General features: G+C 69.5%; 45 protein-coding genes and 8 tRNA genes. 20 read left to right on the forward strand and 33 right to left on the reverse strand.

Going from position 1 to position 49,395, the window contains the following annotated elements; all coding sequences use genetic code 11:
* Positions 1-109: 109 nt before the first annotated feature.
* Complete coding sequence (locus LRX76_RS15060) at positions 110-736, reverse strand: NADPH-dependent F420 reductase (protein ID WP_231806452.1); 627 nt, start codon at positions 734-736, stop codon at positions 110-112.
* A 90-nt stretch (positions 737-826) separates the two neighbouring features.
* A complete protein-coding gene (locus LRX76_RS15065; protein ID WP_231806453.1) occupies positions 827-1,723 on the reverse strand; it encodes a LysR family transcriptional regulator in 897 nt (298 codons plus the stop codon).
* A 111-nt stretch (positions 1,724-1,834) separates the two neighbouring features.
* Between LRX76_RS15065 and LRX76_RS15070 the strand changes: the two genes are divergently transcribed.
* Entirely contained in the window at positions 1,835-2,569 is a 735-nt protein-coding gene (locus LRX76_RS15070; RefSeq protein WP_231806454.1) for an SDR family oxidoreductase, read from the forward strand.
* A complete protein-coding gene (locus tag LRX76_RS15075) occupies positions 2,566-3,102 on the forward strand; it encodes a nuclear transport factor 2 family protein (protein WP_231806455.1) in 537 nt (178 codons plus the stop codon). The genes LRX76_RS15070 and LRX76_RS15075 overlap by 4 nt, the downstream gene beginning before the upstream one ends.
* A gap of 140 nt (positions 3,103-3,242) precedes the next feature.
* Here LRX76_RS15075 and LRX76_RS15080 read toward each other — a convergent pair whose 3' ends face one another.
* On the reverse strand, positions 3,243-3,659 hold the full coding sequence (locus LRX76_RS15080; RefSeq protein WP_231806456.1) for a helix-turn-helix domain-containing protein: 417 nt from the start codon (positions 3,657-3,659) through the stop codon (positions 3,243-3,245).
* Positions 3,660-3,953: 294 nt separating this feature from the next.
* Here LRX76_RS15080 and LRX76_RS15085 point away from each other — a divergent pair, with 294 nt between their 5' ends.
* From LRX76_RS15085 to LRX76_RS15105, 5 genes are all read left to right on the forward strand, one after another.
* The gene (locus LRX76_RS15085) at positions 3,954-4,619 is read left to right on the forward strand and encodes a cation transporter (RefSeq protein WP_231806457.1); all 666 of its coding nucleotides are present in this window, start codon (positions 3,954-3,956) and stop codon (positions 4,617-4,619) included.
* A 24-nt stretch (positions 4,620-4,643) separates the two neighbouring features.
* Entirely contained in the window at positions 4,644-5,375 is a 732-nt protein-coding gene (locus tag LRX76_RS15090) for a DUF3348 domain-containing protein (protein WP_231806458.1), read from the forward strand.
* Positions 5,376-5,385: 10 nt separating this feature from the next.
* Positions 5,386-7,482, forward strand: a complete 2,097-nt coding sequence (locus tag LRX76_RS15095; RefSeq protein ID WP_231806459.1) for a DUF802 domain-containing protein — start codon at positions 5,386-5,388, stop codon at positions 7,480-7,482.
* On the forward strand, positions 7,479-8,132 hold the full coding sequence (locus LRX76_RS15100; RefSeq protein ID WP_231806460.1) for an OmpA family protein: 654 nt from the start codon (positions 7,479-7,481) through the stop codon (positions 8,130-8,132). Before LRX76_RS15095 ends, LRX76_RS15100 begins: the two co-directional genes overlap by 4 nt.
* Before the next feature lie 177 nt (positions 8,133-8,309).
* Positions 8,310-8,969 (forward strand): DUF2894 domain-containing protein, encoded by a 660-nt coding sequence (locus tag LRX76_RS15105; protein ID WP_331716787.1) that lies wholly within the window; start codon positions 8,310-8,312, stop codon positions 8,967-8,969.
* A gap of 99 nt (positions 8,970-9,068) precedes the next feature.
* Here LRX76_RS15105 and LRX76_RS15110 read toward each other — a convergent pair whose 3' ends face one another.
* From LRX76_RS15110 to hflK, 7 genes are all read right to left on the reverse strand, one after another.
* Entirely contained in the window at positions 9,069-11,588 is a 2,520-nt protein-coding gene (locus LRX76_RS15110) for an excinuclease ABC subunit UvrA (RefSeq protein ID WP_231806462.1), read from the reverse strand.
* Positions 11,589-12,167: 579 nt separating this feature from the next.
* Positions 12,168-12,737, reverse strand: coding sequence for an alpha-ketoglutarate-dependent dioxygenase AlkB (locus tag LRX76_RS15115; RefSeq protein ID WP_231806463.1), 570 nt, complete (start codon positions 12,735-12,737; stop codon positions 12,168-12,170).
* 364 nt (positions 12,738-13,101) lie between these two features.
* A complete protein-coding gene (locus LRX76_RS15120) occupies positions 13,102-13,533 on the reverse strand; it encodes a hypothetical protein (protein ID WP_231806464.1) in 432 nt (143 codons plus the stop codon).
* Positions 13,530-14,174 carry a DUF5671 domain-containing protein gene (locus LRX76_RS15125; RefSeq protein WP_231806465.1) on the reverse strand — a complete coding sequence of 215 codons (645 nt, stop codon included), beginning with the start codon at positions 14,172-14,174 and terminating at the stop codon, positions 13,530-13,532. The genes LRX76_RS15120 and LRX76_RS15125 overlap by 4 nt, the downstream gene beginning before the upstream one ends.
* Positions 14,175-14,459: 285 nt before the next feature.
* Positions 14,460-15,752, reverse strand: coding sequence for an adenylosuccinate synthase (locus tag LRX76_RS15130; RefSeq protein ID WP_231806466.1), 1,293 nt, complete (start codon positions 15,750-15,752; stop codon positions 14,460-14,462).
* 456 nt (positions 15,753-16,208) lie between these two features.
* Entirely contained in the window at positions 16,209-17,072 is an 864-nt protein-coding gene (locus LRX76_RS15135; RefSeq protein ID WP_231806467.1) for a protease modulator HflC, read from the reverse strand.
* On the reverse strand, positions 17,069-18,199 hold the full coding sequence (gene hflK, locus LRX76_RS15140) for an FtsH protease activity modulator HflK (protein ID WP_231806468.1): 1,131 nt from the start codon (positions 18,197-18,199) through the stop codon (positions 17,069-17,071). Before hflK ends, LRX76_RS15135 begins: the two co-directional genes overlap by 4 nt.
* A gap of 141 nt (positions 18,200-18,340) precedes the next feature.
* On the opposite strand from hflK, the gene LRX76_RS15145 reads away from it, so the two are divergent.
* The gene (locus LRX76_RS15145; RefSeq protein WP_231806469.1) at positions 18,341-19,336 is read left to right on the forward strand and encodes a YhdH/YhfP family quinone oxidoreductase; all 996 of its coding nucleotides are present in this window, start codon (positions 18,341-18,343) and stop codon (positions 19,334-19,336) included.
* A 60-nt stretch (positions 19,337-19,396) separates the two neighbouring features.
* Positions 19,397-19,777, forward strand: coding sequence for a twitching motility response regulator PilH (pilH, locus tag LRX76_RS15150; RefSeq protein WP_231806470.1), 381 nt, complete (start codon positions 19,397-19,399; stop codon positions 19,775-19,777).
* Between the two features lie 84 nt (positions 19,778-19,861).
* On the opposite strand, the gene LRX76_RS15155 is transcribed toward pilH, so the two are convergent.
* Together LRX76_RS15155 and LRX76_RS15160 are read right to left on the reverse strand one after the other, a co-directional pair.
* Positions 19,862-20,728 (reverse strand): DnaJ C-terminal domain-containing protein, encoded by an 867-nt coding sequence (locus LRX76_RS15155; RefSeq protein ID WP_231806471.1) that lies wholly within the window; start codon positions 20,726-20,728, stop codon positions 19,862-19,864.
* Positions 20,729-20,964: 236 nt separating this feature from the next.
* The gene (locus LRX76_RS15160) at positions 20,965-21,435 is read right to left on the reverse strand and encodes an Hsp20/alpha crystallin family protein (protein ID WP_231806472.1); all 471 of its coding nucleotides are present in this window, start codon (positions 21,433-21,435) and stop codon (positions 20,965-20,967) included.
* A 158-nt stretch (positions 21,436-21,593) separates the two neighbouring features.
* Between LRX76_RS15160 and LRX76_RS15165 the strand changes: the two genes are divergently transcribed.
* Positions 21,594-22,076 carry a peroxiredoxin gene (locus LRX76_RS15165; RefSeq protein WP_231806473.1) on the forward strand — a complete coding sequence of 161 codons (483 nt, stop codon included), beginning with the start codon at positions 21,594-21,596 and terminating at the stop codon, positions 22,074-22,076.
* 31 nt (positions 22,077-22,107) lie between these two features.
* Positions 22,108-22,668, forward strand: a complete 561-nt coding sequence (locus LRX76_RS15170) for a ferritin-like domain-containing protein (RefSeq protein WP_231806474.1) — start codon at positions 22,108-22,110, stop codon at positions 22,666-22,668.
* 356 nt (positions 22,669-23,024) lie between these two features.
* Here the strand turns inward: LRX76_RS15170 and LRX76_RS15175 are convergent, their stop codons facing one another.
* The 4 genes from LRX76_RS15175 to LRX76_RS15190 all read right to left on the reverse strand — a co-directional run bounded on the left by LRX76_RS15175 (position 23,025) and on the right by LRX76_RS15190 (position 25,263).
* Positions 23,025-23,315, reverse strand: a complete 291-nt coding sequence (locus LRX76_RS15175; RefSeq protein ID WP_231806475.1) for a transposase — start codon at positions 23,313-23,315, stop codon at positions 23,025-23,027.
* Positions 23,316-23,390: 75 nt separating this feature from the next.
* Positions 23,391-24,131, reverse strand: a complete 741-nt coding sequence (gene dnaQ / locus LRX76_RS15180; RefSeq protein WP_231806476.1) for a DNA polymerase III subunit epsilon — start codon at positions 24,129-24,131, stop codon at positions 23,391-23,393.
* 7 nt (positions 24,132-24,138) lie between these two features.
* On the reverse strand, positions 24,139-24,591 hold the full coding sequence (gene rnhA / locus LRX76_RS15185; RefSeq protein ID WP_231806477.1) for a ribonuclease HI: 453 nt from the start codon (positions 24,589-24,591) through the stop codon (positions 24,139-24,141).
* A 12-nt stretch (positions 24,592-24,603) separates the two neighbouring features.
* Positions 24,604-25,263 (reverse strand): class I SAM-dependent methyltransferase, encoded by a 660-nt coding sequence (locus LRX76_RS15190; protein WP_231806478.1) that lies wholly within the window; start codon positions 25,261-25,263, stop codon positions 24,604-24,606.
* 12 nt (positions 25,264-25,275) lie between these two features.
* On the opposite strand from LRX76_RS15190, the gene gloB reads away from it, so the two are divergent.
* From gloB to LRX76_RS15205, 3 genes are all read left to right on the forward strand, one after another.
* Positions 25,276-26,043: a hydroxyacylglutathione hydrolase gene (gene gloB / locus LRX76_RS15195; RefSeq protein ID WP_231806479.1), complete on the forward strand. Its 768-nt coding sequence runs from the start codon at positions 25,276-25,278 to the stop codon at positions 26,041-26,043.
* Positions 26,040-27,233 carry a lytic transglycosylase domain-containing protein gene (locus tag LRX76_RS15200; protein ID WP_231806480.1) on the forward strand — a complete coding sequence of 398 codons (1,194 nt, stop codon included), beginning with the start codon at positions 26,040-26,042 and terminating at the stop codon, positions 27,231-27,233. Before gloB ends, LRX76_RS15200 begins: the two co-directional genes overlap by 4 nt.
* Before the next feature lie 248 nt (positions 27,234-27,481).
* Positions 27,482-28,276, forward strand: coding sequence for an enoyl-ACP reductase (locus LRX76_RS15205; protein ID WP_231806555.1), 795 nt, complete (start codon positions 27,482-27,484; stop codon positions 28,274-28,276).
* A 256-nt stretch (positions 28,277-28,532) separates the two neighbouring features.
* Here LRX76_RS15205 and LRX76_RS15210 read toward each other — a convergent pair whose 3' ends face one another.
* The 14 genes from LRX76_RS15210 to LRX76_RS15275 form a co-directional block, all read right to left on the reverse strand.
* Entirely contained in the window at positions 28,533-30,503 is a 1,971-nt protein-coding gene (locus LRX76_RS15210; RefSeq protein ID WP_231806481.1) for a peptidyl-prolyl cis-trans isomerase, read from the reverse strand.
* Positions 30,504-30,718: 215 nt separating this feature from the next.
* Positions 30,719-30,795, reverse strand: a tRNA-Asp gene (locus LRX76_RS15215).
* Positions 30,796-30,876: 81 nt separating this feature from the next.
* Positions 30,877-30,953: transfer RNA gene (locus LRX76_RS15220), tRNA-Asp, on the reverse strand.
* Positions 30,954-30,981: 28 nt separating this feature from the next.
* Positions 30,982-31,056, reverse strand: a tRNA-Val gene (locus LRX76_RS15225).
* An 11-nt stretch (positions 31,057-31,067) separates the two neighbouring features.
* The gene (locus LRX76_RS15230; protein ID WP_231806482.1) at positions 31,068-31,340 is read right to left on the reverse strand and encodes an HU family DNA-binding protein; all 273 of its coding nucleotides are present in this window, start codon (positions 31,338-31,340) and stop codon (positions 31,068-31,070) included.
* A gap of 208 nt (positions 31,341-31,548) precedes the next feature.
* On the reverse strand, positions 31,549-34,023 hold the full coding sequence (lon, locus tag LRX76_RS15235) for an endopeptidase La (protein ID WP_231806483.1): 2,475 nt from the start codon (positions 34,021-34,023) through the stop codon (positions 31,549-31,551).
* A gap of 125 nt (positions 34,024-34,148) precedes the next feature.
* Positions 34,149-35,435 (reverse strand): ATP-dependent Clp protease ATP-binding subunit ClpX, encoded by a 1,287-nt coding sequence (clpX, locus tag LRX76_RS15240; RefSeq protein ID WP_231806484.1) that lies wholly within the window; start codon positions 35,433-35,435, stop codon positions 34,149-34,151.
* 126 nt (positions 35,436-35,561) lie between these two features.
* Positions 35,562-36,188: an ATP-dependent Clp endopeptidase proteolytic subunit ClpP gene (gene clpP / locus LRX76_RS15245; RefSeq protein ID WP_231806485.1), complete on the reverse strand. Its 627-nt coding sequence runs from the start codon at positions 36,186-36,188 to the stop codon at positions 35,562-35,564.
* Positions 36,189-36,280: 92 nt separating this feature from the next.
* Positions 36,281-37,576 carry a trigger factor gene (gene tig / locus LRX76_RS15250; RefSeq protein ID WP_231806486.1) on the reverse strand — a complete coding sequence of 432 codons (1,296 nt, stop codon included), beginning with the start codon at positions 37,574-37,576 and terminating at the stop codon, positions 36,281-36,283.
* Positions 37,577-37,785: 209 nt separating this feature from the next.
* Positions 37,786-37,870 (reverse strand) — tRNA-Leu (locus LRX76_RS15255).
* Positions 37,871-37,949: 79 nt separating this feature from the next.
* Positions 37,950-38,025: transfer RNA gene (locus tag LRX76_RS15260), tRNA-Lys, on the reverse strand.
* Positions 38,026-38,091: 66 nt separating this feature from the next.
* A tRNA-His gene (locus LRX76_RS15265) sits at positions 38,092-38,168 on the reverse strand.
* 31 nt (positions 38,169-38,199) lie between these two features.
* Positions 38,200-38,276 (reverse strand) — tRNA-Arg (locus LRX76_RS15270).
* A 42-nt stretch (positions 38,277-38,318) separates the two neighbouring features.
* Positions 38,319-38,395, reverse strand: a tRNA-Pro gene (locus LRX76_RS15275).
* 192 nt (positions 38,396-38,587) lie between these two features.
* Here LRX76_RS15275 and LRX76_RS15280 point away from each other — a divergent pair.
* Complete coding sequence (locus LRX76_RS15280) at positions 38,588-39,328, forward strand: Bax inhibitor-1/YccA family protein (RefSeq protein WP_231806487.1); 741 nt, start codon at positions 38,588-38,590, stop codon at positions 39,326-39,328.
* A gap of 136 nt (positions 39,329-39,464) precedes the next feature.
* Here LRX76_RS15280 and LRX76_RS15285 read toward each other — a convergent pair whose 3' ends face one another.
* The 3 genes from LRX76_RS15285 to grxC form a co-directional block, all read right to left on the reverse strand.
* Entirely contained in the window at positions 39,465-40,472 is a 1,008-nt protein-coding gene (locus LRX76_RS15285; protein ID WP_231806488.1) for an isocitrate dehydrogenase, read from the reverse strand.
* Positions 40,473-40,771: 299 nt separating this feature from the next.
* Positions 40,772-41,167, reverse strand: a complete 396-nt coding sequence (locus tag LRX76_RS15290; RefSeq protein ID WP_231806489.1) for a carboxymuconolactone decarboxylase family protein — start codon at positions 41,165-41,167, stop codon at positions 40,772-40,774.
* Positions 41,164-41,466, reverse strand: coding sequence for a glutaredoxin 3 (gene grxC / locus LRX76_RS15295; protein ID WP_231806490.1), 303 nt, complete (start codon positions 41,464-41,466; stop codon positions 41,164-41,166). Before grxC ends, LRX76_RS15290 begins: the two co-directional genes overlap by 4 nt.
* A gap of 97 nt (positions 41,467-41,563) precedes the next feature.
* Between grxC and LRX76_RS15300 the strand changes: the two genes are divergently transcribed.
* From LRX76_RS15300 to ppx, 5 genes are all read left to right on the forward strand, one after another.
* On the forward strand, positions 41,564-43,252 hold the full coding sequence (locus tag LRX76_RS15300; RefSeq protein ID WP_231806491.1) for a M48 family metalloprotease: 1,689 nt from the start codon (positions 41,564-41,566) through the stop codon (positions 43,250-43,252).
* 238 nt (positions 43,253-43,490) lie between these two features.
* A complete protein-coding gene (gene phoB, locus LRX76_RS15305; protein WP_231806492.1) occupies positions 43,491-44,180 on the forward strand; it encodes a phosphate regulon transcriptional regulator PhoB in 690 nt (229 codons plus the stop codon).
* A gap of 54 nt (positions 44,181-44,234) precedes the next feature.
* Positions 44,235-45,569 (forward strand): phosphate regulon sensor histidine kinase PhoR, encoded by a 1,335-nt coding sequence (gene phoR / locus LRX76_RS15310; protein WP_231806493.1) that lies wholly within the window; start codon positions 44,235-44,237, stop codon positions 45,567-45,569.
* Positions 45,570-45,636: 67 nt separating this feature from the next.
* Entirely contained in the window at positions 45,637-47,730 is a 2,094-nt protein-coding gene (gene ppk1, locus LRX76_RS15315) for a polyphosphate kinase 1 (RefSeq protein ID WP_231806494.1), read from the forward strand.
* A 36-nt stretch (positions 47,731-47,766) separates the two neighbouring features.
* Positions 47,767-49,293, forward strand: coding sequence for an exopolyphosphatase (gene ppx, locus LRX76_RS15320; RefSeq protein WP_231806495.1), 1,527 nt, complete (start codon positions 47,767-47,769; stop codon positions 49,291-49,293).
* Positions 49,294-49,395: the final 102 nt, after the last annotated feature.

The raw sequence follows: 49,395 nt of genomic DNA on the forward strand, positions 1-49,395 counted from the left end.
CGATGGGGCGTTACCGGTAACGCCCCATCGCGACTGAAGTCGCTCCTACAGGGAGATCGTGGACAGGTTCTTGGCCGCCCCCAAGCACTTTACCGACGAAGCAGGAAACTCACGCCTGCGCCAGCAGCGTCTCCAGTTCGGCGCGGCCGGCGCGCACGCAGTAGGCCGGGGTGCCGTTCTGGAAACGGAAGCCCTCGTGCAACGGGCCGGCATCGAGCACATCGAAGCCGAACGACTCGATCAGCCCGGCCACCACGCGCTTGGCCTGCGCATCGTCGCCGGCGATGGGCAGCGTGCGCCGCTGCGGGTCGCTCGCGGGCCGCGCGGTGCTGCCGATCTCGGCCGCGTAGATCGAATTGAACGCCTTGACCACCTTCGACTGCGGCAGTTGCGCGGCGGTCAGCTCGCTGGTGGTGGTGGTGCCGTCGTCGAGCGCGGCGATATGGCCGTCACGCTCGGGGTAGTAGTTCATCGTGTCGATGACGACCTTGCCGGCCAGCGGCGCCACCGGCACATCGTCGAGGTCCTTCAGCGGCACCGCGACCACGACCATGTCGCCCTGCTCGCCCGCCTGCTGCGCGGTGGCGGCGCTGGCATGTGGCCCCAGTTCCCCGACGAGATCGCGCAGCGTCTGCGGCCCGCGCGAGTTGGACAGGATCACCTCGTGCCCGGCCTCGATCGCCTTGCGCGCGACGATGGAGCCGATGTGCCCGCTGCCGATGAATCCGATCTTCATGGAATCGCTCTCCGATGGAACAGGCAGCGGATGATGCGCCGGCGATTGCTTCGGCCCGATGAAGACGCGGCCCGGAGCGGCCGGCATGCCTCAGGCTTCGCCGCGGAACGCGCGCACGTGCTCCACCAGTGCGCGCAGCTTCGGCGGCGGGTTGTGGCGGCTGGGGAAGTACAGGTAGAAGCCGGGAAACGGCACCACGTACTCCTCCAGCACCGGCACCAGCTCGCCGCGCGCGATGTAGGGGCGGAAGGTTTCCTCCAGCGCGAAGGTGATGCCGCCGCCGGCCAGCGCGGTGCGCAGCATCAGCAGCATGTCGTTGCTGGTGACCTGCGGGTTCACCGCGACATCGAAGTCGCGGCCATCCTCACGGAAGCCCCAGCGGTAGGGCGCCACCTCCGGTGCCGGGCGCCAGCCGATGCAGCGGTGCCCAACCAGTTCGCGCGGATGCCGCGGCACGCCGTGGCGGGCGAGGTATCCGGGAGCGGCCACCGCGATCTCGCGCTGGGGCCCGGTCAACGGCACCGCCACCATGTCCTGTTCGATCACCTCGCCCAGACGCACCCCGGCATCGAAGCCGGCGGCGACGATGTCGGACTCGTCGTCGGTGACCGTGACGTCCAGGGTGATGCCCGGATGGGCCTCGGCGAAGCCCGCGATCAGCGGCCCCGACAGGAAGCGCTCGGCGATGGAGGTGACGACGACGCGCAGCAGTCCGCGCGGCGGCCCATCGTCGAACACGTCCTCGAGCGCGGCGCCGATGGCCGAAAATGGCATCGCGACCTGCCGGTACAGGCGCGCACCGGCTTCGGTCAGGCGCACGCTGCGGGTCGAGCGCAGCACCAGCGCGATGCCGAGGCCGTCCTCCAGCCGCCGGATACCCTGGCTGACCGCCGAACGGGTGACACCCAGCCGGTCGGCGGCGGCACGGAAGTTGCCCGCCTCGGCGACGGCCAGGAACACGCGCAACAGGTTGAGGTCGGCGCTCATTGGAAAGCCATGCTAACCAATGTGGTTAGCGGCTGCCGGATTATCTCGACAGCGAAGCAGGGCTAAGGTACCCGTACCGCATCTCTCTCATCCGCTTCGAGGAATCCCGCCATGAACAACATCCAGGACAAGGTCGTGCTGATCACCGGTGCCAGCAGCGGCATCGGCGAGGCCACCGCCAAGACGCTGGCCGGACGCGGCGCCATCGTAGTGCTCGGTGCCCGGCGCATCGACCGCCTCGAACGGCTGGTCGCCGAAATCACCGCCAGTGGCGGCACCGCGATCGCGCACACGCTCGACGTGACCCGCCGCGAGGACGTGCAGGCCTTCGCCGACCATGCGCTGGAACGGTTCGGCCGCATCGACGTGATCGTCAACAATGCCGGGGTGATGCCGCTGTCGCCGCTGGCCGCACTGAAGGTGGACGAGTGGGACCGCATGATCGACGTCAACATCCGCGGCGTGCTGCACGGCATCGCCGCCGTGCTGCCGGCGATGCAGGCCCAGGGCAGCGGCCACGTGATCAGCATCTCCTCCATCGGCGGGCTGTACGTCATGCCGACCGCTGCGGTCTACTGCGCGACCAAGTACGCGGTGCGCGCGATCTCCGACGGCCTGCGGCAGGAGAACGACAGGATCCGCGTGACCTGCGTCTATCCCGGCGTGGTCGAATCGGAACTGGCCGACACCATCACCGATGCCGACACCGCCACGGCGATCAGGAACTTCCGCCAGGTCGCGCTGAAGCCGGAAGCCATCGCCGCCGCGATCGCGCATGCGATCGGCCAGCCGGCCGACGTCGATACCACCGACATCGTCGTGCGCCCGGTCGCGAGCCCGGCATGACGCTCCTTGCTACCGCCTTCGCCGCAGCGCGCGGGCGCCTTCCCGTGCGTCGCCCGTCGCTGTCGATGCGCACGATCTGCGCATCGCTGCTCTGCCTTGCGCTGGCACTGCCCCCGGCTCACGCGGCCGATGCCGACGCGGCAACCGCCATCGACAACGCGGCGCTGGTGCGCGGCGCATTCGAGGATTGGCGCACAGGACGCGGCAGCGTGTTCAAGCTGCTGGCCGACGACGTCGAATGGACGGTGGCCGGCGACAGTCCGGTATCGGGCGTCTACCGCTCGCGGCAGGACTTCCTCGAACGCGCGGCAGGGCCGATCACTGCCCGCCTGTCCACGCCGATCGTTCCGGAAGTGAAGCACGTCGTCGCGCAGGGGGATGCCGTCGTCGTGATCTGGGACGGCACCGCCACCACGCGCGACGGCGAGACCTACCGCAACAGCTACGCCTGGCACATGGTGTTGGACAACGGCAGGATCACCCGCGTGGTCGCGTTCCTCGACACCTGGGCATTGGAACGGCTGATGCGGTAGTCCCGCCCAAACGGGCCATCACCGGATGCCCGGTTTCACGGCCCCCCGGATCCGGCGCAGGCCCAGCGCTCGAATGGGCCCTCGCCCCCAGGCCGCCGGGCGAGGGCCCCTGGGCCGCTGCACCATCCACGGACAGGCGCTCACCCTTGCCGCGGAACGGCGGGCAGGTTGGCCGGAGCCAGCGCCTCCAGGATCCGGCACTCGGCCACGCGGCCGCCTCGGCAGGAGGCCAGCAGCGCGTTGAGTTCGCGGTCGAGGGCCGTCAGGTCGGCGATCTTCTGCCCGATCGCGGCCACATGCTGCCGCGTCAGCTCGTCGACGCGGCAGCAGTCGTGTTCCCGCCGGTCGGCCAGTTCCAGCAGCTCGCGGACGTGGTCGATGGAGAAGCCGAGCTCGCGCGCGCGCCGCACGAAACCCAGGCGGGCCACGTCCTGCGGCGCGTAGCCACGGTAGTTGCCGGCCGAGCGCGGCGGCGCCGGCAGCAGGCCGATCTTCTCGTAGTAGCGGATGGTCTCGGCCCGGGTTCCGGTGGCACGGGCCGCCTCGCCGATCGTCATCAGGTCCTGCATCGCTTGACCCTGTAGTCGCTTCAAGGTCTACAAGGTAGCCCATCCGGATCCGAGGAGCCGATGCAATGGGCAGTTCCCGCCGTCCTTCCCAGCGGCCGCACCTCTGGCTGGCGCCCGTGCAGGCCGCGCTCGCGCCGCGGTCCGCGGTCCGGCGCTCCCTGGCCCGGGTGTTCTCGGCCTTGCAACTTCGCATCGCCACGGAGAACGCCTGAAATGGACCACTGCTGCGCCAAGAAGGGCGGGGAAATCGCCGCCCTCGCACTGGAGAGGAACCAGCGCCGCGTGCTGCTGGCGGTACTGGCGATCAATGCGCTGATGTTCGTGGTCGAGTTCGGCGCGGGCCTGGTCGCCCGCTCGTCCGCGCTGCAGGCCGATGCGGTCGACATGCTCGGCGACGCGCTGGTCTACGGCCTGAGCCTGTTCGCCATCGGCCGCGGCGCCAGGTGGGAAGCCGGCGCCGCGCTGGCCAAGGGCGGGGTGATCCTGCTGCTGTTCGCGGTAATCGTGGTCGAACTGGTCCTCAAGCTCGTCAACGGGGTGCCACCGTCGAGCCGCCTGATGCTGGTGTTCGGGGCGCTCGCGCTGGTCGCCAACCTGACCTGCCTGGCCCTGCTCTGGCGCTTGCGCGGGCTCAACGTGAACATGAGCAGCACCTTCGAGTGCTCGCGCAACGATGTCGCCGCCAACCTCGGCGTCCTGGCCGCCGCGGCGGGCGTCGCGCTGCTCGACGCGTCCTGGCCGGACCTGCTCGTCGGCGCCCTGATCGCCTCGGTGTTCCTGCGTTCGGCCTTACGCATCCTGCGCGGGCGTGGCCGCAGTTCAGCGCCGGATAGCCGCCCGCGCCGGCGCCTGGCGCATGGGCATCGGCGCCGAGGCCCGCCGCGGCGGCCCGGCAACGCCGGCCGATCGCCCCGACGCCGGGCCGCCCGCCCTTCCCTGCCCGTGTAAAATGGTCGTTTTTTAGCCAGGGCAATGGTGGAAGCTCCCCGACACACGTCCGTCCGCGGCCCGACGTTCATCCGCCTGCTGGCCCGGCTCACCGACGGCGATGTCCCGCAGTCCCCCCATTCGCTGCCGGACCGGCTGGGCCAGTGGATCGACTGGAACCATGCCGTCGCCCTGTCCAGGGCGCTGGACGGCAGGTCGTCGGCGAGCGTCGACGGGCCGGCCTTCGGCAGCGCCGAGGAGGACGAATGCGCCCGCGTGCGCGCCTCGCTGGCGAGCGCCATTGCCGAGCGCCGCGAACCGGCCGCACCCCGGCAGCCGGCCACGGCGCCCGCCGGGCCAGGCGGCGAACACGCGCAGCCCGACTACGCGCCCTTCCGCCAGCACTGCCTGGACATGCAGCGGGCCATGCTGACAGCCACCGGCTACCTGCGCGGCCGCCTGCGCGACATGCTCGCCGGCAGGTCGGCCGAGATGGCCCGGCTGGCGGACGTGGACGCGGTCATGGAACGGGCGCTGAGCCCGCGCGAGCAGACGCTGCTGGCCGCGGTGCCCGCCCTGCTCGGGGAACACTTCGAACGCCTGCGCCAGGCCGCGCAGCAGGCACCGTCCGAGGCGCCCGCGGCGGGTACCACCCCGGCGACGCCTGCCCCGTGGCTGGACGCATTCCGCAAGGACATGCGCCATGTGCTGCTGGCCGAGCTGGATGTCCGTTTTCAACCGATCGATGGCCTGCTTGCAGCGCTGCGCACCTCCTGACCGGAACCTCATGTCCAGAAATCCCCTCAATCTCGTCGTGTTCCTCGTGGGCCTTGCCGTCGTGTGCTGGATCGGCGCCGGCTATGCCGGCTCCAACCCGCTGGGACTGGCCGTCGCCCTGGTGATCGGCGCCTTCTATGTGGCCGGTGGGCTGGAACTGCATCGCTACCGGCAGGCCACTGCCACGCTGGACGCCGCAGTTGCGGACCTGACCGCGGCCCCGCCCAGCCTGGGCGACTGGCTCGAACGCCTGCATCCGAGCCTGCGCAATGCGGTGCGCCTGCGCATCGAGGGCGAGCGTGCGGCCCTGCCGGCACCGGTACTGACGCCGTACCTGGTCGGCCTGCTGGTGCTGCTGGGCATGCTGGGCACGCTACTGGGCATGATGGCCACGCTCAGGGGCACCGGCTTCGCGCTGGAGAATGCGGCGGACCTGCAGGCCATCCGCGGCTCCATCGCCGCGCCGGTGGCGGGGCTGGCGTTCGCCTTCGGCACCTCGATCGCCGGCGTGGCCAGCTCGGCGATGCTCGGGCTGCTGTCGGCACTGTGCCGGCGCGAGCGCCTGCAGGCGGTGCAGCAGCTCGACGTGAAGATCGCCACGACGCTGCGCAGCCATTCGCAGGCCTGGCAGCGCGAGGAGGCCTTCAGGCTGCTGCAGCGGCAGACCGAGTCGATGCCGGCCCTGGTCGAGCGGCTGCAGGCGATGATGGCGGCCATCGAGCGGCAGGACGCCGCCGCCGGCGAGCGGCAGGCGGCCAGCCAGGAAGCCTTCCATACCCGCACCGAGGCCGTGTACACACGGCTGGCAGCCTCCGTGGAGCAGTCGCTGCAGGCGGGCGTGGCCGAGAGCGCGCGTGCCGTCGGCGCGGCGCTGCAGCCGGTCATGCAGGCCACGATGGCCGGGCTGGCACGCGAGACCGCCACGCTGCACGCCGGCGTCACCGAGGCCGTGCAGCGGCAGCTGGACGGCCTGTCGGCCCGCTTCGAGACCACCACCGCGACCGTGGCCGGGATCTGGCACGAGGCGCAGGCCGGGCAACGGCAGGCGAACGAGGCGCTGGTGCAGGACCTGCACGGCTCGCTGCAGCAGTTCGCCGCGACCTTCGAGCAGCGCTCGGCCGCGCTGCTGGATGCCGTCTCGGCCCGCCTGCAGACCTCGGCGGAAGCCGCCGCGAGCGCGTGGGACGGCGCCCTGTCGCGGCAGCAGGCCGCCCACGAGGAACTGGCGGACCGCAACCGGCAGGCGCTGGCCGCGGCCGCGGCAACCTTCGAGCAACACGCCGCATCGCTGGTCCGCAGCGTCGACGACGCGCACGCGCAGCTGCAGGCGGCGCTGGAATCGCGTGACCAGGCGCGCCTGGCCTCCTGGACCGACAGCTTCGCCGCGATGAGCGCCGAGCTGGGCAGGAACTGGCAGCAGGCCGGCGAACGCACGGCGAGCCGGCAGCAGGAGATCTGCGACACCCTCGAACGCACCGCGGGCGAGATCTCGGCGCAGACGCAGGCCCACGCCAGCGAGACGATCGCCGAGATCTCGCGCCTGGTGCAGGCCGCCTCCGAAGCGCCGCGGGCCGCGGCCGAAGTGGTCGCCGAACTGCGCCAGAAGCTCTCCGACAGCATGGTCCGCGACACCGCCATGCTGGAGGAACGCAGCCGCCTGCTGGCCACGCTGGAAACCCTGCTCGACGCGGTGAACCACGCCTCCACCGAGCAGCGCGAGGCGGTAGACGCGCTGGTCACCACCTCGGCCGACCTGCTGGACCGCGTCGGCACCCGCTTCAGCGACCACATCGAGGCCGAGACCGGCAAGCTCGGCACCATCGCCGCCCAGCTCAACGCCGGCGCGGTGGAAGTGGCGAGCCTGGGCGAAGCCTTCGGCAGCGCCGTGCAGGCGTTCGGCGAATCCAACGACGGCCTGATGGAGCGCCTTCAGGACATCGCCGACGCGCTGGACAGGTCGCAGGCGCGCAGCGACGAGCAGCTGGCGTACTACGTGGCGCAGGCGCGGGAAGTGATCGACCTGAGCGTGCTGTCGCAGAAGCAGATCATCGATGACATGCGCCGGCTCGCCGCCCAGCGCGCGCCGGCCGGGGCCGAGCCGGCATGAGCGACGGGATCGAGGCCGAGACCGAATCAGCGACCCCGATCTGGGCCGCCTTCGGCGACCTGATGGCGGTGCTGCTGGGCACCTTCGTGCTGATCCTGGTCGGCGTGATCGCCGTGCAGCAGCAGCTCTCGACCCGGCTGGACGAGGAGATCCGCCAGCGCCAGGCCGAGGCACAGCGCCGCAAGACCCTGGAGCAGGCGCTGGCCGTGCCGCTGGCCGCGGGCCGGGTGACCCTGGTGGACGGGCGCATCGGCATCCGCGGCAGCGTGCTGTTCGCGCTGAACTCCGACCGGCTGCAGCCCGAAGGGCGCGAACTGCTGAACAGCCTGGCCGGCCCGCTCTCGGACTACCTCGCCTCGCGCGACGAGATCCTGATGGTCAGCGGCTTCACCGACGACCGCCAGGTGCACGAAGGCAACCGCCAGTTCGCCGACAACTGGGAACTGTCGGCCGAACGCGCGCTGACCGTGACCCGCGCGCTGATCGCCGATGGCGTGCCCGCGTCCTCGGTGTTCGCCGCCGCCTTCGGCTCGCAGCAGCCGGTCGATTCCAATGCCCGCGAGGACGGACGCGCCAGGAACCGCCGCGTGGAGATCGCCCCGATCCCGAAGCCCTCCACGGCCGCGACGGTGACGCATGAGCGGCCCTGATTCCCGCCATGACGCCCCCCGCCTCACCGTAGAGCCGAGCTTGCTCGGCTGGAGCGTTCCCGGTGAAGCCCCAGCCGAGCAAGCCCGGCTCTACGGCGGCTCCCGGCACGCGGACACCGTCTCGGACAGGCTTCCCGTGCCGGTGCCGCAGCGAGGATGCGTCATCGGGGGAATCAGGTGAGCGACAGCGCAGCCCGCCGCAGGGCCAGGCCCGACGCACGGCACGGGCAGAACGCCGATCGTCCGGACCCGATGCGCCAGCGCATTGCCGAGGCGCTGGCATCGCGCGCGGATCGCCACGACGGCGAAGTGCGGCGCATCCTCGACCGCAGGCTGTCCGGACTGCGCGACGGCGCTGCCGCCGATCGTGAAAACGCGGCATCGACCGAATGCAAGGCCGGCACGGCGACGCCACCGCGCGAGCCCGCCCGCGGACCGCTTGGCGAGCTGCTCGAATACATCGCCAGCCACGCAGCTGCGAAGGACCCGGCGCTCGCGGCAGGCGACCCAGCCGCACCGCCCGCGTTCCCGGAACTGCCCGCGCTCGACGAGTTCCGGCAGCTCTGGTCCACCCTGCGCACAGAGAGCCAGCTGCGGCAATCGCTGCAACAGGCGCCCGCCAACGCCGGCCCGCTCAACTCGGCCACCCTCGTGCACCGCGCGATCGCGCTGATGCGCGAGCGCTCGCCCGGCTACCTGCAGCACTTCCTGTCCTACGTCGATGCGTTGGCGTGGATGGAACAGTTGGGCAGTGGCATGACGGCCAGGGAAGCGCCGCGCAACGCAAGCGGCAGGAAGCGTCCTCGCAGCAGATCGCGCAAGCCGCCCGGCGATTGAGGCGCCGGTGCCGGGCCCTGGCCCGGCGTTTGCCATCCATGCTCCACGGCCCCCATCCGCTCTTCGGGTACCTTCCCCCGCAAGCGGCAAAAGTGGACCTCAGGCTCCCAGTTCCTGCGCCAGGAACGGCGCGGTACGGCTACCCTTGCCTCGCGCCACCTGCCGCGGCGTACCGCTGGCCACCACCTTTCCGCCTTCCTCGCCCGCGCCCGGCCCCATGTCGATCACCCAGTCGCTGGCGGCGGCCACGCGCATGTCGTGCTCGACCACGATGACGCTGTTGCCGGCATCGACCAGCCCGTGCAACTGGCGCATCAGCGTGTCCACGTCGGCCGGGTGCAGGCCGGTGGTGGGCTCGTCGAGCACGTAGACGGTGCCGCGGCGCTGGGCGCGCTGCAGCTCGGTGGCCAGCTTGATGCGCTGCGCCTCGCCGCCGGACAGCTCGGTGGCCGGCTGGCCCAGGCGCAGGTAGCCCAGCCCGACCTCGCGCAGCACCTGCAGCGGCCGCGCCACCGCCTCGTCCTCGGCGAAGAACGCGGCGGCCTGCTCCACGGTCATGCGCAGCACCTGGGCGATGTTGTGTCCGCGCAGTTCGATCTCCAGCGTCCTGGCGTTGTAGCGGTCGCCGTGGCAGGTGGGGCACGGCGCGTAGACGCCGGGCATGAACAGCAGCTCCACGAACACCGAGCCCTCGCCCTGGCAGGTCTCGCAGCGGCCCTTGGCGACGTTGAACGAGAAGCGGCCAGCGTCGTAACGGCGCCGGCGCGCGGCCGCGGTGGCGGCGAAGCGCTTGCGCACGTGGTCGAACAGGCCGGTGTAGGTGGCCAGGTTGGATCGCGGGGTACGGCCGATCGGCTTCTGGTCCACGCGCACCAGCCGCCGTACCTGCTGCTGGCCCTCGACGATGCGCCCCTGCGTGGTCGCCTGGGTGTCGCGCTGCAACGGGTCGGCCTCTTCCTCCGGAACTTCGCCGCGGTCGCGGCCCAGGTGCTCGTCGAGCAGGTCCACCAGCGCCTGGCTCACCAGCGAGGACTTGCCCGAGCCGGACACGCCGGTGACCGTGGTGAACACACCCAGCGGGATGTCGACGTCCAGGTCGACGACGTTGTTGCGGGTGACCCCGCGCAGGCGCAGCCAGTGCTCCGGCGTGCGCGGCTGGCTGCGGACAGGCGCCGGCTCGCCGAACAGGTAGCGCCGGGTGGACGAGGCCTGCACGCGCTGCAGCCCGGCCGGCGCGCCGCTGTAGAGCACCTGCCCGCCCTGCTCGCCGGCGCCGGGGCCGACATCGACGATCCAGTCGGCATGGCGGATCACGTCCACCTCGTGCTCGACCACGAACAGCGAGTTTCCCGCAGCCTTGAGCTGGTCCAGCGCGGCCAGCAGCGCCTGGGTATCGGCCGGGTGCAGGCCGGCGGACGGCTCGTCCATCACGTACACCACCCCGAACAGCTGCGAGCGGATCTGCGTGGCCAGGCGCAGGCGCTGCAGTTCGCCGGGCGAGAGCGTCGGCGTGCCGCGCTCCAGCGACAGGTAGCCCAGGCCCAGCGCCTGTACCACCTGGATGCGCGCCAGCAGGTCCTGGGCGATGCGCTGGGCGGCGATGGCCTGCCCGGGCTGGCGCTTGTCCAGGTGCGACTTGCCCTCGGCCGCCGGCCGCAGGATCTGCGCCACCTGCGACAGCGGCCGCTGCGCCAGCTCGCCGATGTCCAGCCCTGCGAAGGTCACCGACAGCGCCTCGCGGCGCAGGCGCTTGCCGTGGCAGGTCGGGCACGACGTGCCGATCAGGTACTGCGCCACGCGCTTCTTGATCAGCGGGCTCTGGGTGGTGGCGAAGGCATGCAGCACGTAGCGGCGGGCGCTGGTGAAGGTACCCATGTAGCTGGGTTCGAGCTTGCGCCGCAGCGCCGACCTGACCTCGGCCGGGGTGAAGCCGGCATACACCGGCACCACCGGCTGCTCGTCGGTGTAGAGGATCCAGTCGCGGGTCTTCTTCGGCAGGCTGGACCAGGGCACGTCGACGTCGATGCCGAGCGTGGTGAGGATGTCGCGCTGGTTCTGCCCATGCCAGGCACCTGGCCAGGCGGCGACGGCGCGCTCGCGGATGCTCAGTGAGCGGTCCGGCACCATCGTCGCCTCGGTGGCGTCGTAGATGCGGCCCAGGCCGTGGCAGGTCGGGCAGGCCCCGGCCGGCGTGTTCGGCGAGAAGCCGTCGGCATGGATCATCGCCTGCCCCGGCGGATAGGTGCCGGCGCGCGAGTACAGCATGCGCAGCGAATTGGAGATCGTGGTGACGCTGCCCACCGACGAGCGCGTGCTCGGCGTGCCGCGCTGCTGCTGCAGCGCCACCGCCGGCGGCAGGCCCTCGATGGAATCGACATCGGCCACCCCGGCCTGGTCGATCAGGCGCCGCGCATACGGCGAGATCGAGTCCAGGTAGCGGCGCTGCGCCTCGGCGAACAGGGTGCCGAAGGCCAGCGAGGACTTGCCCGAACCGGAGACGCCGGTGAACACCACCAGCGCATCGCGCGGTAGGTCGACATCGACGTCCTTGAGGTTGTGCTCGCGCGCGCCGCGCACGCGCACGAGGCCGGAAGCGGGCTTGGCGGGCGGTTTTGGCATGTTCGGCGTCTTGCGTGCGGGGGAATCGCACATTATCGACCCCATGGTGGATGCCACGTGGGGATGAGGCGACGGGAACACAGGTGCGGCGCATCTCGAACCTGCGGGCGCGGCAATCCGAAAGGCTTCCGGCGCGACGTCCGCTCCATCCTTCGAGCAGGCGACCGGCGCGCACAGCCAGCGGGGAATCGGCGAGCGTTCCCCCGCGCAAGCGGGAGCCCGCGGACGTTGCCGCGATCGGCCCGACGGTTCCCGTATCGCCGGTTGCACGAGGGATGGCGAGAAGCAAGGTTCAACGCGTGGCCCGAAGGCCGAAGGCCACTCCCGAGGTTGCAGGGCTGCAATCACGCGGCGGACCCGTGTCCCGGGTGAGTTGCGCCTACCCGGGCCACGCCGCTGAACACGTCTTCCCCGCGCAGGCGGGGACCCAGCGACTCCCACAGCGACACCAACCCACTGTGAGACCACCCGGGTATTCCATCGTTCAAGGCACAGGCACTGGGTTCCCGCCAGCGCGGGGAAGACGCGCAAGCTCCAGTGCGCATCGTCCAAAGATCCAACCGGCCCGCCAGTGCCGAGTTACGGCCGCACCCGGAACACCACGCTCATCCGTGGCCCCACCGCTCTGACGGTCTTGGGAATGCCGTGCTCGTGGGTGAGCTGGCTGGCGTGGCTCATCACCAGCAGGCTTCCCGGCTGCAGGTCGATGGCGATGCGGCCGCCACCCGTCTTGGCACGGATGTTCATGCGCCGGGGAGCACCCAGCGAGACCAGTGCGATCGGATGAGCGGGCCGCAGCGTGTGCAGCTTGTCGCTGTGCATCGCCACGCTGTCGCGGCCATCGCGGTAGAGGTTGAGGCCGACGGCGTTGTACGGCGCCGGCACCCGGCCCTGTACCAGGTCATGCAGCGCGGCGAGCGGCAACGCCGGCGGCAATGCATCGAGGCGGTAGGCCGCCAGCAGCCGCGGCACATCGACGATGCGGTCGTACATGGGCCGCTGCAGATGCTGCCAGTCGGCCCCATCGCGCAGGACCTCGAACCAGGACTGGGCGGTGGCGGCATCGACCACCTGCGGCCAGTAGCGGATGCCGCCTTCGGCATCGTCCACCAGCACGCGGGGGGCATCGACCGGCGCGAATAGATCCATGCAGCGTATATGCGGACAGGTGCCGTCGCGTGCAGCCCCCGCCACGACAGGTCTTCAGGCACTGTTCGCGTTGGGATCCGCACAGCGCGCGAAGGCGGCCCGTGCCGGAGAACCATCCAGGAAAAACGTCCTGGGACAGATGCCTCACCCGCATGGGTGGCCAACATCCCTGATCGTCGTCCCCGCGCAGGCGGGGACCCAGCGACTTGAGCTGAGCCATGAAGGCACTGGACGTGACAACCATTCGATCGCCGAAAGACACTCCCGTCTGCGCGAGGACGACCGTTGTATCAGTCGCTCCAATGCCCCTGGCCGCCGCAAGGCCGCAGCGCGACAGGAAGCGTGCAGTGCGCTGCAGCAGCCCTCAGGACTTCGGCTTCCACTCGCGGTCGAAGCACTGGCGTCCTGCGCCGTGGCTCCATTCGTCATCGATCCGCGGCCACTGATCGTCCTGGGTCTGCGCGGTATCCCTGGCGAACGTGGCACATAGGCGGTAGCCGCGCTCGCCGGTGACCTGGTAGCCGTAGGACGAGCCATCCAGCGGGTCGCCGGTCGGGACGGACATGCCCGGCTGGTGCGCCACCGCCGCCAGGTCCGGCGGCAACGCGCCGCTGCGGTTGGCCGCGCTCTCCAGCAGGCGGGCAATGCGCTGCAGGTCGGCCACGCGCTTCTGGTCCAGCTTCAGCTGGCGCTGCGTCGAAGGCGGCCCCATCACCGCGACGGCAGCGGCCAGCGTGGTCACCACCACCACGCTGGCGGCGATCGCCAGCCATTGCCCGCCGCGCAGGCTGCTCACGGTTCCTTCTCCTCGCGGCGCAGGTCGCTCAGGTAATAGCCGAAGATGCTGCCGGCGATCGCCGCCACCACCAGCACCTTGAGCACGAAGCGCAGCGTCAGCTCGCCGCCGAGCACGTTGTAGACCAGCGTGATCATGTCGCAGATCAGCACCAGCGCGGCAACGAACAGCGTCAGGTAGGTCAGCCAGCGGCGCACTGCCGACAGGCGCTTGACCGGATTGCGCGCCAGCTCGCGGCCCAGATAGTGCGCCACGAACAGGAACACCGGGAAGGCGATGATCACCGAGGCAGCGGACCAGCGCATGGTCGACCCCAGCCGCATCGCCCGGTAGCCGCTGTCGGCGGGATCGGGCCAGGCGTGGTCGACCAGCGCGAACAGCAGGCTGCCCAAGTGGTAGGCGCTGACGTACAGGGTAGCGAACAGCACCAGATAGAGGAACGCCTCGCGCGCGGACAGGTAGGGCCGCGGCCTGGGCACCGGCACAGGGAACTCGATATCCGCGTAGGCGGACAACGCATTGCGTGCCTGTTCCGGCGGCCAGCCCGCGGCGGCGAGCGCGGTGGCGATGGCATCGCGGGAAACACCCCTGCCCAGCGCCTCGCGGACGAATGCTTCCAGATCCTGCGTGCCTGCTGCCATCCGGTGCTCCCTGTCCATGTTCGGTGCGGGGAATTTAGCAGAGACTGCCCAAACCCCTCCCCTTGCGAAGCAGGGGGGAGGCTGGCAGGGGGTTGGTTCAGGTCGCAGCAGCGCCAGAAGTACCAGAAGCCCCCCTCCCCAGCCCTCCCCTGTGCGCTGCGCACACAGGGGAGGGGCCAAGGGCTGCGCCTTGGCTACCCAACTCGAAAGTATCGCGCCCCTTCGGCAAAACGCGAACGGCCCGGCAATGCCGGGCCGCTGGGGGAGCCATCCAGATACGGCCGCTTATGCGAACGGATCCTGCAACACCATGGTCTGGTCGCGGTCCGGGCCGGTGGAGACGATGGCGATCGGGCAGCCGGCCAGTTCCTCCAGCGAGCGCAGGTAGGCGCGCGCGGCGACGGGCAGCTTGTCCCACTCGGTGACGCCGTGGGTAGATTCCTGCCAGCCCGGGAACTCCAGGTACACCGGCTCGCACTCGTCCCAGCCCTGCGCGTCGAGCGGGGCGTACTCGCTCTCCTTGCCGTGGTAGCGGTAGGCGATGCAGACCTTGAGCTTGTCCATGCCGTCGAGCACATCGAGCTTGGTGATGCACAGACCGGAGATGCCGTTGATCTGCACCGCGCGCTTGAGCGCGACGATGTCGATCCAGCCGCAGCGGCGCGGGCGGCCGGTGGAGGCGCCGTACTCGGCGCCGCGGTCGCGCAGGCCCTGGCCGACGTCGTCCTCCAGCTCGGTCGGGAACGGGCCGCCGCCGACGCGGGTGGCGTAGGCCTTGGCGATGCCCAGCACGTAGTCGATCGACTGCGCGCCGACGCCGGTGCCGGCCAGCGCGCCGCCGATGGTGGTGTTGGACGAGGTCACGTACGGGTAGGTGCCGTGGTCGATGTCCAGCAGCGCGCCCTGCGCGCCTTCGAACAGCACGCGCTTGCCGTGCTTGCGCAGGTCGTAGAGGATGCTGACGATGTCCGACTTCATCGGCTCGACGTACTCGCCGAAGGCCACGGCCTCGTCGAAGGTCTTCTGGAAGTCCACCGGCTCCACGCCCAGGTACTTGGTCAGCACGAAGTTGTGGTAGTCCAGCGCGGCGCGCAGCTTGTCGGCCAGCTCGTCGGGGTAGCGAAGGTCGGCCACGCGGATGCCGCGGCGCGCCACCTTGTCCTCGTAGGCCGGGCCGATGCCGCGGCCGGTGGTGCCGATGGCCTTGCCGCCGGCGGCCTTCTCGCGCGCCTGGTCCAGGGCGATGTGGTACGGCATGATCAGCGGCGCGGCCGGGGAGATCTTCAGGCGCGAACGCACCTCCACGCCGGAGGTCTCCAGCTCCTCGATCTCCTTCTGCAGCGCCGCCGGCGAGATCACCACGCCGTTGCCGATCAGGCACAGCGCATCGTCGCGCAGGATGCCCGAGGGGATCAGGTGCAGCACGGTCTTCTTACCGTTGATGACCAGGGTATGGCCGGCGTTGTGGCCGCCCTGGAAGCGCACGACCGCTCCGATTTCCTCGGTGAGCAGATCGACGATCTTGCCCTTGCCCTCATCGCCCCACTGGGCACCGAGAACGACGACTGACTGACCCATGGCGGGTATCTCCTGAGTTTTCTGGCGGCCATCGGGGCCGCGGATGGTGGACCGTGCGGGCCATCGCTGCCGGGATGCGGGCTCCATCGGGGAGCGGCGCGCGGCGGCGGGGCCGATACACGGAAAAAGCCGGTCGGGGCACTCCCATCGGAGCGGACCCGGCCGGCTTTTATGCATTATCCGGGTTTAGGGGCACGGGAACCACCCCTGCCCGTTCAGCCGCGGCGCGAGGCGAGGTGACGACCGACGTCACAAGAGGGGGGCGGCCCCGCTCCCTTCTCCCACTTGCGGGGGAAGGTCCCCGGAGGGCGGACCGGGGCCGCCTGGAGCATGGGAAAGCCACAGCAGAAGCCCCCTCATCCGGCGCTGCGCGCCACTTTCTCCCGCAAGCGGGAGAAGGAAGCACCATCGCGTTACGCGACGAAGAGGCGCCGCCGCAGGACGGGCAACCGCCCGTCAGCGATCGCTCTTGAGGTACTGCAGGAACGGATCGTTCTTGTCGAGCACGATCACGCCGTTGCCGTCGGTCATGGAGCCGCGGTAGGCCTCCAGGCTGCGATAGAAGGCATAGAACGCCGGATCGGCCGAAGCGGCAGCACCATAGATGCTGGCCGCCTGGGCATCGCCCTCGCCGCGCAGGCGCTGGGCATCGCGCTCGGCGGTGGCGACGATGACGGTGCTCTCGCGGTCGGCCTCGGCACGGATGGTCAGCGACTGCTCCTCGCCCTCGGCGCGCAGCTTGCTGGCTTCCTGCTTGCGCTGGGCGCGCATGCGCTCGTAGACGTCGGTGATCACCTGGCTGTCGGTCGGCAGGTCGATCTGCTTGATGCGCAGGTCGGTGATCTGCATGCCCAGGCCCTTGATCGCGGCGTTGATGGTATTGAGCTGGCCGGAGATCAGCTCAGTGCGGTCGCCGGAAACCAGCTGCTGCAGCGTGCGCGAGTTGATCTGGTTGCGCAGCGAGTCGGTGATGATCGGCGCCAGCCGCGCATCGGCCACGCGCTCGTCGCCGCCGGTGGCGCGGTAGAAGGCGCGCACGTCGGAGATGTAGCCGATGGCGAAGAAGTCGACGCTCACGTCCTTCTGCTCGGCGGTGAAATAGCGCGCCGCAGCGGTATCGAGCACCTTGAAGCGGCGGTCGAACACGCGCACCGTCTCCACCAGCGGCACCTTGAAGTGCAGACCCGGCTTGATGTCGGCGCGCACCACGCGGCCGAGGTTGAGGACCATCGCGGTCTGGTCCTCGCGCACCACGTAGACCGAGCCGAGCAGACCCAGCAGCACGATCACGATCGCGCCCACCCATATGGAAGTCTTCATCGCTGTGTCTCCTCACGTCCTGCCGGGCGCGGCCCGCGCTCGGGGTTGCGGATGGGCTCGGCCGAGGTGCCGTCCTGCAGCGCCGGCAGCAGCGAGCCCTGCGGTAGCGGCAACTGCGGATTGCTGGAGGAACCGCCGCGCGCGGCATCGGCCGGCATCGGCACGTAGATCAGCTGGCGGCCGTCGCCGCCGATGACCTTGCGGTTCTCGGCCAGCACCTGCTGCACGGTCTCCAGCCACAGCCGCTTGCGGGTGACCTCGGGGGTGTTCTTGTACTGCTGCTGCAGCAGGCTGAAGCGCTCGGAATCACCGTTGGCACGGGCGATCGCCGCTTCCTTGTAGCCCTCGGCCACGGTGCGGGTGCGCGCGGCCTGGCCGCGGGCCTCGGGCACGATCTTGGCGGCGTAGGCCTGGGCCTCGTTGATCAGCCGCTCCTTGACCTGCTGGGCGCCGTTGACCTCGTCGAAGGCCGGCTTGACCTCTTCCGGCGGACGCGCGTCGGGCAGGGTCACGCCGGTGACCACCAGGCCGGTGCGGTAGGCGGTCAGCGAGGCCTGCAGCCGCTCCTTGGCGGCGGTGGCCAGCGGGCCGCGGTTGTTGAGCACGGTGTTCAGGTCCGAGCGGCCCACCTGCTCGCGCACCGCGCTCTGCGCGGCCTGCTGCAGCACCTGGTCGGCGTCGCGCGAGCCGAACACGTACATGCGCGGGTCGTCGATGCGGTACTGCACGTTGAGCGCGACGTTGACGATGTTCTCGTCGCGGGTCAGCACCGGCACCTGGTTGGAGAAGGTCTTGATCTCGGTGGCGTTGACCTTGCGCACCGACTCGATCGGCCACGGCAGCTTGAAGTTGGGACCCGGCTGCAGGATGCGCGAGAACTGGCCGAAGCGCAGCACCACGCCGCGCTGCTGCTCGCCGATCAGCTGGAAGCTGGAGAACAGCAGCAACAGCACCACCGCGACCGCGACCCAGCGGCCGATGCCGCCATCGATCAGGTCCTTCAGCGGCCCCGGCAGGTTGCCCCAGCCGCCTCCATTGCCACTACCGCCGCCACGCGGCCTCCAAGGGCTTCGCCCGTTGTCCTCCGGGCCGTTTCCGCCCTTGTTGCCGGGTGTGTTCCAGGCCATGCACGCTCCCAATCGAAGGCCGTCGACGGGGCGATTCCCGCCGGCTGGGCCAAAAGTCCGCCGCTGATTCTACAAGATGGGGCAGACCCGTCGTTTCCAAAGGGCTATCTTCGTGCCGATCGATCCGGTGGAGGACACATCATGGCGGTTCCGGGCACTTTCAAGGCATTTCGCATCCACGACGACGAGGCCGGCTACCGCAGCGGCATCGAGGCCGTGACGCTGGACCAGCTCGCCCCCGGCGAGGTGGTGATCCGGGCGGCGTGGTCGTCGGTGAACTACAAGGACGCCCTGGCCGGGACCGGCAAGGGCAAGATCCTGCGCCGCTTCCCGCTGGTGGGCGGCATCGATGTGGCCGGCCACGTGGTCGGCTCGACCGACCCGGCCTTCCGCGAGGGCGACGCGGTGCTGGCCACCGGCTGCGGCCTGAGCGAGAGCCGCGACGGCGGCTACGGCGAGTATGTCCGCCTGCCCGCCAGCGCCGCGGTACCGCTGCCGGCCGGGCTCGACCTGCGCGAGGCGATGGTGCTGGGCACCGCCGGCTTCACCGCCGCGCTGGTGCTGCTGCGGCTGCTGGAGAACCGGCAATCGCCGGCGCACGGGCCGCTGGCGGTGACCGGCGCCACCGGCGGCGTCGGCTCGCTGGCCATCGACATCTTCAGCCGCGCCGGCTTCGAGGTGCATGCGATCAGCGGCAAGGCCGAGCGCGCCGACTACCTGACGTCGATCGGCGCCAGCCAGGTGCTGGGGCGGGACGTGCTGCAGACCGGGCGCCCGCTGGAAACCGCGCGCTTCGGCGGCGGCCTGGATAATGTCGGCGGGCCGATGCTGGCCAGCCTGCTGGCGCAGACCGCGCCCTACGGCAACGTCGCCGCGGCCGGCCTGGCCTCCAGCCCGAAGCTGGACATGACGGTGATGCCGTTCATCCTGCGCGGGGTGTCGCTGCTGGGCATCGGCTCGTCGGGCACCGCGCGCGACATCCGCGAGGCCATCTGGCAGCACCTGGCCGGCGACTGGAAACCGCGCCACCTGGACCTGATCTGCACCCGCGAGGCGACGCTGGAGGAGCTGCCGCAGGTCTTCGACGGCATGCTCGCCGGGCAGTCGCTGGGGCGCACCGTGGTGCGGCTGGGCTAGGGCCGGCTTCCCGGCGCCCGGCCGCGCGCACTACACTCGCGGCAGTCACCGGGGAACGACATGGCACGCATCCTGATCGTCGACGATTCGCCGTCGCAGCTGCTGGGGATACAGCGCATCGTGGAGAAGCTGGGCCACGAGACCATCACCGCCGCCGACGGCGCCGCCGGGGTCGAGGCCGCCAGGGCCTCGCTGCCGGACCTGGTGCTGATGGACGTGGTGATGCCCAACCTCAACGGGTTCCAGGCCACGCGCACGCTCAAGCGCGAGCCGGCCACGCAGGATATTCCGGTGGTGCTGGTGACCACCAAGGACCAGGACACCGACCGCATGTGGGGCATGCGCCAGGGGGCCCGCGCCTACATCACCAAGCCGTTCTCCGAGGACGAGCTGTCCGAGGTGATCGAGCGGGTCTTCGGCGGCGCCGATCCGGGCCCGTAGAGCAGAACTTGCTCGGCTGGAGCGTTCCCGGTAGAGCCTCAGCCAAGCAAGCTTGGCGCCACGCGGCGCCGGGAACGCCTACCGTCACTCGCCGAAGGCCTTGGCCAGGTCCCGGTAGGCCTTGCGCTGGGCCTCGCTGGCCGGCGGCGGCGCCAGCACCTCCAGCTCGACGATCTGGTCGCCCGGCGGGGTCCCCGGCAGGCCGCGCCCGCGCAGGCGCAGCTTGCGCCCGGCCTCGGAATCGGCCGGGATCTTCAGTTCGACGCTGCCGCCCAGCGTGGGCACGCTGATGCTGGTGCCCAGCGCCGCCTGCCACGGCATCACCGGCAGGGTGTAGAGGATGTTGCGGCCGTCGACCTCGAACTGCGGGTGCGAGGCGTACTCCACCTCCAGCAGCAGGTTGCCGCCGCCGCTGCCCTGCCCGCTCAGGCGGATCACCTGCCCCTGGCGGATGCCCTTGGGCACCTTCACGTCGAGCTGCCTGCCGTTGACGGTGATGCGCAGGGTATCGCCGCCGTAGACCGCCTCCAGCGGCACCGCGAACTTGGCGCGGGTATCGCCGCGCGGCGGCGGGCCGCCCGCGCCGCGGCCACCGCGCTGGCGTGCGAACAGGCTCTCGAAGAAGTCGCTGAAGCCGCCATCGCCGCCGCCGCGCTGGCCGAAGATCTCGTCGTAGTCGAAGCCCTGGCCGCCGCCGAAGTTCGGCGGCGCCTGGAATTCCTCGCCGGGCCGGTAGCCCTGCGCGCGCAGCTGGTCGTAGGCGGCACGCTTGGCCGGGTCGCGCAGCGCCTCGTAGGCCTCGTTGACGGCCTTGAACTTCTCTTCCGCCCCGGCTTCCTTGCTGACATCGGGATGGTACTTGCGAGCCAGGCGCCGGTAGGCCGTCTTGATCTCAGCGTCGCCGGCCGTGGGCTCCACGCCCAGCGTGGCGTAGTAATCCTTGAATTCCATCCATCACCTCAAAAAATGAACCCCGCACACATGTGTGCGGTGCTTCTGCGAAGGAATCGCGGAAAAGCCCCGTACACGGATGCGCGGCGCCCTTGCGAAGCAATCGCAGAATAAAAGCGGCCCGCCGGGTCGCAGCGGGCCTGTTGCATGCCGGTACCGGCCTGGGCACGCATTCTACGGGCTCAGGCCGGGCGGCGGCGTCGCGGCCGAGCCGCGCCCGCCGCCACAGGCCGCCGTCATTGGACCGAGGCCGCGGACGTGGCCACCTGGATGCGGCGCGGCGCGCTTTCCGGGCGCTTGGGGATGCGGATCTCCAGCACGCCGTTGCGGCCGGTGGCGGTGATGCCCTCGGCGTTGGCGCTGTCGGGAAGCGCGAAACGGCGGTGGAAGCTGCCGTAGTGGCGCTCGATGCGGGAGAAACGCTCGGTCTCGGTGCTCGACTCGCTCTGGCGCTCGCCCTTGATCGAGAGGATGCCCTTGTCCATCTGCACCTCGATGCTGGCCGGGTCGATGCCGGGCAGGTCCGCATACAGCACGAACTGCTCGGGCTCCTCCTTGATATCCACCCGCGGCACCCACTGCGCGGTGACCACGGCCGACTCGTCGGTGTCGGCACCGGGCTCGAAGAAGCGCTCGAATGCCTGCTTGAGCTCGCTCTGCAGGGCAGCGGCCTGCGACGGCCATTGACGGTAACGGACGATATTCATGAATAACCTCCATCGACGTTGGGATTGCGGCGATTGCGGCGTCGCGACGGCGCCCATCGCCATGCCCTCCAGATAGGCGCTGGCCGGCGTTTTTCAAGGCGTTGACGCCGCCTTTCCCCGCCCGTTCCTACACTTGGCCAGGACCCAAGGAGCAGACCATGCCCATCCAGATCGGCGAGCCCATCCCCGAGGTCACCCTCAAGCGCATCCGCGAGGGCATGGAAACCATCGACACCCACTCCCTGTTCGCCGGCCGCCGGGTGGCCCTGTTCGCCGTTCCCGGCGCCTTCACCCCGACCTGTTCGGACAAGCACCTGCCCGGCTTCATCGAGCACTTCGACGACTTCCGCAGGCGCGGCATCGAGGTGTACTGCATGGCGGTCAACGACCCTTTCGTGATGCAGGCCTGGGCCCGCAGCCAGCTGGTGCCCGAGGGCCTGCAGATGCTCTCCGACGGCAACGGCGACCTCACCCGGGCACTGGGCCTGGAGATGGACGCCAGCAGCTCCGGCATGGGCGTGCGCTGCCGCCGCTTCGCGCTGTACGCCGACAACGGCGTGGTGCGCCAGCTGTTCGTCGAGACCCCGGGCGAGTTCAAGGTGTCCTCCGCCGACTACCTGCTCGATCACATCCCCGATTGACTTCCCTCCACCGAAAAGGAAACGGCCAGCCATGTCGCACAAGCCAGCCAAGCACGCCATTCCCGGCATCACCGATACCGCCACCCTGCGCGCCAACGCCCGCAAGCGCCTGGAAGACGGCGCCATCACCACGACCTACAGCGCCGACCGCGAGGCGGTGATCGAGTTGCTCAACGCCGCGCTGGCCACCGAGTACGTGTGCGTGCTGCGCTACTACCGCCACTACTTCATGGCCAAGGGCATGCTGGCCGACTCGGTGAAGGCCGAGTTCCTCGAGCACGCCAAGCAGGAGCAGGCCCATGCCGGCCTGCTGGCCGAGCGCATCGTCCAGCTCGGCGGCGCGCCCGACCTGAATCCGGACACCCTCAGCGCCCGCTCGCACGCCGAGTACAAGGAAGGCAGCGACCTGCGCGACATGGTGCGCGAGAACCTGATCGCCGAGCGCATCGCCATCGACAGCTACCGCGAGATGATCGAGTTCGTCGGCGACCGCGACACCACCACCAAGCGCATCCTCGAGCACATCCTGGAACAGGAAGAGGAGCATGCCGACGAGTTCGCCGACCTGCTCGATGGCTGGATCGGCTCGTAGGATCGGCGCGTACAGCCAGCCCGGAACGACCGCGGACTGGGGAACCCGGCGACGCGTTGCGACATGGACGCAAGTCGCCGGGCCCGCCCGCACGCAGTTCCCGCAAGAGCAGTCGTTGCCCCGGTAGGCGCAGTGCACACGGGGGCATGAGTCCGACGTGCGACCGCGACCCGGCTGCGGCCTTCGGCCCTGCCCGGGCTGCTACATCGAGGCTGGATCGGTTCCCGGGACATGTGCCGGGCGCAACCACGCCAGCCGGCGGTGAAGCGCAGCCACCGCGCCCTTTGGCAATGTAGGAGCGACTTCAGTCGCGATGGGGCTTTGCCGGGACCTGATTAGCGCTAAGTGTCAGCTCCCTAGACGTGGACTTGGCGTAGCCCTCGCTCGCTCCATCGCGTACCGCGGACGGCGGTCTCCAACAGCTGGAGCACCAACGCTTCCAAGTGGGTGCGCCGATTGAAGCGCCAGGCCGCTTCGGCTTCGGCTTCGGCTAAGTAGCGCGAGGCATACTTGAAGAAACCAAAGGCGTGGTAGGCCCCGTCCAGGAAGCGTTTGACGTTGCCGAGAATCACGTTCAGCCAGCGACTGTGCTCCTGCTCGGTAGCAGGACGCCGCTTGCCGGGCAGGACGGTGTGGCCCTGCCCCAACTCGCTAATCAGGTCCCGGCAAAGCCCCATCGCGACTGAAGTCGCTCCTACGGACGCTTCCGCACGCAGGGAGGCTCAGGCCTCCGCTGCCACCGGCTCCAGTTCCGGCACGTCGTCCCACAGCGCCCGCCCGGCCTTCTTGCGCAGGCGCGCCATCTCCGCCTCGTGCGCCTCCAGTTCGGAGGGGGTGGGCACCACGCGCGGCCGCGGCAGCAGCATGCCCGGGTCGAACGCGGCCATCTCGGCACCGCCGCCGGCACCTTGCTCGCCTTCGACCGGCCCGAAGCCGATCTCCTCCTGGCCGGAGGTCAGCGCGATGTAGACGTCGGCGAGGATCTGCGCATCGAGCAGCGCGCCATGGAGCTGGCGGTGCGAGTTGTCCACGCCCAGCCGCTTGCACAGCGCGTCCAGCGAGTTGCGCTGGCCGGGGAAGCGCTCGCGCGCCAGCGCCAGGGTATCGAGCACGCTCACCCGCTCGACCAGGCGGCCGTAGCGCTCGCCCAGCCGCGACAGCTCGTAGTCGAGGAAGCCGACATCGAAGGCCGCGTTGTGGATGATCAGCTCGGCGCCGTCGATGTAGTCGAGGAACTCGTCCACCACCTCCTCGAACCGCGGCTTGTCGGCGAGGAAGTCCAGCGTCAGCCCGGTGACTTCCTGCGCACCGGCCTCGAACTCGCAGTCCGGCTTGAGGTAACGGTGGAAATTGCGGCCGCTGGGACGGCGTTCGAGCAGTTCCACGCAGCCGATCTCGACGATGCGGTTGCCCTTCCTCCACTCCAGGCCGGTGGTTTCGGTATCTAGGATGATCTGGCGCATGCGGGCCTCAGTTTACCGCTGCGCCGGAACGCTGGAGGATCGCCTGCTCGCGCGCCAGCAGGTCCACCCGCTCGTTGTCCGGGTCGCCGTTGTGCCCCTTGACCCAGCGCCAGTCGATCTCGTGGCGCGCGATCGCCGCATGCAGCCGCTCCCACAGCTCGCGGTTCTTCACCGGGTCGCCGCTGGCGGTCTTCCACTGCTTGCGCAGCCAGCCCGGCAGCCACAGGGTGATGCCCTGGCGCACGTACTGCGAATCGGTGTGCAGCACGATCCGGCACGGCTCGGTCAGCGTCTCCAGCGCCATGATCGCCGCCATCAGCTCCATGCGGTTGTTGGTGGTGTGCGCCTCGCCGCCGGCGAGTTCGCGTTCGATGCCCTTGTAGCGCAGCAGCGCCGCCCAGCCGCCGGGACCGGGGTTGCCCAGGCACGAGCCATCGGTGTGTATCTCGATCGTCTTCATTCGTTTCCAGATTCAGGTGGTCGGCATCGGGTGGCGCCACTGCACCTTGGCCGGCATCATCCCGATAGGTGCGGCGGCGCGCTTCTCGACTTCGAGCAGGCACGCCGCCCGCAGCGGCGCCAGGTCGCTGCCCGGCCGGCGCAGGCCGTCGCGTCGCCAGATCGGTCCCAGGTACTGCGGCTGCCCCACCGCCTGCAGGCCGCAGCGGCGCGCCAGCATCAGCCAGCTGCCGGGCAGGCGCGCGACGATGGCATGGCGGCGCCAGCGCAGCCGGTAGGGGCTGAGCGGATTGAGCACCAGCAGCCATATCCGCCCCCCCGGCATCAGCACCCGCTCGCACTCGCCCAGCAACGCCTCGGAGCCGCGGTCGAGCACGTGCTGCAGCACGATCGTCTGCACGCTCTCCGCCGGCAGCGGCAACGGCAGCGAACAGCGCACGTCGCCGCCATAGCCTTCGCCGGCCGGCAGCCGGTGCAGGCGCATGCCCACCCCTTCGACGCCGCGCAGCGCCCGCGCCTGCGGCACCGCAGCCAGCCACAGCCACGGCAGCGAGGGGCGCGCACGCAGGCGCTCGGCCAGCAAGGTGCACTCCTCTCGCAGCAACAGCCTGGCGACTCCCGTATCAAACCAGGATGAGACGCCGGCTTGACGGGCAAATGGCGGGACAGGCATGGTCCCCATTCTATGCGACTGATCGCCCTGCCCGCATTCGAAGACAACTACATCTGGGCGCTGGTCGCCGCGGACGGGCGCGCGATCGTCGTCGACCCGGGCCAGGCCGAGCCGGTACTGGCCGCAGCGGCCGAGCAGGGATGGCGCCCGCAGGCGATCCTGCTCACCCACCACCACGACGATCACATCGGCGGCGTGCCCGCGCTCATGCAGCGCTGGCCGGACATCGCGGTCCATGCGCCGGTGGAACCGCGCATCCCGTTCGACTGCCGGCGCGTGGGCGAAGGCGACGTGGTCCAGGCACTGGACTGCAGCTTCCAGGTGCTGCACGTTCCCGGCCATACCCGCAGCCACATCGCCTTCCACGGCCATGGCCACCTGTTCAGCGGTGATACCCTGTTCAGCCTGGGCTGTGGACGGCTGTTCGAAGGTACTCCGGCCCAGATGCTGGCCTCGCTGCAGAGGCTGGTCCGGCTGCCAGGCTCCGCCCAGGTCTGCTGCGGCCACGAATACACCCTGGCCAACGCCGCGTTCGCCAGGCATGTAGAGCCCAACAACGCTGCCTTGCAGCGCCGTCAACAGGAAGCCCAGGCCATGCGGAAAGCTGCCCGTCCTACCCTGCCGGTCACTTTGTCCAGCGAGTGCGACACCAACCCGTTCCTGCGAACCGCCGTCGACGAGGTCCGCGGCAGCGTCCGCCGCCATGCCCCCGGCACCGGCACCGACGAGGTCGAAGTCTTCGCCGCGCTGCGGCGCTGGAAGGACGATTTCCGCGCATGAGGCGGGCACTGCTGTCGTTGTCGCTCGGCCTGGTCCTAGGCCTAGCCAGTCCCCCGACACCCGCCACCGCCCGCCCTGCCGACACCACGACCGCCCCCGGCAACCCGCACGCGCTGCCGATCGATCCGGCCTCGCTTCCGCAGGAAGGCACCCGCAACGGCCGCACCATCTTCGCCCGCTTCCGCTCGGGCCTGGCCGACGGCACCTGCGACGACGAGGCCACCAGCGAGCGCTGGCGCCGGCACTTCTCGCACGCGCCGGCGAAGCTGGCCGACCAGGACGGCGACGTGCTGCCGCTGTTCGGCTATGTCGTGGACCAGCTGCGCGATGCCGGCCTGCCCACCGAGTTCGCGCTGATCCCGTTCGTGGAGAGCGGCTACCGCCCCGCCGCGCGCAACGGCAGCGGCCCGGCCGGCCTGTGGCAGTTCGTCACCGCCACCGCGCGCAACCACAACGTCCCGATCGAGAACGGCTACGACGGCCGGCTCTCGGCGGTAGAGTCCACCCGCGCCGCCACCCGCTACCTCAAGACGCTGTACGGCATGTTCGGCGGCGACTGGCGGCTGGCGATCATGGCCTACAACGCCGGCGAGTACCGCGTCCTGCAATCCATCCGCCGCGCCGGCATGAACGCCGGCAACGCCGATCCCTCCAGCCTGCCCGGCCTGTCGCCGGTGACGTACCAGTACGTGGAGAAGCTGCACGCGCTGACCTGCGTGCTGGAGGAGGCCGAGCAACAGGGCAGCCTGCTGGCCGCGCTGGACCGGCCGGTGCCGATGCTCAGCGCCCACACCCTTCCCGGCGACGGCTCGCTGCAGGACTGGGCCGCGCGCAGGGCGCTGCCGACCGACCAGGTCGCCCGCTTGAATCCGGCGCTCTCGGCCAGCGGCAAGCAGGCCGCGGCCGGCAGGCCGGTGCTGGCCCCCATGCACGACGTCGCCGTCGCGCAAGCTTCGCCGGCGCCCGTCGCCGTCGCGTCCGTCGCCCCTGCCGCAGATGCCGCGCCGCGTGCCGCATCGCGCCCCGCCAGGGCCTCCGCCCGCACGCACACCGTGCGCAACGGCGAGTCGGCCTGGAGCATCGCCCGCCGCTACGGCGTCACCGTGCAGACCCTGCTGACCGGCAACGGCCTGTCGCCGCGCAGCGTACTCAAGCCGGGCATGGTGCTGCGCTTCGAGGGCGAACAGTAGCAACACCGTCCACGGCCAGCGAGACGCCAAGCAGTCCCTCTGTAGGAGCGACTTCAGTCGCGATGGGGCCTTGCCGGTAAAGCCCCATCGCGACTGAAGTCGCTCCTACGTCGCCCTGCAGGCGATGGTGGACAGGTCGGGATTGGACATCCGAAGACGCGCGGCAGCCATCCGCATCACCGTGCAACCGTACGGATGCGCCGCATGCGTGGCAAACTAGCGCGATGACTCAAACCAGCGAGAACACCATGGGTTTCCTGCAAGGCAAGCGCGCGTTGATCACCGGCATCGCCAGCGAGCGTTCGATCGCCAGCGGCATCGCCGAGGCGATGCATCGCGAAGGCGCGGAACTGGCTTTCACCTACCAGAACGAAAAACTGAAGACGCGCGTGGAGAAAGCCGCGGCACAGTACGGCAGCGACATCGTGCTGCCGCTGGACGTGGCCGACGACGCGCAGATCGACGCCTGCTTCGAGGCGCTGGGCCAGCGCTGGGACCGCTTCGACATCCTGGTGCACGCGATCGCCTTCGCCCCGCGCGAAGCGCTGGCCGGCGGCTTCCTCGACGGCCTGGACCGCAACAGCTTCAACATCGCCCAGGACATCTCCGCCTATTCGCTGGCGGCGCTTGCCAAGGCCGCCCGCCCGCTGCTCACCGGCCACCAGAGCGCCATCCTGACGCTGAGCTACCTCGGCGCCGAGCGCGCGCTGCCGAACTACAACGTCATGGGCGTGGCCAAGGCCAGCCTGGAGGCCACGGTGCGCTACCTGGCGCTGAACCTGGGCGCCGAGGGCATCCGCGTCAACGCGGTATCGGCCGGCCCGATCAAGACGCTGGCGGCCTCCGGCATCGGCAGCTTCCGCAAGATCCTCGGCCACGTCGAGCAGTACGCGCCGCTGCGCCGCACCGTCACCATCGAGGACGTCGGCAACGTCGGCGCCTTCCTGTGCTCGGACCTGGCCGGCGGCGTCACCGGCGAGGTCACCTACGTCGATGCCGGCTACAACATCCTCGGCATGACCGGCATCGACGACGCCGGCTGAGCACGACGACGGGGCCGCTGCCCTGTCGAAGCAGGAGGATAGGGCGGGCCCCGGCCCGCCGCCGCAGGATCCGTACCGTGACCGCCGACATGGATGGAACCACGGGTCGGTCGCCGGCGACGGCGCGGACGAGAGCCGGGCTGCCCTGGTGCAGCGGCGCACCCCGCTGCACCATGTGGCTATCCGGCAATCGGCGGGACAGCAAAGAAAAAGCCCGGCATTGCCGGGCTTTTTCCTGTCCGGATCGCTCGCAGCGCTACAGCTGCGACTCCTGGATCTCGATCTTGAAGCGCTTGCGCATCGCCTGGATATAGGCCTGCGCCGCCGCCGCGCCATCGAGCTGGCTCAGCTGCTGGCCCAGCGCGGTGCGCTGCTCGGCCGGGATCGTCTCCGCGTCGCCCGGCGTCACCTTCGTCACCACGAACACCGCATAGCGTCCGTTGCCCATTTCCACCTTGCCCACCGAAGGCTTGCCCTCGGCCGGCGCCGGCGCGCTGAACACGGCACGGTTCGCCGCGGGGCTGGGCATCGGCACGGTGCGCGGCAGGCCCGGCATCGGCGACACCTGCAGCTTCTCCGGACCGGCCAGCGCCTGCAGCGTCTCGCCCTTCTGCAGGCGGGCCACCAGGGCATCGGCGGCCTTGGCGGCGGCCTGCGTGGTGCGATCGGCATGGATCGCCGCGACCACCTGGTCGCGCACCTTGGCCAGCGGCTGCACCTGCTCCGGCGTGTGCTCGGACACCCGGATGACGACGCTGTGGTTGGAGCCGATCTCGATCGGGTCGCTGACCGTGCCGTCCTGGGTGAGCGTCTCGGAGAACGCCGCGCGCAGCACCGCCGGGTTGGCGGCGATGCCGCTGGCGTCGGTGCGCGAGAACGGGCCGAGGGTATGCAGCTTCAGTCCCACCTGCTCGGCGGCCGGCGCCAGCGCGGTGGGATTCTTGTAGACCAGGTCCACCAGCTTGCTGCTCAGCTCGCTGAAGGCGCGATCGTTGTCGGCCTTCAGCTGCTCGGCGGCGAGCTGGTCGCGCACCTGCTCGAACGACTTGCCCTCCCCGCCCCGGACCTGGCGCAGCTGCAGCACGTGCCAGCCGAATTCGGTCTTCACCGGGTCGCTGGTCTCGCCGGGCTTCATCGCGAACAGCGCGTCCTCGAACGGCTTGACCATGGTGCCGCGCTCGACCCAGTCCAGGTCGCCACCGGCGTCCTTGGAACCGGGATCCTGCGAGTTCTCGCGCGCCAGCGCGGCGAAGTCGGCGCCGGGCTTGCGCGCGTCGGCGGCGATCCTGGCCGCCTTCTCCTCGGCGGCCTTCTGCGAGGCGGCGTCGCTGCCGGCAGTGATCAGGATGTGCGAGGCCAGGCGCTGCTCGGGCTCGACGAAGCGGGCCTTCTCGTCCTCGTAGCGCCGGCGCAGGGTGGCCTCGTCGGCCGCGGCGGCAGGCGGCAGGCTGGCGCCATCGAGCTCGACGTACTCCAGCGACACCGTCTCCGGCTGCATGAAGTCGTGGCGATGGCCGTCGTACCACTGCTGCACCTGCGCATCGCTCACCGGCGCGGTGTCGGCCGCCGGCTCGGGCAGCATCGCGAACTCGACGTCGCGGGTCTCGCCCAGCAGCTTGAGCAGGCGCTCGGCTTCGCCCTTGGTGGCGAAGCCGGACTCGGCCAGCGCAACGGGGATCGCCGCCTGCTGCAGGCTTTCGCGCACGAGGCGGTCGAACTGCTGCGGCGTGCGCGGCGGCGTGCCCTGGGCCAGCACCATCTGGTAGGTGGCCGGGTCGAACTTGCCGTCGCGCTGGAAGGCCGGGATCGCCGCGATGTAGTCGCGCACCGTCGCATCGCCGATCACGATCCCCGCCTGCTCGGCGGCCAGGCGCATCACCTGCTCGTCGATCAGCTGGTCCAGGGCCTGCAGCTTGTTTTCCTTGCTTTCGAACTCGCGCGCGTCGAAGGCCTCGCCCTGCTGCTCGCGCGCCTGCATGCGCACCTGCTCGAAACGGCCGCGGAAGTCCTCGGAGCTGATCTCGTGATGCTTCCACAGCATCGAGATCGGCCACCAGGACGGCGCCGAGTGCCACCAGGACGGCGGCGCCTGCACCTTGGCGACGTTGTTGGCGCCGATTCCACCGAGATAGCTGTTGTCGATGACGAACAGGAACGGGATCATCAGCAGGCCGAGGATGGCCGTGGCGATCCAGCCCGAAGTCTTGTCGCGGAGTTTCTGCAGCATTGGAAAATCTGGGCCTGTTGGGCGAGCCGCGCAGTTTAACCCGCTTCCCGCCCCGGCACACCCGGCCGCCATTCGCGGCGGGACTCCAGCGAACGTCCGAACTCCCGCGAGGAACTGCGGCCCTTGAATCCCGGCACATGGATGCGCGGGCTTCCCGTGGCGGGGATCCGCAACAGAAAAAGGCCCCGGCATCGCTGCCGGGGCCTGGATCCAACTGGCGGAGTGGACGGGACTCGAACCCGCGACCTCCGGCGTGACAGGCCAGCATTCTAACCAGCTGAACTACCACTCCGCGTTTTACCTGGACTTCCCCCGCGGATCTTCATCCGGGGAGAAAACAAGACCCCTGATCGCTCAGGGGCCTCGGTGTGACTGGCGGAGCGGACGGGACTCGAACCCGCGACCTCCGGCGTGACAGGCCAGCATTCTAACCAGCTGAACTACCGCTCCGCGCCTTGAACCTGTGCCTGGTGCTTCTTGGTGGGTGCTGAGGGTTTCGAACCCCCGACCCTCTCCTTGTAAGGGAGACGCTCTACCGCTGAGCTAAGCACCCGGGCGAGCTGCTCAGTTTACGGCATCCTTCAGGGCTTTGCCAGCCTTGAACGCCGGATTCTTCGAAGCGGCGATCTTGATGGTGTCGCCGGTCTTCGGGTTGCGGCCGGTGCGCTCGGCACGCTCGCGCACCTGGAAGGTGCCAAAGCCAACCAGCGTCACCGCGTCGCCCTTCTTCAGGGCCTTGGTGACTTCGCTGATGACGGCGTCGACGGCGCGGCCGGCCTCGGCCTTGGAGATGTCCGCAGCAGCTGCGACGCCATCGATCAATTCGGTTTTATTCATTAGTGGAGACTCCCTTTGCGGCCAGGACCGCTGAACCAAGAATCGGGGCCGACAGCCTGCGGCTGACAAGCCCCGATGACATTTTTTATCGCCAGCACGTCCGTTGCGCTGTGCCCGCGAGTGGGGATTTTATACCAGTGCCCCCCACCCCACGCAACCGGAAAAGCCAGTAAAACCGCGGGTTTTGGCGTATATGGAAGCTAAACGGTCAGTGCTTGACACGCACGCCGGAAGCTGGCTTGGCCTTGCCGCGGACAGGTGTCGCACGCACCCCGTCCTTGCCCTTGGCGCTCGGCCCCAGCGGGGTCTCCAGCGCCAGGTCGAGCACCTCGTCGATCCACTTGACCGGGACGATCTTCAGGTCGCGGGTCACGTTCTCGGGGATGTCCGCCAGGTCCTTGCGGTTCTCCTCCGGGATCAGCACGGTGTGGATGCCGCCGCGCAGCGCCGCCAGCAGCTTCTCCTTGAGCCCGCCGATCGCCGATACGCGGCCGCGCAGGGTGATCTCGCCGGTCATCGCCACGTCGGCCTTGACCGGCACCTTCGTCAGCATCGACACCAGCGCCGTCACCATCGCACCGCCGGCGCTGGGGCCGTCCTTGGGCGTGGCGCCGTCGGGCACGTGCAGGTGCACGTCGTGCTTCTGCAGGAAGTCCGGATCGATGCCCAGCCGCTCGGCGCGCGAACGCACCACCGACAGCGCCGCCGAGGCCGACTCCTTCATCACGTTGCCGAGCTGGCCGGTCAGGATCAGCTGGCCCTTGCCCGGCACCAGCGTGGCCTCGATCTGCAGCAGGTCGCCGCCGACCTCGGTCCAGGCCAGGCCGGTGACAAGGCCGACCTCGTTCTGCTCCTCGGCACGACCGAAATCGAAGCGCCGCACGCCCAGATACCTGTTGAGGTTCTTCGAGGACACCGACACCCGCGCCTTGGCCTTGCCGCCCTTGCGGACAGCGGCCTTGGCCGGCTGCGGGGCCGCGGGCGCCGGCCCTTGCAAGGCGATCTCCTTGACCACCTTGCGGCAAATCTTGGCGATCTCGCGCTCGAGGTTGCGCACGCCGGACTCGCGCGTGTAGTAGCGCACTATGTCGCGGATCGCGTCCTCGGCGATCTCCAGCTCCTCGGGCCTGAGCCCGTTGGCCTTGACCTGCTTGGGCACCAGGTAGCGCATGGCGATGTTGAGCTTCTCGTCCTCGGTATAGCCGGGAAGCCGGATCACCTCCATGCGATCGAGCAGCGGGCCGGGGATGTTGAGCGAGTTCGAGGTCGCCACGAACATCACCTCGGACAGGTCCAGGTCGACCTCCAGGTAGTGATCGTTGAAGGCGTTGTTCTGCTCCGGGTCGAGCACCTCGAGCAGCGCCGAGGACGGATCGCCGCGGAAGTCCATCGACATCTTGTCGATCTCGTCGAGCACGAACAGCGGGTTCTTGCTGCCGGCCTTGTTGAGGTTCTGCACGATGCGGCCCGGCATCGAGCCGACGTAGGTGCGGCGATGGCCGCGGATCTCGGCCTCGTCGCGCACGCCGCCCAGGCTCATGCGCACGAACTTGCGGTTGGTGGCCTTGGCGATCGACTGTCCCAGCGAGGTCTTGCCCACGCCGGGCGGCCCGACCAGGCACAGGATCGGCCCCTTCATCTGCTTGACCCGCGACTGCACCGCCAGGTACTCGAGGATGCGCTCCTTGACCTTCTCCAGGCCGTAGTGGTCGGCATCGAGCGTGGCCTGGGCGACCTTGAGGTCCTTGCGCACCTTGCTGCGCTTCTTCCACGGCACGCCCAGCAGCCAGTCCAGGTAGTTGCGCACCACCGCGGCCTCGGCCGACATCGGCGACATCTGCTTGAGCTTGTTGAGCTCGCTCTTGGCCTTGGTCTCCACCGGCTTGGGCATGCCGGCGGCGGCGATCTTGCGCGCCAGCTCCTCCAGCTCGCCGGGAGCGTCGTCCAGGTCGCCCAGTTCCTTCTGGATCGCCTTCATCTGCTCGTTGAGGTAGTACTCGCGCTGGCTCTTCTCCATCTGCGACTTGACCCGGCCGCGGATGCGCTTCTCCAGTTGCTGCACGTCGATCTCGCCGTCGACCAGGCCGACCAGCATCTCCAGCCGCTCGCCGGCTTCGGTGGTCTCCAGCAGGCGCTGCTTGTCGGCCAGGCGCACGCTGATGTGCGCGGCGATGGTGTCGGCCAGGCGGCCGGGCTCGTCGATGCCCGACAGCGTCTGCAGCAGCTCCGGCGGCAGCTTGCGGTTGGTCTTGACGTACTGCTCGAACAGCGACATCAGCGAGCGCGCGATGGCCTCGACCTCGCGCGCCTCGCGCGGCTCGTCGGCCTCGATCTCGCGGCCATGTCCGTGCAGCGCGCCATCGCGCTCGGCGACCGCCTCCACCTGCACGCGCGCCAGTCCCTCCACCAGCACCTTGATGGTGCCGTCGGGGAGCTTGAGCAGCTGCAGCACCTGCGCCAGCGTTCCGACCGGGTACAGGTCGGAACCGTTGGGGTCGTCGGTCTCGGCCGACTTCTGCGCCACCAGCAGGATGCGCTTGTCGGCCTCCATCGCCTGCTCCAGCGCGCGCATCGACTTGTCGCGGCCGACGAACAGCGGGATGACCATGTGCGGGAACACCACCACGTCGCGCAGCGGCAGGACCGGCAGGTCGAGGATTTCAATCTGGGGAGAATGGGCCATGCGGGCTCCGGAAGTGCGTGGGGACGGCCGTCAAAAAAGCCGATGGCCCCGTTATGGGGCCATCGGCTCGGTGTTGCAAGAGGAGCCGCGCGGGCCCTTTGCGATCAGTCACATACGGTTCCCGGTCAGTCGCCGGAAGCCGCCTTGGCCGGCGCCGCCGGCGTCTGGTAGATCAGGTACGGCTCGGACTTGTGCTCGATCACCGACTCGTCCACCACCACCTTGCTCACGTTCTCCAGCGAAGGCAGGTCGTACATCGTGTCCAGCAGCACCGATTCGACGATGGTGCGCAGGCCGCGGGCGCCGGTCTTGCGCTTGAGCGCCTTCTTGGCGATGGCCAGCAGCGCGTCGGGGCGGAACTCCAGCTCCACGCCCTCCATGTCGAACAACTTCTTGAACTGCTTGGTGATCGCGTTCTTCGGCTCGGTCAGGATCTTGATCAGCGCCGGCTCGTCGAGCTCCTCCAGCGTGGCGACCACCGGCAGGCGGCCGACGAACTCGGGGATCAGGCCGAACTTGATCAGGTCCTCCGGCTCGACCTCGGCCAGGATCTTGCCGACCTCCTGCTTGCGCTCGGAGCTCTTGACCTTGGCGCCGAAGCCGATGCCGCCGGCGTCGCTGGAACGCTGCTGGATCACCTTGTCCAGGCCGGCGAACGCGCCGCCGCAGATGAACAGGATGTTCTTGGTGTCCACCTGCAGGAACTCCTGCTGCGGATGCTTGCGCCCGCCCTGCGGCGGCACCGAGGCCACGGTGCCCTCGATGAGCTTGAGCAGCGCCTGCTGCACGCCCTCGCCGGAGACATCGCGGGTGATCGACGGGTTCTCGCTCTTGCGCGAGATCTTGTCGATCTCGTCGATGTAGACGATGCCCTGCTGCGCCTTGTCGACGTCGTAGTCGCACTTCTGCAGCAGCTTCTGGATGATGTTCTCCACGTCCTCGCCAACGTAGCCGGCCTCGGTCAGCGTGGTGGCGTCGGCGATGGTGAACGGCACGTTGAGCAGCCGCGCCAGCGTCTCGGCCAGCAGCGTCTTGCCCGAGCCGGTCGGCCCGACCAGCAGGATGTTGGACTTGGCCAGCTCGACCTCGTCGTTCTTGCTGCGGCTCTCGATGCGCTTGTAGTGGTTGTACACGGCGACGGCGAGCGTGCGCTTGGCGCGCTGCTGGCCGATCACGTACTGGTCCAGCACCTCGAGGATCTCGCGCGGCTTGGGCAGGCTGCTGCGCGCGGACTGTGCCTTTTCCTCGAGTTCCTCGCGGATGATGTCGTTGCACAGTTCGACGCATTCGTCGCAGATGAACACGCTCGGGCCCGCGATCAGCTTGCGGACCTCGTGCTGGCTTTTGCCGCAGAAGGAGCAGTAGAGGATCTTGTTGCTGTCGCCGGAACGACCTTGGCGGTCTTCGCTCATGCTTCGTTTACCCAATTACCCACCCGGTGAACGGGGGTTCGATTCGAGAATAGCACAGGGCCGGGAGGACGCCAGTCCAACCCCGACCCTGCAGAATAGTGCTTTGTTTTCCGTGACTTGGCTGCGTCAGGCCGGTTGGATCGATTCCTCCGGGCGCCGCTCCAGCACTTCATCCACCAGGCCATAGGCCTTGGAATCGAGCGCGCTCTTGAAGTTGTCGCGCTCGGTATCGCGGGCGATGGTCTCCAGCGACTGGCCGGTGTGCTTGGCCAGGATCTCGTTCAGCCGTGCGCGCAGGGTCAGGATCTCGCGGGCGTGGATGTCGATGTCGGTGGCCTGGCCCTGGAAGCCGCCGAGCGGCTGGTGGATCATGACCCGCGAGTTCGGCAGCGCGTAGCGCTTGCCCGCCGCGCCCGATGCCAGCAGCAGCGCGCCCATCGAGGCGGCCTGGCCGATGCAGATCGTGCTCACGTCCGGCTTGATGTACTGCATGGTGTCGTAGATCGCCATGCCGGCGGTGACCACGCCGCCGGGCGAGTTGATGTAGATGCTGATGTCCTTTTCCGGGTTCTCCGCTTCCAGGAACAGCAGCTGGGCCACGATCACGTTGGCCATGTGGTCGTCGATCGGCCCCACCAGGAAGATCAACCGCTCCTTCAGCAGGCGCGAGTAGATGTCGTAGGCGCGCTCGCCGCGGCTGGTCTGCTCGACCACCATCGGCACCAGGTTCAGGGCTTTGGTCTCAATGCTCATCGTTCTTCCTGTTCTAGCTCCGACCTGCGCCGGCGCCCGCTTCGAGAAGCCCGCGCCGGGGGGCGCGGACCGTGACGGAATCCCGCCGGGCGTCAGACCCGGATGGCTTCCTGGAACGACAGTGCCTGTTCGGTGTGCTGGGCGCGCTCGGCGATCCAGTCGATCACCTGCTCTTCCATCACCCGGCTCTGCAGTCCTCCCATCAACTGGGGGTCGTTGCGGTACATCTCAATGACCTGCTCGGGCTCCTCGTAGGTCGAGGCGATCAGGCGCAGGGTCTCGCTGACCCGCTTGGGATCCAGGCGCAGTTCGTTGCGCGCGGCGACCTCGCCGACCAGCAGGCCGACCAGCACGCGCTTGTGCGCCGCCTCCACGAAGGCCTTGTAGGCATCGTCGGGCATCTGCCCGGGATCGCGGCCGCTGCGGCGCAGCTGGTCCAGTTGCTGCTCCAGCATGCCGCGCGCCTCGTTCTCCACCAGCCTGGGCGGCAGCTCGACGCTGGCATAGGCGGCGATCAGCTGCTCGCCGACCTCGCGGCGCAGGCGGTTCATCAGCGCGCCCTTCAGCTCGCGCTCGAGGTTGGTGCGGATTTCCTTGCGGAACTGCTCCTCGTCGCCGCTCTTGACGCCGAAGCTCTTGATGAACTCCTTGTTCACCTCAGGCAGCACCGGCTCGGACACTTCCAGCGCCTTCACGTGCACCTGCACCGTCTTGCCGGCGAGCTGCGGCACGCGCCAGTCGGCCGGGAAGTCGACGTCCAGCGTCTTCTCCTCGCCCTTGGCCAGGCCGACCAGGCCCTGCTCGATCTTGTCGAACATCACGCCCGAGCCGATCACGCTGCTGCCCTTCTCAACGCCTTCGGCGGGCAGGCGCTCGTCGCCGGCCTGCGACCAGGTCTCCAGCGCCACCAGGTCGCCGGCCTGGGCACCGCGCTCGACCGGGTTCCAGGTGCGGCGCTGCAGGCGCAGGTTCTCGATCATCTGGTCGATGTCGGCGTCGGTGATCTCGGCGGTGTGGCGGACCACGGTCAGCTGGGTGACGTCGATGTCGCCGAAGTCCGGCACCAGCTCGACGGTGGCGACGAAGTCCAGATCGCCCTCGCCGGCACGGTCGATGCGCGGGGCGCCGGCGATGCGCAGCGCGTTCTCGCGCACGACTGAATCGAAGGTCTCGCGCAGCAGGCCGTCCAGCGCCTCGGCGCGCACCTGCGGCCCGTAGCGCTGCTCGATCACCTTGGCCGGCACCTTGCCCGGACGGAAGCCCTTGATGCGCGCGGTACGCGCGATCTCGCGCAGGCGGCCGCCGACATGGGTCTGCAGGCGATCTTCCGGCAGCGAGAAGGTCAGGCGGCGTTCCAGGTTGCCGGTGGATTCGATCGAAGCTTGCATGTTGACTCCTGCCACCGACGGCTCCCGGCCGCCGGCATCGATGATTGAGAAAGGTTCGGTTGGACGGGCCCGCGATCGGCCGCAGCCCTTTAGTTTCGCCGATTATGGAGGGCACCGCCAGCGGCACCGGGCAGGCGGCCCGGCCAGCGGCGGCAATGCACGGCATCGGCAATGGCGCCGCGGCGCCCGTCGCGGCAGGCCGGCCCGGATGGTGCGAAAGGGGGGACTCGAACCCCCACGCCTTGCGGCGTCAGAACCTAAATCTGGTGCGTCTACCAATTCCGCCACTTTCGCGAGGCCGGCCGGAGCCGCTGCCATTGTTGCAGGCGCCGGCGCAAAGAAAAAGGCATCCGCTCGCGCGGATGCCTTAAATTGGTGGGCCGTCAAGGATTCGAACCTTGGACCAATTGATTAAGAGTCAACTGCTCTACCAACTGAGCTAACGGCCCTGAAACTGAGTCGCTCATTATAGGAGCGACGATGCCTTCATGCAACACCTCGAAGGCAGGTTTCAGTGGGGTGGCTGAGGGGACTCGAACCCCCGACATCTGGAATCACAATCCAGTACTCTAACCAACTGAGCTACAGCCACCACTGAAAAACCTTCCCGCCGCACCGCCCGGTGGCGCGCCCGACAGGACTCGAACCTGTAACCGCCGGCTTAGAAGGCCGGTGCTCTATCCGGTTGAGCTACGGGCGCCCGATACCGGCTATCGCATTCCAACCCGCCGGAAGCTCGGATTGGTCGGGGTAGAGGGATTCGAACCCCCGACATCCTGCTCCCAAAGCAGGCGCGCTACCAGACTGCGCTATACCCCGGCGGAACGGATCCTCCCGAGCCATACGGGTCCGGAAGGTCGGCTATTGTGGGAATCCGCGCGGCCGCTGTCAATGACGAATGGCGCCCGACCTCGCATCGGCTATGCTTGGGCCCACTTGGGACGCCGCCGTTGGCGTCCACGACAACACCACGGGAGACGAGACCACATGTTACGCAGCGGCAATCCTGCCTTGCAGGAATCCACCTTCCTCGACCTCGGCAGCGGCGCGGTCGTCACCCGCAACAGCGGGGCGATGACGCTGGCGGGCACCGTCAACAAGACCGGCGTGCTGCTCCTGCTGGCGGTGCTCACCGCCGCGTTCGCATGGAACCAGACCCTGGGCGCCGATGGCCAGCCGCTGCCGGCGGCGCGGCTGTACATGATCGGCGGCGTCATCGGCGGGCTGGTGTTCGCGCTGGCGACGATCTTCAAGAAGACCTGGGCGCCGGTGACGGCACCGCTGTACGCGCTGACCGAAGGCCTGTTCCTGGGCTCGATCTCGGCCATCTACGAGGCGCGCTTCAACGGCATCGTGTTCCAGGCGGTGCTGCTGACCTTCGGCACGCTGTTCGCGCTGCTGTTCGCCTATCGCAGCGGGATGATCCGCGCCACCGAGAACTTCAAGCTCGGCGTGGTGGCGGCCACCGGCGGCATCGCGCTGGTGTACCTGGCCACGATCGTGCTGGGATTCTTCAATGTCAGCGTCCCGTTCATCCACGAGTCGGGGTTGATCGGCATCGGCTTCAGCCTGTTCGTGGTGGTGATCGCGGCGCTGAACCTGGTGCTGGACTTCGATTTCATCGAGAACGGCGTGGACCAGGGCGCACCCAAGTACATGGAGTGGTACGGCGCGTTCGGGCTGATGGTGACGCTGGTGTGGCTGTACATCGAGTTCCTGCGGCTGCTGTCGAAGCTGCAGTCGCGGAACTGAGAAAGGCCGGGATTCGGGATTCGGGATTCGGGATTCGGGATTCGGGATTCGCAAGAGCGTAGTCCGGCGAAGACCGGCTGGAACGAGAAAGGGCGCCCTGGGGCGCCCTTTCTCGTTCTGCCTGCCGCACCGTGATTCAGAGCCGGCTGGCGATCGCCTTGGCGAAGCCCTGGGTGTTGCCGCTGCCGCCCAGGTCGGGGGTCAGCGAATCCTTGGCTTCCAGGGTGGCGACGATGGCCTTGCGCAGGCGCTCGGCGTTCTGCGGCTGGCCGACGTGGTCGAGCAGCTGCGCCGCGCCCAGCAGCAGCGCGCACGGGTTGGCCTTGCCCTGCCCGGCGATGTCCGGCGCCGAGCCGTGCACGGCCTCGAAGATCGCCGCGTCCTTGCCGATGTTGGCGCCCGGCGCCAGGCCGAGGCCGCCGACCAGGCCGGCGCACAGGTCGGAAAGGATGTCGCCGAACAGGTTGGTGGTGACGATGACGTCGAACTGCTCCGGACGCATCACCAGCTGCATGCAGGCGTTGTCGACGATCATCTCCTGGAACTCGATCTCCGGGTACTGCGCGGCCACTTCGCGCGCCACCTTCAGGAACAGGCCCGAGGTGGACTTGATGATGTTGGCCTTGTGCACCGCGGTGACCTTCTTGCGGCCGACGCTGCGGGCCAGGTCGAAGGCGTAGCGGACGATGCGCTCGGAACCGGTGCGGGTGACGCGGGCCATGGACACGGCGGTCTCGCCGTCGGCCGAGACTTCCTGGCCTTCGCTCAGGTAGGCGCCCTCGGTGTTCTCGCGCACCGTGATCAGGTCCACGCCGTCGGAGAAGCGAGACCTGGTGTTGGGGAACGAGATGGCCGGACGCACGTTGGCGTACAGGTCGAACTGGCGGCGCAGGGCCACGTTGATCGAGCTGAAGCCCTCGCCCACCGGCGTGGTCAGCGGGCTCTTGAGCGCGATCTTGTTCTTGCGGATCGAGTCCAGGGTGGCGGCCGGCAGCAGCTCGCCGTGCTTCTCCAGGGCGACCAGGCCGGCGTCGGCTTCTTCGTAGGCCAGGCCGGTGTTCAGCGCGTCGAGCACGAACAGGGTGGCATCCATGATCTCCGGGCCAATGCCGTCGCCGCGGATGACCGTGATTGTCTGTGTCATTGAGTTGGGATTCCGAACAGGGGGATGCGCCGGCCGGCAGTCCGGAACACAGGCGCGGGATGATGATCTGTCCGGCAATTATGCCCGAACGGTCCGACCCGCCCCAAATCGACCATGGTCTTAGCGGACAGGGCAAGGGGCGGCGCCTGGCGCCCCCTGGGATTGCAGCGGCCACCGCAGGAGCCACCTGCAGGAGCGACTTCAGTCGCGATGAAGCTCTACGGGTAAAGCCTCATCGCGACTGAAGTCGCTCCTACAACGTTGCCCCTGCATTCGACCCGGTGGCCGGGGACAGGCTCTCAGCCGTGCTCGTGCCCGGCCGGCGGCGCGGCGTTGCCGGCCTCCAGCTGGTCAAGGAAGTCCACCGCGCGGCGCAGGTGCGGGATCACGATCGACCCGCCGACCACCAGGCCGACCGAGAAGGTCTCGAAGAACTCCTCGCGGCTGACGCCGGCCTCCTTGCACTGGGCGACGTGATAGCTGATGCAGTCGTCGCAGCGCAGCACCAGCGAGGCGACCAGGCCCAGCAGCTCCTTGGTCTTCACGTCGAGCGCGCCGGCCTGGTAGGTCTGGGTGTCGAGCGCGAAGAAGCGCCGCACCACCTGGTTGGGCTCGGCCAGGATGCGCTGGTTCATGCGCTGGCGGAACTCGGTGAACTCGCGCAGGCGGTCGCCGCCCTGCTCCCCGGCGCTCATGCGCCGACTCCGGAGGCGGTGCCGGCCAGCAGAGGCTCGAGCCTGCCGGCGCGGTGCAGCGCCATCATGTCGTCGTAGCCGCCGACATGGACGTCGCCGACGAAGATCTGCGGCACGCTGGTGCGGCGGGTGCGCGCCATCATCTTCTCGCGCTCGGCCGGGTCCTGGTCGATGCGGACCTCGGTCCAGGTGCGGCCCTTGCTCTTGAGGAAGTTCTTGGCCGCCACGCAGTACGGGCAGACGGCGGTGGAGTAGATGGTGATCTGCGGGGCGCCGACGGCGCCTTCGGTGTCGCTCAAGGGAAACTCCCGGCACAGGATGTGGTCTGAGCATATGGTAGCGGCCGGGTGGCATTTCGATGCCGCTGCCGCAACACTGTGGATTGCGGAGCGGTTCATGGCCCGTCCGCCACCGTCACCGCCCCCGCGCCTGGAGCCTGCCTTGCGTCCGTCCCTGCTCGCCGCTGCCCTGACCCTGTCCCTGGCTGCCGTCGTGGCGCCGGCGCAGGAGAGCCGGCTGCCCGACATCGGCTCCTCGGCCGGCGAGCTGCTGACGCCGGCGCGCCAGGCCGAGTACGGCAAGATGATGCTGGGCGAGCTGCGCAACTACGGCTACGTGCTCGACGACCCGCTGATCGAGGACTGGCTGCAGACCATGGGCACGCGCCTGGGCGCGGCCAGCGACCAGCCGCGCCAGCCGTTCACCTTCTTCATGCTGAAGCAGCGCCAGATCAACGCCTTCGCCACGCTGGGCGGCTACATCGCGGTCAACGCCGGGCTGGTACTGACCGCCGAGCGCGAGGACGAGGTGGCGGCGGTGCTGTCGCACGAGATCGCGCACGTCACCCAGCAGCACGTGCTGCGCGGGGTCGAGCGCGCCCAGCGCGACCAGATCCCGATCCTGCTGGGCATGCTGGCGGCGGTGGTGGCCGCGCAGCAGGCCGGCGGCAACTCGTCCGGCGACGCCTCGATGGCGGCGATCACCAGCGGCCTGGGGCTGATGCAGCAACGGCAGATCGACTACACCCGCTCCAACGAGTCGGAGGCCGATCGCCTGGGCATCCGCACCCTGTCGCGCGCGGGCTACGACGTCGACGCGATGGCCGGCTTCTTCGAGCGCATGTCGCTGGCCATGCGCGGCAACGAGGGCGGCTACAGCGCGCCGGACTACCTGCAGACCCACCCGGTCACCGCCACCCGCATCAGCGAGGCGCACCAGCGGGCCGAGCAGATGAAGAAGAACACCGTGGTGCTGACCACCTCGGTGCCCGGCGGCGTGCGCGAGGAACGGGTGGACCCGGCCGATCCCTCGCTGCAGGGTCCGATCCAGCCCAGCGGCAACCCGCTGCTGCCGGCCAGCTTCCAGGTGCCCTACGAGGACCTCTCGCGCGGCAGCAGCGGCCAGTTCGAGTGGGCCAGGGAACGCCTGCGCGTGCTCAGCGCGGACACCCCCGCCGCCGCGATCCGCGAGTACGAGGGCCTGCGCCGCGGCAGCAAGAGCGGCCTGAGCGACGCCCAGCGCTACGGCCTGGCGCTGGCGCGGCTGCGCAGCGGCGCCAGCCCGATGGAGGCGGCGCACGAGCTGGGCGTGCTGCTGGACGGCCATCCCGACAACCTGTGGCTGACCCTGGCACTGGCCGAGGCCGAGTCGCGCGCAGGCGACAAGGCCCAGGCCAATGCCCGCTTCGAGGCCGAGCTCAAGCGCCTGCCCGGCAACCGCTCGGTGGCGCTCACCTATGCCGCCCTGCTGAACGGGCAAGGCGACAGGCAGGCCGGGCAGCGCGCGCAGGCGGTGCTGCGGCCGCTGCTGGCGCGTGCCGGCGAGGACCCGGTGTTCCAGCAGACCTACGCCCGCGCCTGCGAGCTGGCCGGCGACCCGGTCCGCGCCAGCGAGGCCTACGCCGAGGCCGCCTTCCTCAACGGCCGCCCGGAACAGGCGCTGCTGCAGCTGCAGGCGCTGAAGAAACGCGACGACCTGGACTACATGTCGCGTGCACGCATCGACGCCCGCATCACCGCCATCACCCCGACCGTGCTGGAGATGCGCCGCCAGGGCATCCACGACCCGGACATGGGCCGGCGCTGAGCCGCGGTGAGCGCCGCAGCCAGCCCCGGCGCCTGTCCCTGTCCCTGTAGGAGCGACTTCAGTCGCGATGGGGCGTTACTGGGGAAGCCCCATCGCGACTGAAGTCGCTCCTACAGTTCCCCCTTTCACAGGTCCCTTCCGCGGGGAATACGGCCACGCGCACCGCGCCCCCTGTCACCGGAGCGTCACAAAACCGTAGTCTACTGGCACCCTCCCTTGGCGACTCCCGGTAGCACGCGTGCAGAAACGCATCCTGATCGTCGACGACGAACCCGCGATCCGCGACATGGTGGCCTTCGCCCTGCGCAAGGGCGAGTTCGAGCCGGTGCATGCCGGCGACGCGCGCGAGGCGCAGACCGCCATCGTCGACCGCGTCCCCGACCTGATCCTGCTGGACTGGATGCTGCCCGGCACCAGCGGCCTGGAGCTGGCCCGGCGCTGGCGCCGCGACGATCTCACCCGCGACATCCCGATCATCATGCTCACCGCCCGCGGCGAGGAGAACGACCGTGTCGGCGGGCTGGAAGCCGGCGTGGACGACTACGTGGTCAAGCCGTTCTCGGCACGCGAGCTGCTGGCGCGCATCCGCGCGGTGATGCGGCGCTCGCGCGAGGACGACGAGGACGGCAGCGTGAGCGTCGGCCCGCTGCGCATCGACGGTGCCGCGCACCGGCTGTTCGCCGGCAGCGCGCCGGTAACGATCGGCCCCACCGAGTACCGCCTGCTGCACTTCTTCATGACCCACGCCGAGCGCGTGTACACCCGCGCCCAGCTGCTCGACCACGTCTGGGGCGGCAGCGTGTACGTGGAAGAGCGCACGGTGGACGTGCACATCCGCCGCCTGCGCAAGACGCTGGAGCCGTTCGCCGCGCAGGACATGGTGCAGACCGTGCGCGGCGCCGGCTACCGGTTCTCGGCGGCGGTCTGAGGCGCCGGCCGCGGCACCTTGCCGCGCGCCCTTTCCACCCCCACTGAATCCGACATGCCCGAACACATCCGCTCAGCCTGGTTGCGCACGCTCGGTGCAGTGGCGCTGGCGCTGCTGGCCGCCACCGTGGTCGGCGCGTTGGCCGGGAATGCATGGATGGGGCTGGCGCTGGCGGCACTGGCGGCGGTGGCCTGGCACTACTGGCGCCTGCGCCGGGTGCTGCGCCGGCTGACCGCGCGCCAGCGCTGGGAGCCGCCGCGCGGCGACGGCGTCTGGAACGAGCTGGACCGGCTGCTGTTCCGCAGCCAGCGCGAGATGCGCATGCGCAAGCGGCGCCTGCTGGACATGCTGCGCACCTACCGCGCCGCCGCCGCGGCGCTGCCCGACGCGGTGGTGGTGGTGGACCGCAACAGCCAGCGCGTGCAGTGGTTCAACGAGGCGGCGACCACCCTGCTCGGGCTGCACCATCCGCGCGACCTCGGCACGCCGGTGGTCGAGCGCCTGCAGCCGCTGCCGCTGGCGCAGTGGCTGGCCAGCGGCCGCAATGCCGAGCCGATGCTCGATGCGCCCTCGCCGGCGGACCCGCAGCTGCGCCTGAACATGCGGCTGATCCCGTACTCGGAGGACTACTGGCTGCTGGTGGCGCGCGACGTCAGCAAGCTGCTGCGGCTGGAACAGGTGCGGCAGGACTTCGTCGCCAACGTCTCGCACGAACTACGCACGCCGCTGACGGTGGTGCACGGCTACCTGGACATGCTCGATCCGGAAGACCTGCCCGAGTACGCGCCGATGCTGGCGGAGATGCGCAACCAGTCCCAGCGCATGACCCAGCTGGTGGAGGACCTGCTCACGCTGTCGCGCCTGGAGTCGCAGGAGGATTCCAACGCCGAGGAGCCGGTGCCGATGCGGCCGATGCTGGCCACGCTGCGGCGCGAGGCCGAGGCCCACAGCCAGGGACGCCATACCATCGAGATGTCCGACGAGGCCGGCTGCGACCTGCTGGGATCGGGCAAGGAGCTGCACAGCGCCTTCTCCAACCTGGTCACCAACGCGGTGCGCTACACCCCGGCCGGGGGTACCGTGCGCGTACGCTTCGCCCGCGAGGGCGCCGGCGTGGTGCTGGAGGTGCACGATACCGGCTACGGCATACCCTCCAGCCACCTGCCGCGGCTGACCGAACGCTTCTACCGCGTCTCCAGCAGCCGCTCGCGCGAGAGCGGCGGCACCGGACTGGGGCTGTCGATCGTCAAGCACGTGCTCGGCCGCCACCAGGCACGGCTGCAGATCGTGAGCGAAGTCGGCCGCGGCAGCTGCTTCTCCTGCCACTTCGGCGCCGCCCGGGTGCTGTCGCGGCACGCCGTCGACGTCGCGCCCCCGCCTGCGGCGTGATATGGATGGCGTCGGTGCCGACGAACACCCATCGCGGCCCAACACTCACCGTCTACCGAAATCACCCATGACCCGCGTCCTCCCCGCCCTGCCCAAGCCCACCCAGAACTCGCCCGACCCGCTGCGCGAGCCGGCGCTGTACCTCAACCGCGAGCTGTCGCAGCTGGACTTCAACTTCCGCGTGCTGGCGCAGGCGCTGGACGAGGGCGTGCCGCTGCTGGAACGGCTGCGCTTCCTGTGCATTTCCTGCACCAACCTGGACGAGTTCTTCGAGATCCGCGCCGCCACCGTGCGCCACGCGCAGGACTTCGGGCTGCCGCCGGCGCCGGACGGGATGAGTTCGCAGGCGATCCTGGACGCCATCCACGACCGCGCCGCCAACCTGGTGGAGCAGCAGTACCACTGCTGGAACCACGTGCTGCGCCCGGCGCTGAAGGCAGCGGGCATCGGCGTGCTCGGGCGCAACTCCTGGAACGCGCGGCAGAAGCGCTGGCTGCGCGCCTACTTCCGCAACGAGATCATGCCGGTGCTGTCGCCGCTGGGGCTGGACCCGGCGCACCCGTTCCCGAAGATCCTCAACAAGTCGCTCAACATCGTCGTGGTGCTGGAAGGCACCGACGCCTTCGGCCGCAGCGGCCACCTGGCGATCGTGCGCGCGCCGCGCTCGCTGCCGCGCATCATCCGCCTGCCCAAGAGCCTGTCCGACGACGGCCAGGACTTCGTGTTCCTGTCCTCGGTGCTGTCGTACTTCGTCGGCGAGCTGTTCCCGGGCATGGAGGTCAAGGGCGCCTACCAGTTCCGCGTCACCCGCAACTCGGAGCTGGTGGTGGACGAGGACGAGGTGGAGAACCTGGCGCTGGCGCTGCGCGACGAGCTGGTCGACCGCGGCTACCGGCCGGCGGTGCGGCTGGAGATCGCCGAGGACTGCCCCAAGCCGATCATCCGCACCCTGCTGCACAACTTCGAGCTGTCCGAGAACGCGGTCTACCGCATCGACGGGCCGGTCAACCTCAACCGCGTGGTGCAGGTCTACGACATGGTGCAGCGCCCGGAGCTGAAGTACCCGGCGTTCGTCCCGCGCACGCTGCACGACAGCGACAGCATCTTCGGCATCGTCGCCCATGGCGACGTGCTGCTGCACCACCCGTTCGACGCGTTCACCGCGGTGCTGGACCTGATCCGCCAGGCCGCCGTCGATCCGCAGGTGCTGGCGATCAAGCAGACGCTGTACCGCACCGGCAAGGACTCGGCGATCGTCGAGGCGCTGATCCTGGCCGCGCACAACGGCAAGGACGTGACCGTGGTGGTGGAGCTGATGGCGCGCTTCGACGAGGAGGCCAACCTGGGCCTGGCCGACCGCCTGCAGGAGGCCGGGGTGCAGGTGGTGTACGGCGTGGTCGGCTTCAAGACCCACGCCAAGATGCTGCTGGTGGTGCGCCGCGAGGGCCGCAAGCTGCGCCGCTACGTGCACATGGGCACCGGCAACTACCACAGCGGCACCGCGCGCGCCTACACCGACCTGGGCCTGATCACCGCCGACCCGGAGATCGGCAACGACGTGCACATGCTGTTCCAGCAGCTTTCCGGGCTCACCGCCAAGGTCAAGCTCAGGCGCCTGCTGCAATCGCCCTTCACCCTGCACGCGGGCATCCTGCAGCGGATCGAGCGCGAGACCCGGCATGCGCGGGCCGGCAGGCCGGCGCGCATCATCGCCAAGATGAACGCGCTCAACGAGCCGCAGGTGATCCGCGCGCTGTACACCGCCTCGCAGGCCGGGGTGCGGATCGACCTGATCGTGCGCGGCGCATGCACGCTGCGCCCCGGGGTTGCGGGCGTGTCCGACAACATCCGGGTGCGCTCGGTGATCGGCCGCTTCCTCGAGCACAGCCGCGTGTACTGGTTCGCCAACGACGGTGCGCCGGAAACCTACTGCGCCAGCGCCGACTGGCTCGAGCGCAACCTGCTGCGGCGCGTGGAGACCTGCTTCCCGATCCTGGACCCGAAGCTGATCGAGCGCATCGAGCACGAGGTGCTGCAGAACTACCTGGACGACAACCTCAACGCCTGGGAACTGCGCGCCGACGGCTGCTACCACAAGCTGCGGCCCGAGCCGGGCCAGCCCCCGCATTCGGCACAGATGGCGCTGCTGGGCACGCTCTGACGCCGCCGGGGCGGGGCATCGGCTACCATTCGCGCCATGCCCTATTCCTCCCTGACCACGCCACCGCTGCAGGATGGCGACCTGCTGGCCGCCATCGACCTGGGCTCCAACAGCTTCCACATGGTCATCGCCCGCTATCTGCTCGGGCAACTGCGGGTCGTGGACCGGTTGCGCGAGACGGTGCGCATGGCCGACGGGCTGGACGGCAAGGGCGGGCTCTCGGCCGAGGCGCGGCAGCGCGCGCTGGAATGCCTGGCCCGCTTCGGCCAGCGCATCCGCGAGGTGCCGTCGCTGCGCATCCGCGCGCTGGCCACCAACACCGTGCGCCAGCTGCGCTCGCCGCAGGCGTTCCTGATGCCGGCCGAGACCGCGCTCGGCCACGCCATCGAGGTGGTCAGCGGCCGCGAGGAGGCGCGCCTGATCTACCTGGGCGTGGCCCACGCGCAGCCGCCCAAGCAGGACCAGCGACGGCTGGTGATCGACATCGGCGGCGGTTCCACCGAGTTCATCATCGGCCGCGGCTTCCAGACCCTGGAGCGCGAGAGCCTGCAGGCCGGCTGCATCGCCAGCACGCGGCGTTTCTTCCCCGGCGGCAAGCTGACCAAGAAGCGCTGGAAGGAGGCGCTGACCGAGATCGGCAGCGAGTTCCAGCAGTTCGCCACCCAGTACCGCGAGATCGGCTGGCACGAGGCCATCGGCTCCTCCGGCACCCACAAGGCGATCGGCGAGATCTGCGCGGCGATGAAGCTGACCAAGGGCGCGATCACCGCCGAGGCGCTGCCGCTGCTGCGCGACGAGCTGCTCAAGGCCAAGCGCATCGAGGACATCCAGCTGCCCGGGCTGTCCGGCGAGCGCCGTCCGATCATCGCCGGCGGCGTGCTGGTGCTGGAGGCGGCGTTCAAGGCGCTGGGGCTGGAGAAGCTCGCGGTGAGCAAGGCGGCCATGCGCGAGGGCATCCTCTACGACATGCTCGGCCGCGCCGGCGACAACGATCCGCGCGACACCTCGGTGGCGGCGCTGATCCGGCGCTACGGCATCGACGAGACCCAGGCCGACCGCGTCGAGGCCACGGCGATGCGCCTGTTCGCGCAGGTCGCCAAGGCCTGGTCGCTGGACGAGGACGATGCACGCATGCTCGGCTGGGCCGCGCGCCTGCAGGAACTCGGGCTGGCCATCGCGCACAGCGGCTACCACGTGCACGGCGCCTACGTGCTCGAGCACTCGGACATCGCCGGCTTCTCGCGCCAGGAGCAGCTGCTGCTGTCCACGCTGGTGCGCACCCATCGCCGCAGCGTGCCCAAGTCCGTGTTCGAGGCGCTGCCCGAACGCCTGGTACCCACCGCGCGCCGGCTGGCGGCGCTGCTGCGGCTGGCGGTGCTGCTGCACCGCGCCCACGAGTCCGACCCCATTCCCACGCTCGACCTGACTGCCGAGAACGACACCCTGTCGCTGATCGTGTCGCAGGCCTGGATCGAGGCCCGCCCGCTGCTACGCGCCGACATGCTGGCCGAGGTCGAGGGCATCGCCGGCCTGGGCATCGGCTTCAGGCCGTTTGTGGCTTGAGGGCCGGGATTGGGGATTCGGGATTGGGGATTGGTTGAAGCAAAAGCGCCCTTGCCAATCCCCCCACCCCCATGCCCCAACCCCGCCCCCCAGGAACCCCGG

The organism is Stenotrophomonas sp. MMGLT7, assembly GCF_021168555.1.
Lineage (GTDB): Bacteria > Pseudomonadota > Gammaproteobacteria > Xanthomonadales > Xanthomonadaceae > MMGLT7.

Excerpts from the sequence above, each read along its gene's own strand:
- LRX76_RS15060 (WP_231806452.1), bottom strand. The coding sequence starts at position 736 with ATGAAGATCGGATTCATCGGCAGCGGGCACATCGGCTCCATCGTCGCG.
- LRX76_RS15065 (WP_231806453.1), bottom strand. The coding sequence starts at position 1,723 with ATGAGCGCCGACCTCAACCTGTTGCGCGTGTTCCTGGCCGTCGCCGAG.
- LRX76_RS15070 (WP_231806454.1), top strand. The coding sequence starts at position 1,835 with ATGAACAACATCCAGGACAAGGTCGTGCTGATCACCGGTGCCAGCAGC.
- LRX76_RS15075 (WP_231806455.1), top strand. The coding sequence starts at position 2,566 with ATGACGCTCCTTGCTACCGCCTTCGCCGCAGCGCGCGGGCGCCTTCCC.
- LRX76_RS15080 (WP_231806456.1), bottom strand. The coding sequence starts at position 3,659 with ATGACGATCGGCGAGGCGGCCCGTGCCACCGGAACCCGGGCCGAGACC.
- LRX76_RS15090 (WP_231806458.1), top strand. The coding sequence starts at position 4,644 with ATGGTGGAAGCTCCCCGACACACGTCCGTCCGCGGCCCGACGTTCATC.
- LRX76_RS15095 (WP_231806459.1), top strand. The coding sequence starts at position 5,386 with ATGTCCAGAAATCCCCTCAATCTCGTCGTGTTCCTCGTGGGCCTTGCC.
- LRX76_RS15100 (WP_231806460.1), top strand. The coding sequence starts at position 7,479 with ATGAGCGACGGGATCGAGGCCGAGACCGAATCAGCGACCCCGATCTGG.
- LRX76_RS15110 (WP_231806462.1), bottom strand. The coding sequence starts at position 11,588 with ATGCCAAAACCGCCCGCCAAGCCCGCTTCCGGCCTCGTGCGCGTGCGC.
- LRX76_RS15115 (WP_231806463.1), bottom strand. The coding sequence starts at position 12,737 with ATGGATCTATTCGCGCCGGTCGATGCCCCCCGCGTGCTGGTGGACGAT.
- LRX76_RS15125 (WP_231806465.1), bottom strand. The coding sequence starts at position 14,174 with ATGGCAGCAGGCACGCAGGATCTGGAAGCATTCGTCCGCGAGGCGCTG.
- LRX76_RS15130 (WP_231806466.1), bottom strand. The coding sequence starts at position 15,752 with ATGGGTCAGTCAGTCGTCGTTCTCGGTGCCCAGTGGGGCGATGAGGGC.
- LRX76_RS15135 (WP_231806467.1), bottom strand. The coding sequence starts at position 17,072 with ATGAAGACTTCCATATGGGTGGGCGCGATCGTGATCGTGCTGCTGGGT.
- hflK (WP_231806468.1), bottom strand. The coding sequence starts at position 18,199 with ATGGCCTGGAACACACCCGGCAACAAGGGCGGAAACGGCCCGGAGGAC.
- LRX76_RS15145 (WP_231806469.1), top strand. The coding sequence starts at position 18,341 with ATGGCGGTTCCGGGCACTTTCAAGGCATTTCGCATCCACGACGACGAG.
- pilH (WP_231806470.1), top strand. The coding sequence starts at position 19,397 with ATGGCACGCATCCTGATCGTCGACGATTCGCCGTCGCAGCTGCTGGGG.
- LRX76_RS15155 (WP_231806471.1), bottom strand. The coding sequence starts at position 20,728 with ATGGAATTCAAGGATTACTACGCCACGCTGGGCGTGGAGCCCACGGCC.
- LRX76_RS15160 (WP_231806472.1), bottom strand. The coding sequence starts at position 21,435 with ATGAATATCGTCCGTTACCGTCAATGGCCGTCGCAGGCCGCTGCCCTG.
- LRX76_RS15165 (WP_231806473.1), top strand. The coding sequence starts at position 21,594 with ATGCCCATCCAGATCGGCGAGCCCATCCCCGAGGTCACCCTCAAGCGC.
- LRX76_RS15170 (WP_231806474.1), top strand. The coding sequence starts at position 22,108 with ATGTCGCACAAGCCAGCCAAGCACGCCATTCCCGGCATCACCGATACC.
- dnaQ (WP_231806476.1), bottom strand. The coding sequence starts at position 24,131 with ATGCGCCAGATCATCCTAGATACCGAAACCACCGGCCTGGAGTGGAGG.
- rnhA (WP_231806477.1), bottom strand. The coding sequence starts at position 24,591 with ATGAAGACGATCGAGATACACACCGATGGCTCGTGCCTGGGCAACCCC.
- LRX76_RS15190 (WP_231806478.1), bottom strand. The coding sequence starts at position 25,263 with ATGCCTGTCCCGCCATTTGCCCGTCAAGCCGGCGTCTCATCCTGGTTT.
- gloB (WP_231806479.1), top strand. The coding sequence starts at position 25,276 with ATGCGACTGATCGCCCTGCCCGCATTCGAAGACAACTACATCTGGGCG.
- LRX76_RS15200 (WP_231806480.1), top strand. The coding sequence starts at position 26,040 with ATGAGGCGGGCACTGCTGTCGTTGTCGCTCGGCCTGGTCCTAGGCCTA.
- LRX76_RS15205 (WP_231806555.1), top strand. The coding sequence starts at position 27,482 with ATGGGTTTCCTGCAAGGCAAGCGCGCGTTGATCACCGGCATCGCCAGC.
- LRX76_RS15210 (WP_231806481.1), bottom strand. The coding sequence starts at position 30,503 with ATGCTGCAGAAACTCCGCGACAAGACTTCGGGCTGGATCGCCACGGCC.
- LRX76_RS15230 (WP_231806482.1), bottom strand. The coding sequence starts at position 31,340 with ATGAATAAAACCGAATTGATCGATGGCGTCGCAGCTGCTGCGGACATC.
- lon (WP_231806483.1), bottom strand. The coding sequence starts at position 34,023 with ATGGCCCATTCTCCCCAGATTGAAATCCTCGACCTGCCGGTCCTGCCG.
- clpX (WP_231806484.1), bottom strand. The coding sequence starts at position 35,435 with ATGAGCGAAGACCGCCAAGGTCGTTCCGGCGACAGCAACAAGATCCTC.
- clpP (WP_231806485.1), bottom strand. The coding sequence starts at position 36,188 with ATGAGCATTGAGACCAAAGCCCTGAACCTGGTGCCGATGGTGGTCGAG.
- tig (WP_231806486.1), bottom strand. The coding sequence starts at position 37,576 with ATGCAAGCTTCGATCGAATCCACCGGCAACCTGGAACGCCGCCTGACC.
- LRX76_RS15285 (WP_231806488.1), bottom strand. The coding sequence starts at position 40,472 with ATGACACAGACAATCACGGTCATCCGCGGCGACGGCATTGGCCCGGAG.
- LRX76_RS15290 (WP_231806489.1), bottom strand. The coding sequence starts at position 41,167 with ATGAGCGCCGGGGAGCAGGGCGGCGACCGCCTGCGCGAGTTCACCGAG.
- LRX76_RS15300 (WP_231806491.1), top strand. The coding sequence starts at position 41,564 with ATGGCCCGTCCGCCACCGTCACCGCCCCCGCGCCTGGAGCCTGCCTTG.
- phoR (WP_231806493.1), top strand. The coding sequence starts at position 44,235 with ATGCCCGAACACATCCGCTCAGCCTGGTTGCGCACGCTCGGTGCAGTG.
- ppk1 (WP_231806494.1), top strand. The coding sequence starts at position 45,637 with ATGACCCGCGTCCTCCCCGCCCTGCCCAAGCCCACCCAGAACTCGCCC.
- ppx (WP_231806495.1), top strand. The coding sequence starts at position 47,767 with ATGCCCTATTCCTCCCTGACCACGCCACCGCTGCAGGATGGCGACCTG.